Origin of the sequence: Bacillus sp. AR2-1 (assembly GCF_008368755.1) — a bacterium.
Taxonomy (GTDB): Bacteria; Bacillota; Bacilli; order Bacillales; family Bacillaceae_G; genus Bacillus_A; species Bacillus_A wiedmannii.
The window spans coordinates 1-57,671 of record NZ_QORY01000032.1 but is presented as its reverse complement, the minus strand read 5'-3'; the positions used below and the strand labels follow the sequence as shown (position 1 = coordinate 57,671).

General features: G+C 31.5%; 47 protein-coding genes, 5 pseudogenes and 2 CRISPR repeat arrays (1 of these 54 running past the window's edge). Of the genes and pseudogenes, 43 read left to right on the top strand and 9 right to left on the bottom strand.

Annotation, left to right across the window (positions count from 1 at the left end; all coding sequences use genetic code 11):
* The 3 genes from DT250_RS28260 to DT250_RS28250 form a co-directional block, all read right to left on the bottom strand.
* On the bottom strand, positions 1 to 395 hold the 5' end (the start) of the coding sequence (locus DT250_RS28260; RefSeq protein WP_149214098.1) for a DNA translocase FtsK. It extends 2,917 nt beyond the left edge of the window; only the first 395 of its 3,312 coding nucleotides appear in the window; it begins with the start codon at positions 393 to 395; its stop codon lies off the left edge, out of view.
* Between the two features lie 17 nt (positions 396 to 412).
* The gene (locus DT250_RS28255; protein ID WP_255450502.1) at positions 413 to 799 is read right to left on the bottom strand and encodes a hypothetical protein; all 387 of its coding nucleotides are present in this window, start codon (positions 797 to 799) and stop codon (positions 413 to 415) included.
* A 190-nt stretch (positions 800 to 989) separates the two neighbouring features.
* A complete protein-coding gene (locus DT250_RS28250) occupies positions 990 to 2,273 on the bottom strand; it encodes a replication-relaxation family protein (RefSeq protein WP_149214097.1) in 1,284 nt (427 codons plus the stop codon).
* A 1,691-nt stretch (positions 2,274 to 3,964) separates the two neighbouring features.
* Between DT250_RS28250 and DT250_RS28245 the strand changes: the two genes are divergently transcribed.
* Both DT250_RS28245 and DT250_RS28240 read left to right on the top strand, forming a co-directional pair.
* On the top strand, positions 3,965 to 4,378 hold the full coding sequence (locus DT250_RS28245) for a hypothetical protein (RefSeq protein ID WP_046956052.1): 414 nt from the start codon (positions 3,965 to 3,967) through the stop codon (positions 4,376 to 4,378).
* Positions 4,379 to 4,392: 14 nt separating this feature from the next.
* Complete coding sequence (locus DT250_RS28240; RefSeq protein WP_088610522.1) at positions 4,393 to 5,847, top strand: FtsZ/tubulin family protein; 1,455 nt, start codon at positions 4,393 to 4,395, stop codon at positions 5,845 to 5,847.
* A 34-nt stretch (positions 5,848 to 5,881) separates the two neighbouring features.
* On the opposite strand, the gene DT250_RS28235 is transcribed toward DT250_RS28240, so the two are convergent.
* Positions 5,882 to 6,622 (bottom strand): MerR family transcriptional regulator, encoded by a 741-nt coding sequence (locus DT250_RS28235; RefSeq protein ID WP_149214096.1) that lies wholly within the window; start codon positions 6,620 to 6,622, stop codon positions 5,882 to 5,884.
* 3,331 nt (positions 6,623 to 9,953) lie between these two features.
* Between DT250_RS28235 and DT250_RS28230 the strand changes: the two genes are divergently transcribed.
* The 15 genes from DT250_RS28230 to cas2 all read left to right on the top strand — a co-directional run bounded on the left by DT250_RS28230 (position 9,954) and on the right by cas2 (position 28,342).
* A complete protein-coding gene (locus tag DT250_RS28230; RefSeq protein ID WP_149214095.1) occupies positions 9,954 to 10,907 on the top strand; it encodes a hypothetical protein in 954 nt (317 codons plus the stop codon).
* Between the two features lie 19 nt (positions 10,908 to 10,926).
* Complete coding sequence (locus tag DT250_RS28225) at positions 10,927 to 12,423, top strand: hypothetical protein (RefSeq protein ID WP_149214094.1); 1,497 nt, start codon at positions 10,927 to 10,929, stop codon at positions 12,421 to 12,423.
* Positions 12,424 to 12,439: 16 nt separating this feature from the next.
* Entirely contained in the window at positions 12,440 to 12,889 is a 450-nt protein-coding gene (locus DT250_RS28220; protein WP_149214093.1) for a hypothetical protein, read from the top strand.
* Positions 12,890 to 12,914: 25 nt separating this feature from the next.
* Positions 12,915 to 13,310 carry a DUF4320 family protein gene (locus DT250_RS28215; protein WP_149214092.1) on the top strand — a complete coding sequence of 132 codons (396 nt, stop codon included), beginning with the start codon at positions 12,915 to 12,917 and terminating at the stop codon, positions 13,308 to 13,310.
* Between the two features lie 188 nt (positions 13,311 to 13,498).
* Positions 13,499 to 14,737, top strand: a complete 1,239-nt coding sequence (locus DT250_RS28210) for an S-layer homology domain-containing protein (protein ID WP_149214091.1) — start codon at positions 13,499 to 13,501, stop codon at positions 14,735 to 14,737.
* Positions 14,738 to 14,859: 122 nt separating this feature from the next.
* Positions 14,860 to 17,205, top strand: a complete 2,346-nt coding sequence (locus DT250_RS28205; protein ID WP_149214090.1) for a hypothetical protein — start codon at positions 14,860 to 14,862, stop codon at positions 17,203 to 17,205.
* A gap of 131 nt (positions 17,206 to 17,336) precedes the next feature.
* The gene (locus DT250_RS31890; protein ID WP_179952871.1) at positions 17,337 to 17,498 is read left to right on the top strand and encodes a hypothetical protein; all 162 of its coding nucleotides are present in this window, start codon (positions 17,337 to 17,339) and stop codon (positions 17,496 to 17,498) included.
* 239 nt (positions 17,499 to 17,737) lie between these two features.
* A CRISPR array of direct repeats spans positions 17,738 to 19,275; the repeat unit is 30 nt; unit sequence GTTGAACAATAACATATGATGTATTTAAAC.
* Between the two features lie 346 nt (positions 19,276 to 19,621).
* A complete protein-coding gene (gene cas6, locus DT250_RS28200; protein ID WP_131934994.1) occupies positions 19,622 to 20,311 on the top strand; it encodes a CRISPR-associated endoribonuclease Cas6 in 690 nt (229 codons plus the stop codon).
* An 11-nt stretch (positions 20,312 to 20,322) separates the two neighbouring features.
* Entirely contained in the window at positions 20,323 to 22,203 is a 1,881-nt protein-coding gene (locus DT250_RS28195; protein WP_149214089.1) for a hypothetical protein, read from the top strand.
* Positions 22,196 to 23,149 carry a type I CRISPR-associated protein Cas7 gene (locus tag DT250_RS28190; protein ID WP_131934992.1) on the top strand — a complete coding sequence of 318 codons (954 nt, stop codon included), beginning with the start codon at positions 22,196 to 22,198 and terminating at the stop codon, positions 23,147 to 23,149. The genes DT250_RS28195 and DT250_RS28190 overlap by 8 nt, the downstream gene beginning before the upstream one ends.
* Before the next feature lie 10 nt (positions 23,150 to 23,159).
* Complete coding sequence (gene cas5b / locus DT250_RS28185) at positions 23,160 to 23,927, top strand: type I-B CRISPR-associated protein Cas5b (RefSeq protein WP_131934991.1); 768 nt, start codon at positions 23,160 to 23,162, stop codon at positions 23,925 to 23,927.
* A gap of 68 nt (positions 23,928 to 23,995) precedes the next feature.
* The gene (gene cas3 / locus DT250_RS28180) at positions 23,996 to 26,554 is read left to right on the top strand and encodes a CRISPR-associated helicase Cas3' (RefSeq protein ID WP_149214088.1); all 2,559 of its coding nucleotides are present in this window, start codon (positions 23,996 to 23,998) and stop codon (positions 26,552 to 26,554) included.
* Complete coding sequence (gene cas4 / locus DT250_RS28175; protein WP_131934989.1) at positions 26,551 to 27,045, top strand: CRISPR-associated protein Cas4; 495 nt, start codon at positions 26,551 to 26,553, stop codon at positions 27,043 to 27,045. The genes cas3 and cas4 overlap by 4 nt, the downstream gene beginning before the upstream one ends.
* Positions 27,046 to 27,056: 11 nt before the next feature.
* The gene (gene cas1b / locus DT250_RS28170; protein WP_149214087.1) at positions 27,057 to 28,058 is read left to right on the top strand and encodes a type I-B CRISPR-associated endonuclease Cas1b; all 1,002 of its coding nucleotides are present in this window, start codon (positions 27,057 to 27,059) and stop codon (positions 28,056 to 28,058) included.
* The gene (gene cas2 / locus DT250_RS28165; RefSeq protein WP_131934987.1) at positions 28,058 to 28,342 is read left to right on the top strand and encodes a CRISPR-associated endonuclease Cas2; all 285 of its coding nucleotides are present in this window, start codon (positions 28,058 to 28,060) and stop codon (positions 28,340 to 28,342) included. The genes cas1b and cas2 overlap by 1 nt, the downstream gene beginning before the upstream one ends.
* Positions 28,343 to 28,516: 174 nt before the next feature.
* Positions 28,517 to 29,406: direct repeats of the CRISPR family, unit length 30 nt; unit sequence GTTGAACAGAAACATAAGATGTATTTAAAC.
* A 376-nt stretch (positions 29,407 to 29,782) separates the two neighbouring features.
* Here cas2 and DT250_RS28160 read toward each other — a convergent pair.
* The gene (locus DT250_RS28160) at positions 29,783 to 29,974 is read right to left on the bottom strand and encodes a hypothetical protein (RefSeq protein WP_149214086.1); all 192 of its coding nucleotides are present in this window, start codon (positions 29,972 to 29,974) and stop codon (positions 29,783 to 29,785) included.
* Positions 29,975 to 30,345: 371 nt separating this feature from the next.
* Here DT250_RS28160 and cpaB point away from each other — a divergent pair, with 371 nt between their 5' ends.
* The 11 genes from cpaB to DT250_RS28100 all read left to right on the top strand — a co-directional run bounded on the left by cpaB (position 30,346) and on the right by DT250_RS28100 (position 38,246).
* A complete protein-coding gene (gene cpaB, locus DT250_RS28155; RefSeq protein ID WP_149214085.1) occupies positions 30,346 to 31,206 on the top strand; it encodes a Flp pilus assembly protein CpaB in 861 nt (286 codons plus the stop codon).
* A 16-nt stretch (positions 31,207 to 31,222) separates the two neighbouring features.
* On the top strand, positions 31,223 to 32,044 hold the full coding sequence (locus DT250_RS28150; RefSeq protein ID WP_149214084.1) for a CpaE/TadZ family protein: 822 nt from the start codon (positions 31,223 to 31,225) through the stop codon (positions 32,042 to 32,044).
* A gap of 16 nt (positions 32,045 to 32,060) precedes the next feature.
* Complete coding sequence (locus DT250_RS28145) at positions 32,061 to 33,485, top strand: TadA family conjugal transfer-associated ATPase (RefSeq protein WP_149214083.1); 1,425 nt, start codon at positions 32,061 to 32,063, stop codon at positions 33,483 to 33,485.
* Positions 33,478 to 34,410, top strand: a complete 933-nt coding sequence (locus DT250_RS28140; RefSeq protein WP_149214082.1) for a hypothetical protein — start codon at positions 33,478 to 33,480, stop codon at positions 34,408 to 34,410. Before DT250_RS28145 ends, DT250_RS28140 begins: the two co-directional genes overlap by 8 nt.
* Before the next feature lies 1 nt (position 34,411).
* On the top strand, positions 34,412 to 35,278 hold the full coding sequence (locus DT250_RS28135) for a hypothetical protein (RefSeq protein ID WP_098342717.1): 867 nt from the start codon (positions 34,412 to 34,414) through the stop codon (positions 35,276 to 35,278).
* A 42-nt stretch (positions 35,279 to 35,320) separates the two neighbouring features.
* Complete coding sequence (locus DT250_RS28130; RefSeq protein WP_149214081.1) at positions 35,321 to 35,524, top strand: hypothetical protein; 204 nt, start codon at positions 35,321 to 35,323, stop codon at positions 35,522 to 35,524.
* Between the two features lie 66 nt (positions 35,525 to 35,590).
* Entirely contained in the window at positions 35,591 to 35,794 is a 204-nt protein-coding gene (locus tag DT250_RS28125; RefSeq protein ID WP_000879955.1) for a hypothetical protein, read from the top strand.
* 71 nt (positions 35,795 to 35,865) lie between these two features.
* On the top strand, positions 35,866 to 36,066 hold the full coding sequence (locus tag DT250_RS28120) for a hypothetical protein (RefSeq protein ID WP_000879950.1): 201 nt from the start codon (positions 35,866 to 35,868) through the stop codon (positions 36,064 to 36,066).
* Positions 36,067 to 36,159: 93 nt separating this feature from the next.
* Positions 36,160 to 36,705: a hypothetical protein gene (locus DT250_RS28115; protein ID WP_149214080.1), complete on the top strand. Its 546-nt coding sequence runs from the start codon at positions 36,160 to 36,162 to the stop codon at positions 36,703 to 36,705.
* The gene (locus tag DT250_RS28110) at positions 36,702 to 37,325 is read left to right on the top strand and encodes a hypothetical protein (protein ID WP_149214079.1); all 624 of its coding nucleotides are present in this window, start codon (positions 36,702 to 36,704) and stop codon (positions 37,323 to 37,325) included. The genes DT250_RS28115 and DT250_RS28110 overlap by 4 nt, the downstream gene beginning before the upstream one ends.
* Positions 37,326 to 37,967: 642 nt before the next feature.
* Positions 37,968 to 38,246 carry an ArsR/SmtB family transcription factor gene (locus DT250_RS28100; protein ID WP_087983719.1) on the top strand — a complete coding sequence of 93 codons (279 nt, stop codon included), beginning with the start codon at positions 37,968 to 37,970 and terminating at the stop codon, positions 38,244 to 38,246.
* Between the two features lie 423 nt (positions 38,247 to 38,669).
* Here DT250_RS28100 and DT250_RS28095 read toward each other — a convergent pair whose 3' ends face one another.
* Complete coding sequence (locus tag DT250_RS28095; protein WP_000540371.1) at positions 38,670 to 38,780, bottom strand: YjcZ family sporulation protein; 111 nt, start codon at positions 38,778 to 38,780, stop codon at positions 38,670 to 38,672.
* A 217-nt stretch (positions 38,781 to 38,997) separates the two neighbouring features.
* Here DT250_RS28095 and DT250_RS28090 point away from each other — a divergent pair, with 217 nt between their 5' ends.
* The 8 genes and pseudogenes from DT250_RS28090 (at position 38,998) to DT250_RS32435 (ending at position 45,251) form a co-directional block, all read left to right on the top strand.
* Positions 38,998 to 39,240, top strand: a complete 243-nt coding sequence (locus tag DT250_RS28090) for a hypothetical protein (RefSeq protein ID WP_088610459.1) — start codon at positions 38,998 to 39,000, stop codon at positions 39,238 to 39,240.
* A 412-nt stretch (positions 39,241 to 39,652) separates the two neighbouring features.
* A pseudogene (locus DT250_RS28085) lies at positions 39,653 to 39,958 on the top strand (hypothetical protein).
* 251 nt (positions 39,959 to 40,209) lie between these two features.
* Positions 40,210 to 40,560 (top strand): DUF3796 domain-containing protein, encoded by a 351-nt coding sequence (locus tag DT250_RS28080; RefSeq protein WP_149214078.1) that lies wholly within the window; start codon positions 40,210 to 40,212, stop codon positions 40,558 to 40,560.
* Entirely contained in the window at positions 40,550 to 40,750 is a 201-nt protein-coding gene (locus DT250_RS28075) for a helix-turn-helix transcriptional regulator (RefSeq protein WP_071758049.1), read from the top strand. Before DT250_RS28080 ends, DT250_RS28075 begins: the two co-directional genes overlap by 11 nt.
* A gap of 1,279 nt (positions 40,751 to 42,029) precedes the next feature.
* Positions 42,030 to 42,464, top strand: coding sequence for a sodium:proton symporter (locus DT250_RS28060; protein ID WP_149214077.1), 435 nt, complete (start codon positions 42,030 to 42,032; stop codon positions 42,462 to 42,464).
* Positions 42,465 to 42,700: 236 nt separating this feature from the next.
* Positions 42,701 to 43,447 carry a YrrS family protein gene (locus DT250_RS28055; RefSeq protein WP_149214076.1) on the top strand — a complete coding sequence of 249 codons (747 nt, stop codon included), beginning with the start codon at positions 42,701 to 42,703 and terminating at the stop codon, positions 43,445 to 43,447.
* A gap of 1,014 nt (positions 43,448 to 44,461) precedes the next feature.
* Positions 44,462 to 44,710 (top strand): hypothetical protein, encoded by a 249-nt coding sequence (locus DT250_RS28050; RefSeq protein ID WP_149214075.1) that lies wholly within the window; start codon positions 44,462 to 44,464, stop codon positions 44,708 to 44,710.
* A gap of 170 nt (positions 44,711 to 44,880) precedes the next feature.
* Positions 44,881 to 45,251: pseudogene (locus DT250_RS32435) on the top strand (hypothetical protein).
* Between the two features lie 432 nt (positions 45,252 to 45,683).
* Here DT250_RS32435 and DT250_RS32430 read toward each other — a convergent pair.
* Together DT250_RS32430 and DT250_RS31885 are read right to left on the bottom strand one after the other, a co-directional pair.
* Positions 45,684 to 45,853, bottom strand: a pseudogene (locus DT250_RS32430) (erythromycin esterase family protein); the annotation flags it as partial.
* 1,124 nt (positions 45,854 to 46,977) lie between these two features.
* A complete protein-coding gene (locus DT250_RS31885) occupies positions 46,978 to 47,142 on the bottom strand; it encodes a hypothetical protein (RefSeq protein ID WP_046956602.1) in 165 nt (54 codons plus the stop codon).
* Positions 47,143 to 49,181: 2,039 nt separating this feature from the next.
* Here DT250_RS31885 and DT250_RS28020 point away from each other — a divergent pair.
* Together DT250_RS28020 and DT250_RS28015 are read left to right on the top strand one after the other, a co-directional pair.
* Positions 49,182 to 49,460 carry a hypothetical protein gene (locus DT250_RS28020; protein ID WP_087983640.1) on the top strand — a complete coding sequence of 93 codons (279 nt, stop codon included), beginning with the start codon at positions 49,182 to 49,184 and terminating at the stop codon, positions 49,458 to 49,460.
* Between the two features lie 306 nt (positions 49,461 to 49,766).
* Positions 49,767 to 49,958: a hypothetical protein gene (locus tag DT250_RS28015; RefSeq protein ID WP_131935137.1), complete on the top strand. Its 192-nt coding sequence runs from the start codon at positions 49,767 to 49,769 to the stop codon at positions 49,956 to 49,958.
* A gap of 145 nt (positions 49,959 to 50,103) precedes the next feature.
* Here the strand turns inward: DT250_RS28015 and DT250_RS28010 are convergent, their stop codons facing one another.
* A complete protein-coding gene (locus DT250_RS28010) occupies positions 50,104 to 50,241 on the bottom strand; it encodes a DUF3956 domain-containing protein (protein WP_000376554.1) in 138 nt (45 codons plus the stop codon).
* 661 nt (positions 50,242 to 50,902) lie between these two features.
* Between DT250_RS28010 and DT250_RS32740 the strand changes: the two are divergent.
* The 5 genes and pseudogenes from DT250_RS32740 to DT250_RS32425 form a co-directional block, all read left to right on the top strand.
* A pseudogene (locus DT250_RS32740) lies at positions 50,903 to 51,159 on the top strand (LPD1 domain-containing protein); the annotation flags it as partial.
* A gap of 13 nt (positions 51,160 to 51,172) precedes the next feature.
* Positions 51,173 to 52,495, top strand: coding sequence for a DUF3854 domain-containing protein (locus DT250_RS28000; protein WP_149214072.1), 1,323 nt, complete (start codon positions 51,173 to 51,175; stop codon positions 52,493 to 52,495).
* Positions 52,496 to 52,616: 121 nt separating this feature from the next.
* Positions 52,617 to 53,540: an Rpn family recombination-promoting nuclease/putative transposase gene (locus DT250_RS27995; protein WP_149214071.1), complete on the top strand. Its 924-nt coding sequence runs from the start codon at positions 52,617 to 52,619 to the stop codon at positions 53,538 to 53,540.
* Between the two features lie 241 nt (positions 53,541 to 53,781).
* A pseudogene (gene tnpB / locus DT250_RS27990) lies at positions 53,782 to 54,887 on the top strand (IS200/IS605 family element RNA-guided endonuclease TnpB).
* A 1,578-nt stretch (positions 54,888 to 56,465) separates the two neighbouring features.
* The coding region (locus DT250_RS32425; protein ID WP_255450490.1) for an S-layer homology domain-containing protein at positions 56,466 to 57,671 on the top strand (1,206 nt) is incomplete at its 3' end.

Genomic DNA, 57,671 nt, shown 5'->3' with positions numbered 1-57,671 from the left:
AAAACCTGGCCTATTGCCTCATATTCACCAAAATCGATATGTTTTGATCTATCCGTGAGATAAGGAATAACCTTTGCATGGATCGGAGCAGTTGCAAACCATAAAAATTGGATATCAACTGCAATGTGAGAGGTAATTAAAATTAACAAATTTCCATTTTTGACATGTAAAGCAGGAATGCGGCTGTAAAACCTAAAGCTAAATTCTCCTAATAGTAAAGAGAAGAACATTAAAATAAGCGGTATATATGTAATTTCTATAGGATAAGGCGGTGGTTCAAATGCATAGTAAAGTAACTTTATATAGTTTACTAGACCGAATCCAAATGAAAAAATAAATCCACTAATTAAGGTGAGTGTAGTAAATAACGGTAACCGTTGTTTAAGTGTCCCCATAGAAAATCACCTACATCTTACAGGTATATTTGAATTTTATGATGGAATGTGAAGCGATTATTGAATTCAGGTTTAAATTGCTCTTTTGATTTTTCTAAAAAGAATTTCGCTGCATCTTCGGTTTGTTTTAAATATAAATCAATACTACTTCTTTCACATAGTTGGTCATATTCTTCTTGAGAAAGTACTGCAATATTCACCTCTATTTTTTTATTTGTTGCCGTTTCAATTATGACATCGTACCAAAAGTAATTTGGCTTTCCTGGAACTTGGATATCTTGTAGAGAAACATTAAACGTTGCACCCTCTTCTGTAATATGTTTAAGTACAAGTTCTGGATTCTTAAATGCTTCTCTTGCAGAGAGCACTCCCCCATGCGTTGTTGTTGCAAATTGTAAATTCATTATCATTTTCCACCTTTCTCCATATAAAAAAAGACAAGCGACACCCACTGTAAAAACAGCGTGTGTCGCTTGCCTTAATTTCATATGTTCTGATTTGATTGTAGTTTTCATTATATGTTCAAACGTTATTCTAACACTTTAAATAATATAAATCAATATAATTATATAGATTTATATAGAAAATAATAGATTAATATAATTCTACAAGTTTACGTCTTTTCGGATGAATGTTATTTGCAGTACGTACCAGGATCTGTTCATCCGCTTCTATAGTGACACTTTCATTTTGTAAGGATAGCAGTAGAACGTTGTGATAAGTGTTCATTAAAAGAATATCTCTAGGTTTTTCACGTTTCGGATAAATAACAACAAGTGGAACGCCTTCGTCTCCTTCTTTTCTTGAAAATATGACATCGTCTAGTCTAGCAATCATCCGGTAATCATTTTCATTTCCGAAAATAAAGAAGAAATCTTGGATAACATCTTTATCTCTCCTATACGTTCGTCGAAGGCCTCCATCTATTGGTTCTTTGAACGCTTGAACCCTTTCAACAAATGCGTAACGCCAATCGGCATCTCCTATTGAACGTTGAGATAAAGATAAAAGAATATCTTGTTCAAAGTTTTGATTATCATCTTTTCCAAGGATGATATCTGAAATTACATCTCCAGCATATTTAAGTGAGCAGACGTGTACATGTAGATTGGGTAGATTCATTAATATTTCATGATATTTCCGTATAGAAAATAATAAATTTTTCATCCGCACGTATGGTGGTTCAGCATCTTCGGCAAGGAACATAGATTTGTCGTACATAACAAAAACAACGGTTATATTTTCATCCGTTTTTTGTGAAAATTCTATGTACTTACCTACTTTTTCAACTAAGGTAGCATTTGTTTCTTTACACATATCCATCTCGATATAGATATTTTTACCTAGATATGAAATATGTTCATCAGGAATCAAAGGCAACTGGTCATCCTCAATTGTCATATTTTGTTTCTGGTAAAAAGAACGAATATCCATTTTATATAATACTTCATTGTTTTGTGCTTTCTTTGTAGTCGCTAGAAGAGTACGGATAATGACTTCGCGTGAACATACTGTGTGAAAAGAAGTTGCTCGTGAGTACCTTCTTTTGGAACTTTTTTTTGGGATTCTCCCTATTTCTATTAAAAATTCAATTGTTTTTTCTTTTAAGGAAAATAAGGCGCGTTTCGTAATGCTGTCATCCCTTTTATCTATTTTTTTCGTTAGCATAGCACCGTATTGTGAGTATCGGTCAAGCTTTGTAAATATGCTAGCTTCAGAACACTCTCTTCCCTCAAATGCACTATATAACATTGTGATTTGTCGTGTTGTAAGAGCTCTTTTGTAATATAAAACTGTTAAGATAAAAACGTCTGCTTCTTTTAAGTGAAAATGTTTTTTGGTACCTGGTCGTTTATATTTATACACTTCTCCGGACAAAGTATACACCTCTTATGTTGAATTAGATTTAAATTAAATAATTATCATTTTTAATATACTATTACATTAATATATGAATTGTAAAACAAGAAAATATGAATAAGAGGTTTTGCTTTTCAGAGATAGCAAATTTTGTACACCAGAGTTGGGATGGTAACTACAATTATAAATCTCTTATAAATTATGGGTTTATATGGATCTGTTAAATCTTTTATATTGTTAGGCCGATATACTACTAGATATCTAACAATAGTTATAATGAAATTTCATTAATAAAATAATGTTATGGCGTCCTAACTTTTATTAGATAGGAATAATAACATTTTGATTGATTACAATTATTTAAGAATTATAAAGAAGCTTTTGATAACAAAGAGTAGTTTCCCTATATTTTTTTAGAAAGTAAACTTTTTATTGAAATGCCCTCTCCTACTTTTGTTACTGGTTTATTGTAAAAATTCAACTTATTCTTTTAGGTGTTTTATTTTATATAATTATAATTTCATTTAGATAAATAAATAATGAGTGTTTCTACTAAATCGTTAGTACATCAAGAATGTGTCTACATGTGCTTAACATAAAGGTTCCATTCACATAAAATTAATTAGTTGTTAATTTTATGTGAAGTTCTAATTGCTATCATCATTCCTACTAAATTAATAAGACTTTTAGTGTAATGTAAGTATCACTTTGATGTTAATAAGATAAGAACTTACTGTTAATAATCCAATTTACATAAATTTCATAGCAGTGATGCAATTTTTTAGCATAATACTATTAGAATGTCTTAGTTTAAGAGATTATTTACAGGGATTTTAAGAACTATTGCATCAGTCAGCTTAACCTTTGACTCTCTTTTTAACATGTTAATTATAATTTGAGATGATTTCTGTTGTTCATATGAAATTAACAGCCTCTCCTAATGGCTTTCTAAGATTGACTGAAATTGACAAGGAATTGTATTCAAATGAGGCACAGAGCATATTTTTTTGTCAACATATACATTCATGTGAACTAACAAGTACTAGGTAAAGAACAGTGCATTAACATAACATTAACAATTATCGTCCTTATAAGAGATAAATCCCTTCAAAACAATTAAGTAATAAAAAAACTTAGTGTGAATTGTTATAAGATCTTGATGAAATTTCCTTAGTAACATATCTACACGCGTATGATAGTAGGTGTTTGGATATTTAATATTTTAGATGCGATTTATATAAGCTGTATAAGTAAGAATTATATATAAAACTTATTTATACAGCTTATAAAAGATAATAACAAATAATTGTTGTAAATAAAATTTGATTTATTGTTGTTATAAAAGCGTTTATGTATACAACTTATATATACAACTTATATATAAGTTGTATACATATTTTTGTGAGTTTCATGTTAAGAATAAAGAGTGATTTTTCATGTGTTTTTATCAGTTTTTTCTATAGTGTTTTATTACAATTAATTAAAATGTAAATCACATGAAATTTAAGACTTATATACTGTGTATACACTTTATATATACGCTGTATATATAAAGCCTTATAAAACATAGATTCTTTATGATTTTATTAATGTAAGTCTTATATATAAGGCCTATATATAAGTTTTATTTATAATGACTTGATATACGACGTGTAATGATGTACTATGTTTCTAGGAATAATTAACCAATGCTTTAAGGGGGGGACAACTTGAACGAGGTTTTAAGTGAAAAATATCAAACAATCAAGTTTGCAGATGAAGTAGTAAACATGTTTGCTGATATACTTGAACAAGATGAGATACTCTACAGTGTATTTCTATACATAGGAAACGTAGTAAATAAACAATTTCAAGAGACAAAGTACATGAGAGGCATATCGATTAATGAAATAGTGGAAAATGTAGTTATTGATAGGAGAGTAAAGAAGAAAAAAGGTAAATCCTATTCATTAGAAGTTGAACGTACGAATATATCTAGACGTTCAGCAGAAATAAGTGTGAGTACGCTATCATCAATGTCTTTAATCTATGAAAAGACTATGCATCCATATAAATTTTTAATCTCAACTTATAGAGGGCAACAAGTACTTATTGAGTTAGGGAAAAGAAAAAAAGGTAAATAAGGAGAGATAAAATAATGGCAAAAAACTTCTTGAAAAATGAAGTAGCAGTTAAAATGACAATGGTTGGATTTGGTCAAGCTGGTACTAGAATGGTAGATAAATTTGCGGAATATACACATACAGATGGCACAGCAGTATATAATTGCTTAGCACTAAATAGTAATGATGGAGATCTAGCTGAATTAAAAAATGTACCAAAAAGTAATCAAGTTTCACTTAAATTAGGTGGTTTAGGTAAGAACCCTGAGCGTGCGTTAAAAGTTCTTGATTCAAATGAGGAAGCAAAAGATAAATTAAAAGAATTTATTACTGAACGTGTAAGACCTTCTGATGAACTTGTTTTATTCTTTGCAGGTTTAGGTGGAGGAACAGGAACTTCTACAATCATTAAAGCTATTGAAGAATTTTCGGCTTTTCATAATAAACCAGTAATCAGACAAGAATTACAAAAAGTTGCTCAGCAATATCCAATGTCTGAAATCAAAGCAAATCAAGCAAAGTTTGCGAGAATTGCCTTTGAAAATGCTATTGAGCGCAAAGATTTTATTAAAATGGGGATTGTTGTAACACTTCCTGTCCGAGCAGATGGGCCGGATGTATTACGACAAGTAAATAAATTTTCACAGGAGATTTGGAAATTAGCAAATGATAAATCCAAAGGTGTAGCCTTTGTAGTATTTGCTGATAACCAGCACTTCTACGATGAATTTAAGGAATTAAATGAAAATGAGAAAAAAGGTATCGCCAATTCACGAGATTATGCAAATCAACGCATTAGTGAAATCATTCATGAGTTAAATACCGCTGCCAATGGATCTGGTACATCTGTAATACTTGATTCTCAAGACTTTAAGCGTATTTTACTTGAGAAAACGGGTTGTTTAGTAATTAATAAGGTTTCACGTAATATGAACCAGATAGAAAATAGCCATGCAATTATCGAGATGTTCCAAGAATCATTAAGAGGTAGCTCTTTCCATCCCCCAATTGATTTGATGAAGAAGAATAACGACGGTTCTGTAGAAGCGTCAAAAGTACATCATTTTGGTATGCTTGCTATCTTAGATGAGCAAAAAAACATTAATGATTCCTTTATGGATGATGCTAAGGTAGAAGTTTCAAATAATCTACCTATAAACGGTACAGTTTTTAATGGATATTTGGTAAGTAAAAATGATTTCTTAGGAAGTGTATATACGTTCTATAAAACTGATGCATTACCATCGAGATTATCTAAAGGATTAGTTGAAGAATTTAATGAGTTTAAAGAAAGACAAAGCCAAATTCAGTTTACAAAGTCTCAAATTAGTACTATCGAGAGTATTGATGAGGATGAGGATTTAGGTTTTGCATTTGGAGATTTTATCGATATGGGTAGTGACGAAGAAAATAATAATGCTGGAGCAAATGAAGATGAAGATTTAGCAGATTTTCTAGATCCAGATAAGATGTTTGGTACTACAAAATAATAAAAAAGTCTGGACTAAGTTCCAGACTTTTTTATTATTCCACAGAATTCATAAGAGATTTTATATAATCAATTATATTATCCTGTATATACTGTTCAATGAAGAGTTGTTTTTTACCCAAATCTTCCTCTTTTTTAAACCATCCTACCTTTCTAGTACGTTCCTCTGCAGCTTTACTATTCCACAGGCCTTCTGCCTGCTTTCTTAACTCCTGACGTGCCCTATGCTCAATAATGAAATTATCAAGTCTATCTTGGCGCTGTCGTAATTTTATGGTTTCTGCATCTTCGGGTTGTGGTAACTGTTTAAGTATACTGTCTACCCTTTCTTCGTAATGAGACTCAATATGTTTTATTTTTTCTTCTAACTGTTTAGCTACCATTTTTTCAATGATTTCTGCAGTTGCCTGAAGGTTTAATTCAGTAGACACTTCATTTGATTGATTTTCTAGTGATACAGGTCTTAAATCGAATTGGTGTGGTAATAGGTCAATAATTGCATCTAAAGACCATTTCTCATCCCTTTTCTGCTTAATAAATAGAGCAATTTCAAGATCTAATGTATTATAGAGTTTTTCATTTGTATTTTGGGTTCTTAACGTTTCGTGGAGCCCTTTTTCCTCTAAAATATTGAACCAATTATAAACGGTATTGTGATGACGTCCAACTAGTTTAGAGAATTCAGTTATTCGCCATGCCTTTTCAAAAATATTATCATCTAATATGTCATCATCGTTAATTTGATGGTTTTGTGATTCGTTTTTTTGTTCAATCATAGTAACAACCTCCTTAAAAATCAACTCATGAACATTCAATTTGAAATTAACATGTGAACTGAGATTAACATGTTAGGTATTATTTCGCTAATATGTATGAAAATCCCTATGTATTCAGTAACTCACATGAAATATAACACTAACATGTAATTCAATGTTTGTTAACAGAACATTGATTATTGATATAGAATACGCTTGATTTGTTGATGCTATTGTTACCCCAAAGTATATAAATGGCAATGTTCTATCAATGGATACCTTGATCTTTTATGTTAGCAAGATCAATGATAGTTGCCATGAGATTAACATAACACGTTACTTAATACTAATGATAAGGAAATATAGGTGTTTTGTAAACAAGTTATGAGGAGATAATCAATGATAGTGCGGAAAAATAAGCTGACGTGAGCTAGGAAATTTTAATTATAATGTATAATGTCTAGAAAAAAAGGTAATAATATAATCAAATTAGTAGTATTTTATGAGGATAAATATAGCTATGGATATAGAATTAGAATTAATGTGAATCGACTTTAAGGTTCAATGTCCACTCTATGTCACGATCAATATGATATTTACGAGTATTTTAATAGTGTATGGAATATTTGAGATAGATTTATGTCGCTGTGTTAACATTTGTGATTTTCAAATAATTCCAAGATGTCATTTGTTTAATTTTCAACAGGATAGCTATTGTTAAAGGTGGAAATAATCCAATTTAGACGGAGTTCTAACCCCTACTGACATTAACATGAGATATGAGATTAACATAGAAAAAGTTTTTGGTAGATAAATATCAATGTCTTGTTAACCGAACTATCATTAGTTATCGCTGTATTGGTGGTGTTCGTATTAAAGCACCCTAATTATAAGAGGGGCAAATATATGAAAAAATCATTCAAATTAACGGAATAAGTCTTTTAACACTCTGTAATATTGCTTAATTTAGTGAAGGAACTAACAAACGATTAATTATAAATTGATTCCATTACCAATATCTACCCTCCTATTATTAACATAAGATCGATATTTAAACGCATTACTATAATTTATTGTCAATTTCATGTTAACCAAAAGGATAAAATGTTAATATGGTAGTTTTATATATAATATTGATAAATTGAACTTTATACATGATTAGAAGGTTTATATGTTGTTAGTAATTAATTTATTTATTTATTATAAGTTCATGTCACAGAATTAATAGCTATTAATAATATCCCTATTGTAAACTGTTTTTTATAGGATTGTTAATGAGTATTTACACTTGATGTATTAAAGATGTTGATATGAAATTAACATTCGTTCTGGAGTTTTTATGATTACATGTCAATGTCTGTTGATATGTAAATGTGAGTGCACTTTGCAAAGAGGTTATTTTTTGTTCATATGACATCAATAACAAAGATAATGTAGTTTTGAGAGTTCAATTGTATATAAAGATTATAGTTTTGTGTACAAAAGCTCCAGGTCTTTTGTAGTGATCATTTAAATCTAGTAGTACGCTAAAAGGATTGATTGACATGTAAAAGTTAGTTTAAATGAAAGCGGCGAGGATCTGAATGTATAATCCCTTAAATCTACACTGCTATCGTTAACATGAGATTGATATTTAAACACCTCACTATATTCTATTGTCAATTTTATGTTAACTAAAAGAATGAAATGTAAATACAATAGTTTCATATAGATTATTGATAGATTAAACTTTGTACATGATTAGAAGTTTTATGTCTTGTGGTAATTAATTTATTATAAGTTCAAGTTACAGAATTAATAGCTATTAACAATGTTTCTATTTAAAAAGCGTTTCCCTATAGAGTTGTTAATGAGTATTTATACTTTATGCATCGAATACGTTGATATGAAATTAACATTTACCGCAGGGTTTGTGATTACATATCAATGTCGGTTGACATGTAAATGTGAGGGCGCATTTCGAAGGGGGCTTTTCTTGTTAATATGACATCAATAACAGGAATAATATAGTTTTGAAAGTTCAATTGTATATAAAGATTATAGTTTTGTGTACAAAAGATCCAGGTCTCTTGAAGTGATCATTTAAATATAGTAGTACGCTAAATGATTTGAATGACATGTAAAAGTTAGTTTAAATGAAAGTGACAAGGATCTGAATGTATAATTGTTTAATTTAGTGTGTATAATTAACATATAAATAATTATTGGTTGAATCTGTTGCAAATATCCGCACCACTATCATTAATATAAGAGTGAATTTAAGTATTGTACTATATTCTGTTGTCAATTTCATGTCAACCAAAAGAATAAAATGTTAATGTGATAGTTTATTAATAGATTGAAATTTGTATTTGATTAGAAGTTTTATATTTTGTTAATAAGTAATTAATTTATTTATTAAATGTTTATATTACAGAATCAATAGCTATTAATAACATTACTGTTAAAACGTTTTTTAAGATAGTTGATGAGTATTTGTATTTATTACATAAAAACTGTTGATATAAAATTAACATTTCTCTCTGGTTTTTGATTGACATATCAATGTCAGTTGATATGTCAATGTGAGTTTTTGATAAATAGTGGTTTTTTCTTGTTTATATGACATCAATAACAGAGATAATGGAGTTTGGAAAGTTCAATTGTATATAAAGATTATAGTTATTTGTATGAAAGCTCCAGATCTATTGGAGTAATTTCTTAAATATAGTAGTGTGCTAAAAGAATTTATTGAAATGTAATAGTTTTTCTAAATGAAAGTGATAAAAATCTAAATGTATATTGTTATTAATAGATGGTTATTTTTAATTTTTTCTATTAAGAAGTGTATCTTATAAGATGTGAATGATATCTAATATAAATACTTATTCTATTAAAATGTTGATATGAGATTAACAATTCTCCTTGGATTTTTCTTTATATATCACTGTCGATCTATATGTGAATTGGAGTGTGTATTATAAAACGGGCTATTATTGTTTACATAATATTAATATGGGGCGATTGTCTGTTAAGTAGTTGTAAAAATTTAATCGTAAATAATCTTCTTTACATTGTATTATTCTAACATTTGTTTGATTAATATAGAGGTTTGTTTAATTAACTGTATTTTTAGAATAGATGAATGGGAATATATAGAAATAGGAATAAATATATGTGCACAAGGATGCAATAAAGCTATTGACTTTTAAAAATTCTAGCTTTATTCTTATGTGTGAATGACAATTATTCAAGATTAATATATAAATTAATAGATTTAATTTCTAGCTAAACGGACACACCGAAGGCACATAACCTGCCATTGGTGTGTCTTTTTTTGTATATATAACATTTGAGAGGGAGAATCCAGGCTATGAATGAAATTGTAAACCTGAGTAAAAAGAGATTTACAAAGTATTGTGAGGATAATAAAACATTTGAGGAAAGTATTAATCGAATGATTAATCATTACTTTTTGCAGTTAGGTAATAGAACGAATATCTTACAAGAAAGGGAATTTAATAACGAAGTTGAAGAACAAAAATTTAAAAATAATGTAAAACGTTTTGAAACTTTATTCCCAGCAGCAGCTAAGAATGCGTTTTTAAAAGGGTATCAACTTTGCCTAGAGTTTATACATCATCCTGAAACACAAATTCCAGACACTTTATATACTGATCCTAACTTTATAAAAGATATTCCTTTTGCCTTAGCAAATGCATCTGAATTTGAATTATATGAAATCATTCGAACAGATGAAACACAAGAGTTTTGTGTGTTTGCCGTACGAACATATGAGGGGATCCATCCATTACTAGAACAAGTATTTTGTGAAATTGCATTCGCTGGTGCTGAATGTGCTTTTGAACATGAGCGATTGGAAAAAGGTTTTGAATTAGAGAAAGGTGATGTTACCTCGTTAACCAAAGTTCCTGTAGATCGTCTTTTTGCTATTACGCTTTCAATAAATGGAGTTGTTGTGCATGCAGAAGAGCATTGTGAGGTTTGGAATCTAAATTGGAATAGTAAAGTAACAATTGACGATCCTTTTATTGAGGTTGCTGAGGTTACATTTATTCATCAAACAAAGGATATGATTCAAAAAAATATTGAAGATGGTGTTTTATACTACAGCATTCTTTATCTTGATACACCTTTACATGAGATACAAGATCGATTAGAAATACGAGTAAAACTAAATTCTGATTTTGGGGCTCCACGTCCAATGGAACAAGTTGAAATGGAGTATATTCTGAATGAGATTATTGAGAAGGTCCATCTTCAAGCGCAAATTCCAATTGAAAACATGATTTTAATCCAACGTTAGAGTTTGTAGGAGGTTAACTATGGAGAAAAAGATCGTTTTAGCTATTAGTGATACTGTATATACAGCATATTTACGTGAGGATTTTATTAGTGCGGGATTTGAAGTAGCTGATAGTGATGTGATGCACATCAAGTACCTAGATGAAATTCTAGATACGGAACAGCCCAATATTCTATGTATTAATGACAAACGATTAAATATTGATGCAGGACATGAAGAGAAACGTGAATTGATTATCTTACAGAAACTAAGAGATATTCGCTTTAATCGGGATATTCGTATAGTGGTATTTACAGAGCGTGAAAATGAAGATGAGTTTTTGGCGAAACTGATTTATCTAGGTATCTATGACATTTTTAATTCTCGTAAAATTGATATTGATAATAAAGTCATCCCGCAGCTGCTGCAGAAATCAGATATTAAAAATGTAGCGGAAATTGTAGGAGCAAGTCAGGCGCCGCAACAAACGAAATTGCCCGACGTTCCAGTTGGTGAGGAAGAAGAGGAAATATCAAGTGAATTAGAGGAAGGTAGCAACAATGAATCTGCCTCTAAATCCAAACTATTTAAAAATAAACAAAAGCGTAAGTCTACTCAAGAGAAAAATCCTAAAGCACCAATTATTAAAAAACAGTATAAATTGGCTTTTGAGCCGGTATATGGGAAGCAAATTGGTATTGCCATTCCAAGAAAAACAATTGTTGTGGCCAGTATGAATAGAAGAAGTGGAGCTACCTTTGTTTCACATCTTTTAGCTGCGTATTTAAATGAACTACAGATAGATGTGAACTATATAGAGAATCTATATGATGAGGGCTATACGTATCCGTTACTAAAGGGATATACTGAAGCACCAGAAAACTATCGTAGTGAATTTATGTTGCAGCGATATAAAGAGATGTTACAGAAGGAATCTGATATATTATCAATTCCAAAATGGAAGCAAGGAAGAATAAACTATATCGTAAAGAATCCTATTGTAGACCAAGAATTGAAAAATGAAACTGAGCAGGACTTCGACCATTTTATTAAGGTTTTATTGGCTAACCAAGAAGCACCTATATCTATAATTGATGCGGGGAGCGATTGGGATAAAGATTTATACCATGAGATATGTGAAATGGCAGATTACATATTCTTTGTAGCCGAACCAGATCTACATCAATTGCTAAAGATAGCACATCCTCTTACACAAAAGGAGAGAAAGCTTGTTTCTTACTTAGCTTTAGAGAAAACGAGGATCATTGGGAATAAGTTTTCTCCTGCACTTTTAAAGAATGAAGTAGTAGAAGAATGTTTTGGAGATAAGTTATTAACTGCTTTAGCACCATATGTGATAGAAGATGTATTTGAATCGCAATTAAATAGTAATACGTTACTATCTAGTCGGAACTATTATAAAGAGCTTGAAGGCATAATGAAGGAAATAGCAGAGTTATTGCTGCCAAACCAATTGTTGAATCAAAAGAAAAGTTCCATTTTAAGTGGATTTCGATTTCGAAAGTCTGAAAATTAAGGAGGGGTGAAGAAAGATGCAAAAATTTATTATAGGGGCCGCCTCAATATTGTTGTTTGTTGGTTGTTTATTCTTAATGACAGATATGATTATTGGAGATACAACACACACAGATAATAAGTCTGCATTAGAACGTGCTGGAAGTGCAGCGATGGATAAAGCCGTAAAAGTTGGTGTTTTACGAGCGCAAGAAGAAATTGCTATTGAACCAGAAATCGCAAAGAAAGAATTTGAAAAGTCTTATATCAAAAATGCAACATTTAAGGATCCAGCATCAAAACGAGAGTTTTCTATACATGCTGTACAAGAGCAACCTGCAATGATTGCGGTAGAAGGAGAAGCCGAAGCGGCTAGTTATACGAAACTATTTGATGAAAAGCAAGGCAGCATTAAGAGTAACGCAAAACACATATTTATTTATGAAGCAGATTCTGACAACAAGAAAGCTGGAGGAAACGTGAAATAAATAAGAAAAAGTAGGTGTGTAAGAAATGCAAAATACAGTAACAACAGCGCTTTTTCTAACGCTTTCTTTACTATTGATAACTCTTATACCAGAAGGTGTACTGTATGGAATGCAGTTAATAAAGGCACATGATTTTGCTTCTAGTACAGTAGAGTTAGCAGAAAAAACAGGTGGTTTTCAGTACACATATGAAGGAAAAAATGTAAATCTAATTCCTGATATAGAGAAGAAAATGAAAGAGCAGAATATGGATGGATGGAAATATGAATATACAAAAGGGCGCGTAGATCATAATAAGTCGTTGAATTTTAAGATAAAAGCTGAACATCACTTCTTTATTTTTAAAATGATAGGGATAGATAGTGTGAAAGCGCCGATATGGGCAAACAAAGATGGAATGGGACAAATCTATTTCCGTTGAAAATAAGAATACGTATAAAGGGCAAAAAACTATATTTAAAAATAAATATATAAAAATACTTTACAAGCCTAGTTCTATATGGTGATATTTTCCATATAGAACAGCGGTTATAAAAAAACGATAATTAATTAATTTATATGTTAAATTATCTAGATTTTATGATTAGTTTAGGTACAATATAAGAATCTATGAAAAAACTAATATATTTGGAGGAACAAACAATGGCTAATAAATTTTTAAAAACAGCAACAGCACTAACAATTATGGGAACGTCACTATTAGGGGCGGGGGCATTTACTGTTAAGGCTGATAACACAGACTCATTAAAATTCAATGATGTTCCAGCAAATCACTGGTCTACAAAAGCAATCTATGGTTTAGCAAACCGTAAGGTAGTAGCAGGATACGGAAATGGACAGTTTGGTTTTGGTGACAATGTAACTCGTGGGCAAGTGGCGCGTATGATTTATGCATATGTAAAACCAGCGGATGCAGATGCTAGCTTCAAAAACCCGTTTTCTGATATTAAAGGACATATGTTTGAAAAAGAAATCTTAGCACTTGCTAAAGAAGGTCTTGTTGCTGGTTATGGTGAAGGGAAATTTGGACCAGATGATATTCTAACTCGTGAACAAATGGCGCAAGTTCTTACAAATGCTTTTAAATTTAAAGCTACTAAGACAACATCGTTTACTGACATTGATAAAAACTCATGGGCATTAAAAGCAATTAGTGCATTAGAAGAAAATGGCGTTACTATTGGTACAGGAGGTAAGCTGTATTCACCATATGCACATGTAACTCGTGAACAATATAGCCAGTTCTTATTCAACTCTATTAATGTTATAGAAAAAGAAACGAAACCAGAAGTGAAACCAGACCCAAAACCAGAAACAAAGCCAGAAGTGAAACCGGATCCAAAACCAGAAACAAAACCAGAAGTGAAGCCAGAACAGCCTAAAGTGCCTGAGGGATTAGACGTTGAGATTGCACAACCTGACTTTGATTACAACCCTGAAGCTTTGAAAAATGAAAGTGTGCAAAAACAATTATCAACAGAAGCACAAAATATAGTAAAAGATATTAATAAAAAATACAATACAAATCTTAAATATAAAGATTTAAGAGGAGCAGTACGTATTTTGGATAAAGATATGTATCTTCCAGCTGGTTCAATAGGTGCACAATTTGCAATTGAAGGTTCTGTAAATAGTAATTATAAAATCTATTTTTTAGATAATAATCCAGCAACTGTAGAATTAGCTAAACGATGGGTTACCTTCTTAAGTGGATTGAATTTAGAGCAAGAAATTGATGAAACTATTGCGCAAGACTCTATTAACAATTATCAAAAAGGTAATTATAAAGTCCGTATTGGTCAAACTGCAGCTTTTGATACAATGTATATTCAAATTGAAACAAAATAGTGATATACTAAGTATTATAAAATATGAATATAATATTTAATTAAGCATACGTAAAGGACACACCTTACGTACCATCCCAATGGTACAGGTGTGTCCTTTTTTATGTTTCGGGAGGAGAAAAAATGAAATTTAAAAGAGGTTTACTATTTATTTGTACTTCAACTATGATTGCTATACCTAGTATGGCAAGTGCTAAAAACAACGATGTCCCATTCTATAACGGTCAAAATGATTCATTTTTGACTTCACTTAACTTACAGTTGCCAGGAAAATATTATAGACCTGGAAGTCGATATGCAGCTAAAGAATCTTTATATAGGGCCGATGTGCACTTTCCTGCAGTATATAATGGTTCTTTTAATTGGGAGAACCCAAGGGAGAATTTAGTACAAGCTGAAGATACTTCAGAGCCATATATTCGAATTGCAAATGAAGGTTATTTAAATGGTAAAGTACCAGCGGGTGACCGTATGGTGACTGAAATAGAAAGGGTAAATAATTCTGTTATTTCTAGTAAATATTGGGGAAACCCAGAATTCGTTTTAGAAAATATGGATAAACATATGATACAAACTTATGAAAGTTTTAGAGAACTTGGACAGTTTTATTGGATCCGTGACATTGCATATCTTTCTGGTGGATATGCTGGTGCTAGTGGTGTAGATAATGTAAATCGGTATAGCTTGTGGTATGTACGTACAAGTAAACCTCAAGTAAAAGGCTTTCAAGCTATGAGTGGAAAAAAAGATATACCTGTGAAATTTATATTTAACGGTTTTGAGTATGTAAGTAAAAATAAGGGATACAATGACCGTGATCAAAATGGAACAACAGTAAACCCTTATCAAAAAGCTGCTGGAGAACGGAACCGAGTTAAATGGATGCTAGATATTATAAAAGATGGCGAAACTGTGCATCATCAAGAAAATTATTTACGCTCAAATCCGCAAAAAGATAATGAAAGAGCCAATGAAGGAGATGCTGGGAAATTTACAAAAGATGATGCTAAATGGCAGCCACAAATGTGTGGCCGATATACTGCGAAGATTAAAGTACTTGATGCTGTTCAAAGGGAATCAAATGAGAAAACTGTTGATTTTATCGTAGATGGTAACTGTGGGACAGAGGTAACACCTAATCCAGATCCAGGTAATGAAGATGACTATAAATTTAAAATTGATTTCTCAGCTGACCGAATTGAAGGAGAAACAGCAAGAGAAGGAAAGAATATAAAAACAAGAATAGATGTATCACGTGATAATTTGAAACCAGAACGTGACCAATATAGAGCAAAGGTAAATAATGATATTAATAAATCTCAGCAGGAAGTATATAGTTCTGAATCCGCTAGGGATAGTGCACAGTCTAGTTTAAGCTATTGTCGTCGTAATCCAATCCATCAGATAGACGAAGAAGGGAACCATCACTATTATGATAGGGACTGCTCTTGGGAAGAAAATAGATTAGACGATGCTGCAAGTAGGCTAGATACAGCAAGGCAGAAGTTAGAAAAAGAGAAAAATAAAATTAAAAAGTTAGACGCGCTAGAAACGAAATATGCAAATCCTGAAACAGTAGTCGTGCTTAAGCATAACGGACAACAAGTAGCATTAGAAAAGGTAAGATTAACAGAGGGAGAAAAGAAAACGTTGAATCTTGATTGGCAGCATAAAGGGAAAGGAACAATTCAAGCGGAAATTAACCCTGCTGGTAATCGTATAGACATAGAAGAAACCACATACAAAAATAATCCAATTAAAACGGCTATCTATGCACCATCGCATGAAAATGGGATGTGCAGTGTAACTAGTGTAAAAGGTGTGGTAGAAACAGTAAGTGAACGTGTATCAAAAGAAGACACAGTGGGAGAAATGTATTATGAAACATTAAGTGGGAGTGTTGATAGTTTAGCACCATCTAAGCTCCATGCTGGGTATGGCTTTTCTTATGAGGTAAACGGAAAATACAGAAATGATTGGAATGCCAATTATCCAGGTGTATTTACAAAAGCAACGGCACAATATCCATTTGCAGATGAAGGACTAAAAACGACACATGATTTAGAGAGTGTTTCTAATAATGGCTTAACATCAAAATTCCTACCGAAAAATATGTACTTGTCTGAAGTAACAGGACATGTCTTCGATAGTAAAAGACCAACTAAGTCTTTATATTGGGATGGGCAAGAAAAAATTATTGATGGCCAGCGCAAATGGTATGCGCCATTAAAAACGAAAGATGGGAAATATGCGTTTAATGTTGAAACAAACCCAGCAGGTGTAAATGAAATGAGCTTGTGCCTGACAAATGAAGTGGAAATTAAAGGTGTAGCGTACGATGATTTTAAAAAGAGAAGGGTACTTGCAGATCTTCCGTTTCCTGTACAAACACCAGGTTGGAACTGGGTTGGAAAGGAACATATTATTACTGATCTGTCAAACTGGTACTATATGAAGAATAGAAATTAGTTAAATAGTATTGTATAATAACTTGAATCGACAAAAGTATATAATCCTTCTTAAACTAGTAGCTGAATGGATAAACCAAAGGCACACCCCTTAATGGGGTGTGCCTTTTTTCGTAGAAAGGGGAAATCTGAGTGGATAAAAAGAAAAAGCAGCGTGTGAGAAGAGCTATTTTTATTGGAGTAATCGCAATGATTGTATCGTTATACATTGGAAACGAATTTCAGGATCGAAATGGGAAAAGTTATGCTCCTGCAAAGTATTTCGAAACGGGAACAAAATTAGTTTCATTTTAATTTTTTACATATTTTCATCGAACAATATAGGATAATAAGGAAGTTACCGAATATTTTACCAGATTATTTACCAACCTAAAGTATTGGTGATAACATGTAAATGTAGATAAAGTAAGGGATTTCTGTATGAATTCTAAGTTAATGAGGTTTATATCAATTAGCTGGTAAAAAACGTATAAACCCACGATTTCTATAGTATAATAGTGGATGCAGGAAATAAAGAGCCAGTATTATTCGGTGTTGAACAATAACATATGATGTATTTAAACATATTTGGTTTCGGTGGTTTTGAACCTTCTTCATTTGTTGAACAATAACATATGATGTATTTAAACCGGCGAAAGGTGCTGCTAGTTTCAATAAGAAACCAAGTTGAACAATAACATATGATGTATTTAAACTAACAGGATCTCTTCCTACAGGTTGCTCTCTTTCTGGTTGAACAATAACATATGATGTATTTAAACTTCTTATGGAAGTGGTATCCGTGCTCCTCAAGCATGTTGAACAATAACATATGATGTATTTAAACCAAATCATAGCAGCTAGAGAAGGTATGCAAGTATGGGTTGAACAATAACATATGATGTATTTAAACTCAGGTAAATCGGGCAAATTGTCCATCGGGTCTTTTGTTGAACAATAACATATGATGTATTTAAACATATTTTTCAAAGCATTGTTTATATCTTCTAAAGGTTGAACAATAACATATGATGTATTTAAACTTTAAACCGCCTCCTGTTCTTGTTCTTTCTTCAGTGTTGAACAATAACATATGATGTATTTAAACACTCCTTATCCTCCTGGTCCCTTACGGGCTCAGTCCGTTGAACAATAACATAAGATGTATTTAAACTTAATGAAGAGGCACCTGATATCCAACTTCATACAGTTGAACAATAACATATGATGTATTTAAACCCTTACACGATTTTACGACGTGTATCACTTGACCTGGTTGAACAATAACATATGATGTATTTAAACATGTTTGTGTTATGTTTTTGTACCTGGCATTTCTCGTTGAACAATAACATATGATGTATTTAAACGGTGGCTTGATAACGGGCATCGATGTTGCGGTGTTTGTTGAACAATAACATATGATGTATTTAAACTCTTTAGATGGGGGTAAAGTTGAAACAAAAGGTGTTGGTTGAACAATAACATATGATGTATTTAAACGCTTTAGCGACTTATATCTTATTGCACTTTGAATGGTTGAACAATAACATATGATGTATTTAAACACTCTACTTCTGTTGTAGACACGGCTTCCGCAAAGGGTTGAACAATAACATATGATGTATTTAAACCTTAAATTGTCAGTTCCGATATTGCCTTTCAACGTATGTTGAACAATAACATATGATGTATTTAAACAAAACAGCGGTAGGTTTTTCGGCAGCAGATTTAATTGTTGAACAATAACATAAGATGTATTTAAACTTAATGAAGAGGCACCTGATATCCAACTTCATACAGTTGAACAATAACATAAGATGTATTTAAACTTAATGAAGAGGCACCTGATATCCAACTTCATACAGTTGAACAATAACATAAGATGTATTTAAACAGTAATTTAAACGAATTATATTTATACTTCCCTTTGGTTGAACAATAACATAAGATGTATTTAAACAAAATTCATTTTCAGATATTAAAGGACACATGTTGTTGAACAATAACATATAATGTATTTAAACTAATACCACAAATTTCCCGAAATTCGGTCATAGAGGTTGAACAGTAACATAAGATGTATTTAAACTACAAATCTTATCATAACGTATGATTTAAAGAATTTATTGAATAGAAACATAAGATGTGATTAAAAACTAAAAAATGTTATTGGTTTAGGAAGTAATCTGGTTAAATAATAAAGTAGAAAGTATTATAATTTCGAAATAAAAAAGCACACTCTTGATTTGTACTGACCTCTATAAAATGGACAGTTTAATAAGAGTTGTGCTTTTTTATTTAAAATAGAAATATAAGGTGGGGAGGATAGGGTGTTGAAGGAGCTTAGTATAATTTAATTGTTTACATTTTTGTAACATAAATAAATCGTAATATTAATTATAATATGATATCCTATTTTTAGGAGGTGTTAAAATTTGAATTTTGAGTTAATAATTACAACTTTATTGAAAGAAGATCTTCATTATGAGGATAGTTTGCAATTAATTGGTAGTTTCATCAACAAAGCGATGCTTCGAAGTGAAAAATTAAAAGCCTTGCATGAAAGAAAAGGTTATAAAAATTATGTTTTTAGTAATTTTTATCCATTTGAAAAAGATAAAATATACAAAAGTGGTCGAGTGTATGTATTTCGATTGAAAAGTTTGGATTATAGATTTCTTAAAGATTTAAAAGAGTTTTTACCTGTAATCAAAAATTCTTTCATACAAATCTTATCATCAGAATATAAACAGCTATCACAAAAACATATAGTCGATCTATATACAGTTACTCCAGTTGTTATAACGGTGGATAATAAGCCATTTTTACCAGAAGATAGTTTAGATGTATTATGTAATAGATTACAAGCCAATTTAGAGAAAAAATATAAAGCCTTTTACGGGGAGGAGTTATTTACTGAATCATTTATTCAGCGTATTGAATTTATTAACCGTAAACCTATAAAAACTAGCTATAAGGGTATTAAGTTACTAGGGAATAAATTTAAAATCACTGTAAAAGATGATGAGAAATCGCAATTGTTAGCACGTGTAGCAATAGGAGCAGGAATAGGTGAGAAAAATAGCGCACTTGGTTGCGGATTTTGCTTCGCAAATTACCTATAGGTGGTGAAATTGTGTTAATAGATTTAGTTAAGAAATTTCAGATTGCTATTAATGAAAATCCAAATATCGTATTGGATAACTATAAGTTGAAAAATGGACTTTATATTAGATTTGATGTTACCAAGACGTTTGAAGAGAATGTGCAAAATGTAAATCAAAATATCTATGTTCATATAAACCAAGCAGATGAAATCATTGAAAAAAGAGACCTTTATGAATGGTTTAAGATTAGGGATTTTTATAGTAGTATGCTGAATGATGATGCAAATAAATTAATTGATCTTCCGGGAAAGAAGGTACATAGTACAAATCCGCTTACATTTTTCATGAAAGATGAATTGCTAATTGGTGAAAAGAAAATATATACTCCAGAACAATTGGCGATAAGCATTGAAGAATTCTATTTAAAATTACAAAAATCCTCAACGAAGTTTTTAGATGCATATCCAATCGTAACAAAGTCTAAGGAATTAAAAGAAAAGATATTAAAAGAAAGAGAGGATTTCTTTCATAGGTATTATCCACATTTAATGATGGCGTCGAACGATGAGACACGGATACAAAGAAATTATGAATATAAGCATTTTTTGATAAAAAATATACCTGGAATTATTGAATTGTTCCATAAATTGAAAGAGCAATATAGCTTTAAAAATTATATAAAAATTTTCTTTGATGCCAATGAAGATATTTATAGAAATGAATATGAATTATATATTTTACCAAGAATTTTTACTGTTGACGCATATAATTATGCTAATTCTTCATCTATTGTTGGTTTACCAAGTGGGGATATGACAGTAAATAGTAAAAAACCGTTTTTATTATTAAAGACATTAAAAGCTAACGTGCCTTTACGTATTCCAGTAGATCAAGCAATTGTAAGAAAGGATTTCTATTCTTGGCTCGAGACAAAAGGGAAATTTAAAGAGCATGTATTCCCAAGTGATACAATCTTCACTTCCCAACCATCAAGAAAAGCAGGAGCTTATCATATTCGGATTGATAAAAATGGCAGTATCGATTTCTTTGAAAATGTACCATTTTTTGCTTCAGAAAAGTTGAATGGGACTGGAATAGAATTCAAGAATGTAATAAATGTCACAGAAAAAGTGGATGATATTTTTATTGCGCGAGCGGATTATAATGTGGATACACGTGAAGAAGTGCAGGGTCTTATTAATAAGTATTTTTTTAGAGGAAGACTACAAGGGGGATTTTTAAATTCTCAACCAGAAATCAAAAGTAATGATTTTACAAATAATATGTTGACGTATTTTCTTGAAAGTAGACAGGCCCTATATGATTTCTTTAATAAAGGGACAGAAGATTCATTAAGAGGAACAATTAATAAATTAACTTTTAACTTAATAGAAGAACAACTCTATAGAACAGTTGAAGGAACTCATATTAAACAATTAGCAGAAGCGTTTAATTTACGCTTGGCACTTTTAAAGTATTTTCGTATTAAAGGAGGAGAGGAAATGGCAGATTGCATACGCAATGTAAGCAATATGTTAAAAGAAAAGGTTAAAAGTAAAGACTTGGTTGTTTGTGAAAGTGACCAAGAGTTTTATTACTTAGCTGGGCAAATAGGGTATTATTTATTATCACAATCGCAAGCAAAGTCTAAAACAATAGGGATGTTTGAGCCTATTTTACGTGCTAAATATGCACATCAAGTAAAACGTCGTTTAGAAGACTTGCTAATAACATACGGGCATGCTATTAGCATGAAAAACACTCCTTTTAAAAATGCCTTTGGAATGGTTATGGGATATGAGTCAGAAGGAATAAGCAAAGGAGAAAATAAAGATATATTATTGGCAGGTTTATTAGCAAGTAATATGTTTTATGAAAAATATGAAGAAGGAGTTGTGAAGGGTGAATAAATGGAAGAAACGAGTATATGGAGTAATTGGAGTTTCAAGTATTATGTCAAACTGGAATGCTGATTTTACAGGTAGACCAAAATCCACGAGTGATGGTATCGTGTTTGGTAGTGACAAAGCATTGAAGTTTAGTATGAAAAAATACTGGGTTAATCAAGGAGAAAAGGTGCTCTATATTAAATCTTATAAGATAAATCCTAAAGAAGGAAAGATGCAACCAAAAGAATTAACCGAGCGTTATCAAGAAATATTTGATACAGAAATTTCAAAGAAATCAAAGACTGTAGATGTATTAAAGAATTTATTTTCATCGATAGATGTGATGAATTTTGGTGCAACATTTGCGGTAGAAGGCCAAAATATTGGATTAACTGGTGTGGTCCAAATTGGTCAAGGGATGAATAAATATGAAGATACTACAACAGAAGTACAAGACATATTATCCCCGTTTCGTAATTCTAATAAGGAAAATGCTGATGCATCAAGTTTAGGGACAAAAATTGTTAGCAACGAAGCGCATTATATTTATCCGTTTTCTGTAAATCCAAATAATTATGATGAATATACAAACTTCATTGATGAATTTGATGGGTATACAGAAGAAGCATATATGAAATTTAAGAAAGCCTCATTAATAGGAGCAACTGCACTTAATACGAATAGTAAATCTGGTTGCTATAACAACTTCGCCTTATTTGTAGAATGTAAAGAAGAAGAACCTCTATATTTGCCACAACTAGATCCATACATTGAATTTAATAAACAAGATAATTTGTACAGTGTAGATATGAAGAAAGTAGAGGAACTATTAAAACCGTTCCAAAATAAGCTAGAGAATATTGAAATTTATTATAATCCTCTAACTACGTCTATTATTACCACTACTGATATGTTTGTGCGTAAAAATATATTCACTGAGGAAGAACTAGAATTACTATCAGTATAGGAGAGAGAATATGGAGGCAATAGCATTTGAATTAAAGGGAAGAACCGCATTTTTTAAAAAACCAGATGTAAATGCTAATGTTTATTTTACATATAGTCATATACATAAAATTGCGCTATATGGACTGTTGGGTGCGATTATTGGTGCTGGAGGATACACACAGCAACAAAAAAGTATAACAGAAGAAGGGAGTTCTACTTTTAATCAATATCCCGAGTTTTATCAGTTGTTAAATAAATTAAAGGTTAGCATTGTACCACATGGAGATCGTGGGTATTTTTTAAAGAAAATCCAAGTGTTTAATAATACTGTCGGATATGCAAGTAAAGAAGTGGGAGGGAATTTAATTGTTCGGGAACAATGGTTAGAAAAGCCGCACTGGACAATTTATCTGTGGAATGATGGAAGTTTAGAAGAAGAAACATATAATAAGTTGAAAAATTACTTAATTTCTTCTACTTGCAAGTATGTCCCGTATTTAGGAAAGAATGACCATCCAGCTACTATAGAACATGTTCGTCTTGTAGAGCTAGAGGAAGTAGATGAGGTGTGTGGGATTGAGTCATTGGTTTATTCAAAAGATATTTTCTTTTCGGCAAGGGGAACATATGATAACAATCCGATATATTTTTTCCAAGAATATATTCCTATTCAATTAAATCCTGAGTTGAATTATTATGAATTTGATGAGATTGTACATACAAATAGAAAAATAAAACAAACGTCTTCTACATTGTTTGCTTTTCAAACTGAAGGACGAGTTATTGCATTTATTTAAACCATTAGGGGACTCTCTTATTTTATATATTGAATAAGAGAGTTCTTTTCATAGATAAGAGGTGTGTGATGGGAATTCATAATTATTTATTAAGTAGTGACAGGTTGTTTGCTCATACCAATGGGACAAGGAAAAAAGAAACGCTAGGAGAACACTCTAATTTAACATTACTCTTCTATCAAAAATTGAAAAGTGAAAATGGATTAGAAGAAGTATTAGATCGGATATTAAATCGTTTAACATTTGATGAAGAATATTTAGAAAATGAAGTAAAATTTTTTATTAAAAGGCTATTTGAACAAGCAGTTTATTTACACGATTTAGGGAAAATTAATCCAGCATTTCAGGTTTTGAAGATGAAAAACTGCTTGATTTCCGTGGGAAAAGGCAGTGAATATAGCGATAAGACTCATTCTATGTTATCCGCACTTCTTTATATTGATATTTTTTGTATAGAAGTGAAAGAGTTTGAAGATGAGGGGATACGAGGATTTTTAAACCATGTTCTCTATACTTTTGCCTATTGCATTTCAAGGCATCATACGTATTTAGAAGATATACATACAGCCGAATTTTATAGAAAGTTAAATTATTTACATCGTAAGCTAAAGGAAACACCTGAATATGTAGAATATTATGCGTATAAAGGTCGCCTATTAGAAGAATTATCCGTGGAACCATATGAAGATATAGAAAATTTTCGCTTCGAAGATGGACATAAGCCAACTCCATTTTATTTGCTAATTAAATTATTATTTTCGGCAATTGTAAGTTGTGATTCTTTAGCGACATACACATATATGAATGGCTCGCAACCAACCTTCTATTATTTACAGGAAGAAAATATAGAGGAGTTAATGGGTATTTATCATGAGACAGACTTGTATAAAGGGATTCAGTTGTATAAGCAGGACACAAGTTACTTTAATGAATGTCCGATAAATGCTTTAAGATCAGACTTGTTTCTATTATCTGAAGAACAAATTCTTAACAATGTGGATAGAAATTTATTTTATTTAGAAGCTCCAACGGGGAGTGGTAAGACGAATATGTCCTTGAACTTGTCCTTAAAGTTATTGCACCAAAATGAGCATACAAATAAGGTTGTGTATGTATTCCCTTTTAACACTCTAATTGAACAAACAAAAAGTACCTTTAGTAAAATATATTCAGAAGAACTTCAAGAGAAATATCGTATATCTTTAGTGAATTCGGTGACTCCCATTGTTACAAAATCAGAAATAGAAATGGAGGAACCTACATTAAAGTACGAAGAAGAATTGTTCAGAAGACAAATGTTGCAATACCCAGTCACTTTGACATCTCATGTGAATTTTTTTAATTATATATTTGGTGTAGGAAGAGAAGCTAATTTAGCGCTTGTACATTTATGTAATAGCGTTGTTATTTTAGATGAAATACAAAGTTACCGAAATATTATTTGGCCTGAGATTATTCACTTTCTACATGAAATTAGTGAATGTTTTAATATTAAATTTATTATCATGTCTGCAACTCTTCCGCGTTTAGATAAACTATTACTTGAAGAAACCTGCTTTGTTGAGTTGATAAAAGATAGAGAACAATATTTTCAACATCCTTTATTTAAAGATCGTGTTAAATTACATTTTGAATTATTAAATGAAGAAAAGATAACTATGGAGAAATTACTTAATAAAATACAGCTAGTAGTAGAAGAGAGAGAAAAGAGCAGGGTATTAATAGAGTTTATTAGTAAAAAATCTGCAAGAGAATGCTACAACATTGTAAAAGAAAAGTTTAGAGGTATGAAGGTAATAGAGTTAACAGGAGATGACAACAACTATTACCGTAATATCATATTAAATGAAATTAACAAAAAGGATATTACAGGTAATTTTATATTAGAAAATGTTATTGTTGTCGCAACACAAGTAATAGAAGCGGGTGTAGATATAGATATGGATATTGGTTTTAAAGATATCTCAATTATGGATGCAGAGGAACAATTTTTAGGACGTATCAATCGCTCTTGTTTACGTACAAACAGTCACGCTTACTTTTTTGATTTAGATAAAACAGAAACAATATATCGTAATGATTTGCGTGCAGAAAAGAATCTGCATTTTAAAGAGTATCAGGAAAACTTGAATAAGAAAGATTTTATTGGTTTTTATCAATTGAATTTCAAACGTTTAATTGAAAGAAATACACGGCAAGGTTTAACAAATAAAGATATATTTTTAAACAATATAAAGTATTTAGAGTTCGAAGCAATGTCTAAACATATGGAGTTAATTAGCGAAAAAACACTTACATTGTTTATTTCTCACGATTTAATTCTTAAGAATGGCGAATTAATAGAGGGGGAAGAGGTTTGGGAAGAGTATGAGAGACTACTGAATGATAAAACAATGAGTTATGCACATAGGCAAATAGAGATATCTAGGTTAAAGCAGTATATGTCATATTTTACTTATACACTTTACTCCAATGGAAAGCCACATCCCCCATGTTGGGATAAGAAAATAGGGGACATATTTTATGTGAAAGATGGTGAAAAATATATGGAAATCGATTCTGAAACGGGACTGAAGAAATTTAATCGTGAAAAATATATTGATGGAGCGGAGAGCATGTTTTTATGAAAATAACAGGGACCATAGTGAATTATTATTTTCATTGTAAACGGCAATGTTGGTTATTTTCAAATAAGATTAATTTAGAAGATAATAGTGAGGATGTTCGGATTGGTAAAATACTGCATGAGTTAAAAAATGAAAAATCAAGGAAGAAAGAAATTGCTATCGACAGCATTCGTATTGATAAGTTAACCAATGAATATTTAATAGAGATTAAGAAGTCTGATGCGGATATTGAAGCTGTAAAATGGCAGACGTTGTTTTACCTGAAAGTACTAAAGGATAAAGGGATTAAGCGTTCAGGTAAAATTCAATTTATGACAAAAAATAAACAAACTAAAAATATTATTTACGTGGAATTAACTGATGTTTTAGAAAGAGAATTGAGGGAGGTTTTAATTGAAATTCAACAGTATTTAGAACAGAATGCTCCTGCTGAACCAATATATAAAGCCAAATGTAAAAAATGTGCATACTTTGAATACTGTTATATTTAGGGGGATAAATAATGGGGAATAAAACTAAATATTTACTGAATATGGGGGAATTGAAGCGTAAAGATAATTCTCTTGTTTTTAGAAATGAAAGTGGACACACCTATATACCTATAGAGGGGATAAAAGAAATTTATTGCATGAATGAGGTGAGCTTAAATAGTAAGCTCTTTGATTTTTTGAGTAAGGCGGGAGTTGTAGTCCATTTTTTTAATTATTACCAACAGTATTCTGGAACTTATTATCCTAAGGAGCAATTAATAAGTGGAAAATTAACAATACTACAAGCAAAAGCTTTTACGGAATATCGAATAGATATTGCTAAGGCAATTGTGCTTGGGATAGGACGAAACATACAGGAAGTACTTTATCATTATTATAAACATGATGTAAAAGAATTAAAGCCTTTACTAAATTGGCTTAGAAAAGACATTCCGAGAATGCTTGAAAAGAATATATCTATTCAGCAGTTACTGTTTATTGAAGGGTCAATATGGAAAAGGTTTTACGATTCGTTTTCGTTGTTCTTACCTAAAGAATTCGTTTTTAATAAGCGGGTGAAACGTCCACCTGATAATCCTTTAAATGCTTTAATATCTTTTGGGAACTCTTTATTATATTCAAAGACAATCTCGCAGATTTATCATACACATTTGAACCAGTCAATTAGCTTTTTGCATGAACCAAGTGAGGGAAGATTTTCATTGTGTTTAGATTTATGTGAAGTGTTTAAACCAATCATTGTATTTCGGACAATCTTTGAAACGATTAATAATAGAAAAATAAAAGTGGAAAAACACTTTGATCAAGAATTAAATTATTGTTTGTTAACAGAACAAGGAAAGAAAATATTTATTGCAGCTTTTGAAGAAAGGATTAATAGTGTATTTCACCATCCAATATTAAAACGAAAAATTTCATATCAAACTGCAATTAAACTAGAGGCGTATAAGTTAATAAAATTTATTTTAGAGGGAAATTCTTTTATTCCATTTAATCTAAAGGAGAAAAAATAATGAAAAATCAAATGAATGCTAATTATGCGTTTGTTTTTTATGATGTAAATGAGAAACGAGTGACGAAAGTTTTTAAAATCTGTAAAAAATATTTAAATCATTATCAAAAATCTACTTTTAGGGGGGAGATTACTCCCTCAAATCTATTAAAAATGGAAAAGGAAATTAGGAATATTATAAACGAGGGGGAAGACTTTATTACTATTATCAAAATGCTAAATGAATATAGCTTTGATGAGATTGAAATAGGGTATAGAAATAATAACGATCTCCTATTTTTGTGAATTTACCAAGTGAAATGATAGTGGGAGTCTAATAAACTTTGTTAAATCAAGGCTTACACTATTTTTTTTTGAGAATTCTATTTTTTATGAACGGCTGGTAAAAAAATCACTAAACTCATATGCAGTATAGTATTATATAGATTATGAAGGTAATAAAAAGTTGATTTAATCGGTGTTGAACAGAAACATAAGATGTATTTAAACTGTGGAAGGTAAACTTTCCCACTGGGGACAACTCCTGTTGAACAGAAACATAAGATGTATTTAAACATTGTCTTAATAAAGTAATCTGGGTCAGCAACATGGTTGAACAGAAACATAAGATGTATTTAAACTTTCCTATTCCCCTTTTCTCTCCAACAACACTTTGGGTTGAACAGAAACATAAGATGTATTTAAACAAGTATTCCAGGAGCCGTGCTATTAGGGATGTACTTGTTGAACAGAAACATAAGATGTATTTAAACGTATAACATGCTGCGATTAAATCCAAACGTATTATTGTTGAACAGAAACATAAGATGTATTTAAACACTGAAGAACCACACGTTTTCATCATGGCAATCAAGTTGAACAGAAACATAAGATGTATTTAAACTCTGGTGGTTTTGGTATTGGTTTTTGGCTTGGTTCTGGTTGAACAGAAACATAAGATGTATTTAAACTAATCCGTTTGTTTATGCGTTCCATCAGGTAGATGAATGTTGAACAGAAACATAAGATGTATTTAAACTATTTAGGACTTCCCGTAGTGATCATAGTTGTAGGTGTTGAACAGAAACATAAGATGTATTTAAACACATTGAAGCTTGTATCTTCTAAATCAGATACGTTTGGTTGAACAGAAACATAAGATGTATTTAAACGTTCTTATATAATTCTATTAATGCAGTTGAAAAAGAGTTGAACAGAAACATAAGATGTATTTAAACAGTAATCGCTGCATAGCTCCTGGGAAAGAGGCTCCTTGTTGAACAGAAACATAAGATGTATTTAAACTTAAACTGCCTATTAAATTTCCAAATTTTTTTATATTTGAACAGAAACATAAGATATATTTAAACTTTTGGTCTATTGATTTTACCGTAAGTACGTAACTTGTTGAACAAAATTATTAAATTAGAATTGATTTTGAGTAACTCAATAGATAAGCTGTTAAAGAGAGAAGTTTTTTCATAGAAAGGGGAATTAGGAATAGGAAAAGTTATGCCCCTGCAAAGTATTTTGAAACAGGAACAAAATTGATTTCGTTTTAATAATAATTTTGTCTTTTTCATCAACTATCGTGGATAAATCTGCATGACATGTACAATAGTTGATGTTATAATAGGTGTAGAAGTATTATAACAATAGTTTTTGCATAAACTAAAGAAGACGAGATGCTCCAACATCTCGCCTTATGTAACTGCTACCGCAAGGTGGATGGTTGCTAAAAAGAGTTTATTTTTTCTTAGAATCATCCTTCAAACGCTTGCCGGCATTGTGGGTGGTTCTTTTCGTTTTTCGTCGCTTTTTTTGTATTTGCTTCCAAGACGTTGATAGGTATTTACCTACTCGTTTTGCAAAAAATACAGCGACTTCTCTAGCAATTACTTTCAAAACTTCAATTGCTATCGTGAAAATTATATCCATTTGATCACCTCCTTTCTCCATAAAATGAAAGAGAAAGGATAGCAACTGACCACCCTCAAATATTTAATTAAGTTAGAATGATTTCACCATGTTTCAGGGGTGATTAATTACTTAAAAACCCTGATATTAAAACGTTTTTAGGCTTTTTTGTTTTTAAAATTAGAGCTTTAGCATGGTGAAAATAATATTTTTTTAGAAATGATTGACATGAAACTCTATATATCATAATATTGAATTGTAATATTAAAGAAAACAAATCCAACATTTTCATATAGACTTTAGATTAGCTAAAAGGACACACCTAAGGCGCATTATGCCATAGGTGTGTCCTTTTTTTGCGTTTAAAGACTACAAAAGGAGGAATACAAACATTGAAGCCATCTAAGTTTCAAAAGAAGCAGATTGCTGCGGTAGGTTTAGCTGCTGTAACAGTAGCGGGTATCTATGGATACAATCATTTCGCAGTCGAAAATGCAGTAAAACCAACAAAGATTGTTGTAGCCGCAAAGGATATACCTGCGCATACAGAAATTAAAGAAGACATGCTAGTGGAACGAACATTACCTGGTGATGCCATTCCACCAAATGCATTACGTGTAAGCAAAAAAGATGTTGTAGGGAAGTGGACAAATGATGGGCAACCCATTTCTGAAAATAGCTATCTCTTTAAAAACAAAGTAGTAAAGAAAGAAGAGTTACCGGACTCTGCCATTTTAAATTTGAAAGATGGAGAAGTTGCTTTCCCATTACTCGTTGATTTGGAAACAAGTTCAGGGAATAGTATTATTCCAAACACGTATGTGGACTTGTATTTTAAACAGGTTGTGAAAGAAGGGGACAATGAGAAGGTTATCTTCGGTGGTCTGTTCCAACGTGTACGTGTGACAGCTGCAAAAGATAGCAATACAGAAGATGCATTTGTGCTAGAAAAGAAAGAATCAAAAGAGGAACAAGAAGGAAAACAAAAGCCAAAGGTAACGCGATTATATACACTGGCTGTTTCACTTGAACAACTTCAATACTTAAATCGTGCAAAAACACTTGGAGATGTAATCCCTGTTGCAGTTGGACAAAAGATGGAACAAACAGGGAAAGAATTAGAACCAGCTGAAGGATTCTCGCAAATATCTGATCAGAAGAACATTTTAGACTATGTAGAGAAGCATTCGACGAATCCAATTTCTAAAAATGTAAAAGAGTATGTAGCACAGTATCTGAACGAATCCAAGTAAGAAAGGGGTTATTAAGATGGAGCGGCAAGTTAAAGTAATTGCTTTTTATGCAACAAATGAAAACGTAGGAAAAAGCACATTAAGTATTGCGATGGCAAATGAATTAGCTCATTTAGGGAAAAAGGTGCTTTATGTAGAAGCAGACCAAGTAAGACCAAGCTTTTCAGTTGGAACGGGTCTTAGCCACGATAGTAAAAACATATTAGAGCTTGTAAGAAAAGAAAATGAATACAATCTCTCGCAGTATATTTGTACCAAGCAAGATTTATTAGAGAAAAAAGTGAATCCAAGGTTGATGCAAAAATTGCACGATAAGATGGATTTTCTGGTGTTTCCATCAGGTTATAGCTTAGCTCAATTCCCAGAGATTCAAAACAAAGAATTGTTTGTAACGACATTTATAGAGTCACTTGTAGATACAGAATATGATTATATCGTTCTTTCAGTACCAACTGAATTATCCGAGGTGCTGAGTTATCCAATCCTATATCAATCAGATCTTGTTGTTCATGTGCTAAATGGAAATCCTCGTGGTGCGTTAGCCATTAAACGAGAATTACAGTTAATAGAAGAAGCAAAGCTAACATTACCTCGAATGATTCATGTACTAAATATGGCAGATGAGGATTATGTAGAAGATATTGAAAAACTTTCTTCTCAAAAAATTGCAGTAACAATTCCATATGACAGAGATCGTACAAGTTACGAATGGGGTATGCAATTTGGTTCCCCGCAAATTAATACAAAGGTCCATCACATTATGGAAGCAGCTGGTCTTGATATTCCATCCCAGCATACATCTTCTATGAAAAAGGGTCTCTTTGGTTTACGAAATTAAAAGGGAGGCAAGTAGTATGTGGGGCTATTTACAGGGAAAACAAGTCGCATTAAGGCGAAATCGAGTTGATTTATATCACTTTGGTTATATGATTCGTTCCAAATCGGCACGAAAATTAGGAACAACTACAGCTCAACAAATTAAAGATATAACAGATGAAATTCGTGCATTTTTAGTTAAAGAACATCGTGATATCTTAAGTGAATCTTTTATGAATAAGGAAAAAAAAGCAGCTGTAGAGCAAATCATTAAAAGTTTCTTATTAAGTAATCAAGTCGTCATTTCAGAGGTACCTTCTGAACAGTTACTGAACATGGTGTGTGACGATATTGTGGGATTTGGAATTATTCAACCTCTAATTGATGATAAAGATGTAACAGACATTTATATCAATGGCATAAAAGAGATTATATACGAAAAAATAGGTGAGGGAGAATGCAAGTACAAGTATCGATATGAAGCTGAAGAAGATGTAAAAGCCTTAGCTTATAAGATGGTAAACAGTACGTCAGAATCACTTAATACAGCAAAGCCATCTGTCGACTGCGTGTTCCCTTATATTCGTATCAATATCGCCTTAGATGAGATTGCTGGACTTGGTACAACAATTACTATTCGTAAGAATGCAGATCATCTTCGTGCCTCAGAAGAACGTATGTTATCCACAAATCAAGCATCCAAAGAGATGTTGGACTTTTTGGCAGCAGCTGTGAAAGCTAAAATGAATATTTTAATTGCTGGAGCAACAGGAACAGGGAAAACGGAGTTTATGAAGTACCTCGCTTCTCATATACCAAAGAATGAACGTACTCTTGTAGTGGAAGATAATCCTGAACTCTATTTACATCGCATATTTCCAGAGCATCATTTTGTTCCGATGCAATGTAGGGCATCCGAAGTTGAAGAAAATGCAATTGATTTTGATAGATTGTTAACGAATGCTTTACGTCAAGGACTAAAGAGATTACTTGTAGGTGAATCGAGGGGGGGAGAAGCCCTGAAAATGATTAACTTCTTCCAAACGGGACACCCTGGTAAAACCTCTGTCCATGCAAGAAGTGCAAAAGAAGCGGTAAGACGTTTAATGCTGATGTGTCTACAAAGTGGTGCGAATATTGGTGCTCAGGATTTATATAAATTAATTTCACAGACATTTGATGTGATTGTCTTTTTAGAAAAAAAAGATGATGGAAATCGTTATATTACAGAGATGATTGAACTATTGGATTACAAGGATGATATACAGTTTAATCAACTGTCGGAATTTATTTCTACATACGAGGAACAGGAAGGGACAAATGAACGCGTAGAGAAAATTCATGGCCAGCATATCATTACAGGAGAAATGTCAGCTGAAATGGAGAAGAAATTCCGTTCTTCTTCTGTAAACCCAGCTCTTTATGCACCATTCCTTTCACAACAGGAGGTGCAGTATGCATAGTTTGTTCGCCTATGGATGTATATTATTAATCTTTATTAGTGTAGTATTGCTTGTTTTGCTTTTGGCGAAATCTAAAGGTTCTGCTCTTTCGCAATTTGTACAAGAAAATGAGAAAGAAGAAAGGCGCTTGGAATTAAGAAATGTTAAAGGGATACGAATGTATCTGCCACAATCTGTTATCCAAGAAGCCCAAAAGTACGAGTGGAAATTGACGAAAAGCATGTACTGGGTATATACGATTCTTTCCGGAATGAGTATAGCAGCAATATTCTACTTCTCCTTTGGAAGGGATCCTTTTACACTGATTTCTGCTTTATGTGGATTTTTAGTTCCGAGATTTCTTCTCTATCGAAGAAAAAAACGTTACTACTTGGTTGTCATTGACCGTCTTTCTATTTATATGAAGGCAGTAGCGAATGCGCTTCAAATTAGTAATAACGCTAAACGCGTGTTAGTACAAGTAAAGCCAATGATGCATGAGAGCATTCAAGAAGAAATAGAAAAAGTTTCTCTTTTATTAGAAGGTGGAACTACAATGCACCGTGCATTTAAAGGATTCAATGAAACTTTTAATTTTAGAGAATTGGTTTTCTTCCATGAAATGTTGGAAGTGTGTAGTCGAGAAGGTGGCGCGAATTCAGTGCAAGTCTTACTAGATATTGCAGAAGATTTTGAAAAACAAAAGCTATACCTAGCAAGATTACGTTCTAGTTTATCGCAAGCACAACGTGCCTTTGTGCAGAACTGCTTAATCGTCATTGCCATGCCAATTGTGATTATGTTGATGTCAAAAGAAGCATATGGATTTTTAGCAGGTTCTATGATGGGAAAAATCGCATTAGCGGTAAATATGTTAATTGTCTTTTTCTTAGCAACCCGTGTAGAAAAGATTGCAAACTATAATCCAACAGAAAGAGGGGAATAGAGTGGCTGCGATTTTAGCTGTAGTAGTATTCGTTGTCATGTACTGGGTATTCTCTACCTTTCTACAAAGTAAAAAAGAGAGCGGTAGCCTACTTACAAACTATGTAGAAAATGCAAAACGAATTGAAAAAAAGAATTTAAATCAAATGATGCTCGCTCCCTTTCAGTCGTTATCACATAAGTATCTGACAGAAGAAAAGAAAGAGCAGATTCAGAAAAAATTAGAAGAAGCTGGTTTGGATACGAAACCAGAAGAATATTTGAAAATGAAAGTTGCGTATCCCATCATTTTCACCTCTGTTTTCTTGATATGTACGGTGTTTCATGATTACTACCTATTTAAAGTGGGCGTTTTGATTTCACCACTGCTTTATTTCTATCCTGATTATTTATTAAAGAAAAGAATCAAGCAGGCGATAGAAGCAAGGAAATTTGAATTACCAGAGTATCTAATTCCGATGCTGCAGCTGTTAAAAACACATACAACATTAGAAGCAGTAAAAAAGGCGCAGATATATGCAGGGAGACATCTTCGACCATATGTATCTACACTTACAGCGGAATTAGAAATGTATGCGGGTTCGGATCAACCATTTCGTAACTTTGCAGCAGCTTTAAATAGTCCAGAAGTAAATACTTTTACCATTGCGCTACAACAAGCACAAAAAACGGACAAGGTACAAAGTCTTCGTATTATGGACGCACAGATTAAAATGATGCGTGAGCTAAAACATGAGAACTATAACCGTCTCATTCAAAATAAGCCAATGGAAATGAATAAATTTAACGTTGCTGTAATTGGTTGTATTGTAATTTATCCAATGGTGATTGTTATTCAATCCTTAATGCAAGGATTTGCAAGTATATAAGAAGCTAGTATCCCAAATTGAATAAGAAGAGGAGCAATACACATGTTAACAAAAATGAAGAATTGGTTAAAAAACGAAGACTCACAATTATCATCAGAAAACGGTATGTTAATTGCCTTGGCAGTAATTATTGTATTAGTGATTGGCCCGTTTATATGGAAAGCAATTCAAGGCGGGTATGACACAATTCTAACTCGATTTACAAAAGCATCAAGCAATGCAGATGTGAATACTTGGAACAAATAATAGAAGTTTTAAAATAATGATGTTTATTACGTATAGCTCAAATAAATAGATAAGGGAGTTCTAATCATGTTAGCAAAAATGAAAAATTGGTTAAAGAATGAAGATTCACAGTTATCATCAGAAAACGGTATGTTAATCGCTTTGGCTGTAATTATCGTATTAGTGATTGGCCCATTTGTATGGAAAGCAATTCAAGGTGGCTATGATACAATTCTAGCTCGATTCACAAAAGCATCAAGCAATGCGGACGTAAATTCGTGGAATAAGTAATAGAAGATTTAGATAGGGAAGTTCTTATTTACTAAATTCTTAAAATCGATATACAAAGGAGACCGAATAATATGTTAGCAAAAATGAAAAATTGGTTAAAGAATGAAGATTCACAGTTATCATCAGAAAACGGTATGTTAATCGCCTTGGCTGTAATTATCGTATTAGTAATTGGGCCATTTGTATGGAAAGCAATTCAAGGTGGCTATGATACAATTCTAGCTCGATTCACAAAAGCATCGAAAAATGCAGACGTAGATTCTTGGAACTAAATATAAATTGAATAGTAAACAGGGGGGCTACTCTAAAGTAGTTCCCTTTTTTAAACAACAAATATATGCGGATTCAGAAAAGGAGAGAAGAAAGTGTCTTTGTATATTATAGGATTACTACTAAGTTATATGTTCCTAAATGTATTTACTGATTTGAAATATAGAAAAACAAAGAATGTATGGCATCTACTATTCTTAATTTTTGGAATAGGAATCACGTATTTTACTGGAATAAGAACAGGGAAAGAGATTGTGATTGTACTAGCCATGGCATTAGCATGTGGTTTATTGTTGGAGACATTTAAATTTTCTTCACCTGGTGATACGAAAATGCTTGTGGTAGTAGCTTTATACATTAGCAATGTAGTAGAAGAATCGGCTGTGTTTACCGCAATTACACTAACAGCTTTCCATTTACTATTCTTTTGGATTGCCAGTGTGTATCGATTAATTAATGTTTTAGGATTTATAGGAGCAATTAAAGACCAATTAGAGCATGCAGCTTCTATATTTGGTGCAAAACTACCTAAGAAAGAAATACAGCTGATACAGAGCTTTCCAGGGGCTTGTTCTATTTTATTAGGAGCACTAGTTTATGTTGCGTTTACTATATATCAAAACGGAGGTATCTTGGCTTGAACAGTAGAATCATTCATCAAAGAGAAAAATATATTTACTTTACAATATTTGCGCTGGTAGGAGTTTTTATTCTAAACATGTTTATTAATATGTTGTTCGTATTAGCATATCCTTTATTGATTGGATTAATGGTTCAGGTTATCTTACTACAGAAGATAAAAAAATCATTTTATCGGAATGGAAAAGAATTAACAGAACAGTTAAAACTAAAAAATATATTTCTGGTAGAATCAAATATTTTAGGAGATGAAGAAGGAACGGTCTATGAGGTGCATCAAATGCCTTTTGCATTCTCAAATGGATTAATCAATAAGGAGAAAGGTTATAAAGTAGTAAAACAAGAGTATGAAAGAAAAGTAAAAGAAGATTTAACTAAAATCGCAAAATGGCAAGTTACAACAAAAGCTAGACTTGTTACAACAACGCATTTTCGTTTATATACAATTTGGCAGAAAAATAGTACAGGCTATCAATTAAAAAAAATAGAGGATTGCATTGATCCGTATGCAAAGATGAACCTTATACAATGGATGATTGCTTCATTCTGTACGACTGGTCGTATCAAGTACGATAAGAAACCAAAAGAGTGGGCAAGCTATGAATGGATTATTTTAAGATAAATAAAAAGATAGAAGAAAAAACTAAGTAGTTCAGTTATTGTAGGGAAACTTATTAATATGCTGTTTGTATCGGCATATCCTTTATACGAAAGAGATTTAGAAGTGGCTATTTGAAGAATTTAATACTATTGTGTTTATTGACTACATTCTGTCTAAATATTGTAGGATGTTCTAATAATATGGGTACACTAAGGGAAAAGTCTAAAACTTCAAAACCTATGGACTTTAAGCGAATTAACAAAGCATGGTACAAACATATGTAATAGTTTAAAAGAACTTGAAATGGTTAGTGGCTAAAGGTCATAAGGAACAATTAATTTGGCTGATAGCAGATGATGCAGATCGAGAGAGAAAATATAACGGAATTACATTCGAATTTAAGTAATTAAAAGATAAAAATGGTCTAGATTTAGACCGTTTTTTTGTAGATGTTTTTCATTGAAAAAAACACACTAAGGTGCCCTCCCTTAACTAGCACCACTTTAACTTTAAAAATATGTATTGGAATTTCATCCGAATATTATTTTTCTCAATGGACAATCGGTATAATTCAGGGTTGTTTGTACTGTTTTTATGTTAAAATATTCTGGTTGTTATCTGTCTTATTTTAGGAGGTTGGGTGATTTGCTAAGGGCTTTTTATTTGGATTTCAGTTTCTATACAGAAAATATAAAAGTTTTAGAGTTATTAGGGAATCCTACTCGATTATCAATGGTTTGTAAATTGATTACATATGGATCTTTGTCAGTTTCTGATCTAAGTAAGAAAACAAAAATTACGGAAGATTTGATTGTACAACATTTGCGTAAATTAACTTCTGGAAATATTGTAATTAGTGAACGTATGGGGAAAAGGCTTTATTTTAGAATAAAAGATGGTAAAACAATTGAGATTATTAAGGTTTTAGGACTATTAAGTTAATTTTAATTACTTTATATATAAATGATACTTAAAGTTTTGTTAAGATTTAATCGTATACAAATATAAGCGCAAAATCACATATAGTTTACCTTGGCAAATAGGTGGGTTATTTTATATTGGTGAGATTGTACTAGTATAAAAGAATAAAGGTAACTGTATATTGTGAGGGCGATTGGTTATCCCTTCTTTCAATTTGGAAGGATAGGGATGGAATTCGTAAAAAATAAATGATATACCACTACCCTGAAGGTAATAGGTATTAGAAGGGATGTTAGCGCATCTCTTCTTTTTATTATATACACAAGGTATTACTGTAATACTACTACAGAGATTATATTAAACATAAATAAAAACTTAATGAGCTTGTAATGGATATAATGCACAAGAGAAAAGACACCTTAAGGTGCCTTTACCAATAGTTTTTTAGCAGAAGCAACTGCAGCCAATAATGATCAACAAAATAAACAATACAACTAATAAAGCAAATCCTCCAGCAAAACCGCAGCCTTCGCCGCAACTACCACCATATCCCATAACAATAGTTCCTCCTTTAGATAAGAGGGGAAAACTAGGGTTCATTTCATCTAATTTAATAGGTTCACTTTACCTTATGTATTTAAGAATGAATTGAGCAGGTCCTTTTGAAAATAAAGATAAGGTAAATTAAGGAACCTTTTTTGGAATTTTCTGTGTCATTAGCCCTTTTTACTACATATTTTAGTATAAATTGCTTTAGGGAGGAGGATCATTAATGGCATTGACTGTAAATGATATTTGTATCGATGTGTGTCTTAAAGTTACGATTACTCCTGGTGGTGGGGTAGAATCAGTTGTAAGTGATGGGGAAGAATGCGGATCTAGTCCAAGTATAGTAATTAATCCTGATGGCTCAATTGCTATTATATTACCATTAGTAGCTTGTTTCTCAATTACATTAAATGAAGACTTAGGTGTTGGAACGTCTTTAACAAGTTTGTCCTTTAAAACTTCTTAAGTGAGGTACTAATTTTATAATGTTACAGAGTAATGAAATTCTATTGAAAGATCTCCTTAAGCGATTTTCTTTTTTTATGCTGCCCATTTAGAGCTAGTGTGAGTAAGGAGTTTATACAAACAAGATAAAGACACCATTTGGTGTCTTTATCTTGTTTGGGTAAATAAGAAGTAAGGTTTCCATTTTAATTGAAAAAAATAGAACAGGTAGTTAGATTTTATCACAATTTTTTGTTGAATGAACATGCATTATTACATATCATTATAAATCCCTCTATTCTCCATTTGATAAAGTATATTAACAATATTGACAAGATTTAAACAAACATTTCTACAAATTCGAAATATTTAAAAAATAACAAAAGTGATACATTTAAGGTGCAGGTTTTAAAAAATATTAAGGGGGATTTATTATGTTCAAGAAATTAGTAGTTGGAGCTTTAGCAACAGGTATTGCATTCACTGGGGGGATTGGAGCAGCTTTAGCAAGTACAGAAAATGGATCTAATACACCAAGTTCTGTAAAATAATTAGCAGGATGCTATCCAAAAGAAAACGGTAAGTATGTAAGAGAAGTGAAAAATTCTAACAAGATTTTTGCTAATGCTTTTACTGAAAAAGCTTGTGGCGGGACAGTATATTGGTATTTAAAAGAAATCAGATGGACACATGCTGATGGTGGGACATATATTGCTAAGTATGAAAGTTGGATTCAATAGTATGTTTTTTTTGAATACTTGCCATAAAAAAAACTCTACGGTGCCTTTCACTGACCTGAACTATCTCAATTTTAATAATATGTATTGAATCCCCAAATATTATCCTACTACGTTAAGTAATATTGGTGTAACTTTTAGAGGAATTCATGACGTTTATAAAACAGTTGTACTGTTTTCAGTCCTTTTTATTATCATGTCTATGCGATATATTTATAACATAAGGAGAGAAATATATCACATAGGAGGTTTGTATGAAAAATAAATTAGCATATTTAGGGTTTCTTGGTTTTTTTGGTCCGTTTACATTTTTAGGTAATATTTCATGGGCATATTATTTTTTCGGTTTCTTTTTCTTCTTCGCATATGCAAAAGTAGTACCAGATGAGCTTTTTATGCTGCATGTTAGGATCGCTGCTACAAGAGCTTTTTTCGTAGCATTAGTACTCGGCAGTATACTACTCTTAAGTGTTTTTATATTAGAAAATTTACATGTAATTCGGTTATTCGTTATAATTTCAGTTTTCATACCTTTAGGCACATTTATAATTAATTTAGAAATATTTGAACGTCGAGAAAAGAAAGGAATGCAAGATGCCACTTAAGACTAGAATGAAAGAATATAGAGTTAGGTTAAATATGTCTCAAGAAGATTTAGCCAAAGAGGTGGGTGTTAGGAGGGAAACAATTGGCAATCTTGAAAATGGAAAATATAATCCTTCATTCAAACTTACTTATGATATAGCAAAGGTTTTAAAAGTACCTATTGAAGTTCTGTTTTGGTTTGAAGAATAGGTTGTGTATAAAATTAAATTCAAATTTCTAACAAGAGACTCTATTTTATTTAATATTTTTTAAAATGGAGTCTTTGTATTTACCATTTGGGGTACTCTCAATATTTTTTATAAAAATGCATATAATTTATAAGTAATATGAGCAATTATACAAGGAAAAAGTGAATTAGTTTTTTTATAAAGAAAAGACACCCTAAGGTGCCTTCCTCCCACTTGAACCATGTTCATTTAGTATAAACTTATCCGTATTATCCCTTTGTTATACCTATAAACACATCCTATAAAACAGAATCGTCTATATACACCAGATTGTTAGTTTACAAAATACAAGAGATTTAAGATCAGTATTAGAGTGACGCCACACCTTCTATAATAATTGATATGTTACGCCTATCAAAAGAATTTGTTTTATAGAATGTATCTACATTTTTTATTTTACTATATGTAATATTTATTTGGTGTAATTTTAGCTAATATGTATAATTGCATATGGTTTATAAAAAAGAGAGTATAATTGGGTATTGTGTAATAAAGAAAATACACTCAATGAGTGTCCTTCCTCCGACTTGAACCATCTTAATTTTAATAATATGTATTGGACCCCATCTAATATAATTGTATCAAGCTGATGCACAGTGGCAATTGAGAAATACGATTAACAAGAGAATGATAGTAGTGAAGACATCTAAAAATAAGGAAGTAGATTCTTACAGGTTGACTACGAATTCATAGACTCATGGTAACCCAAGTGGCTGTAAACAATATCATTAATAGTATTACAATGATATACAATCTGGGTTGAGGTATCATAATACCAATCATTACGCCCATTAATCTTCCCATTGCTCCTGCTACAATCCCATTTAATATGGGGGTCATATCTTAAAATAGAAATATAATAATACCACTAACAAAAATACCAATCAGGAGTCCTAAAACAGAGGCTGTACTTAAATGGTTGTTACATTATTTGTAAGATATATTTTTTGTAATTCAGTTGTAAACTACAAAACTTCTTTTAAAAGAAATGTACGTACATACACATTATATTTTATTCCATAACGCTCTATCTTTTTTCACAATAGTTTAATATCGTGAAAATTAAACTACTAGGTACTACATCACTTTGTTTTTTATATAGATTTTTAATTAAACTATATATTGAAATTAGTAATAATAAAATGTATTATTGAAAAGCACAATTTATAATTCAAGTAATCAAGACTATGTACCCATAATAATTTGAACATTCAGAAATTATAATATTGTCTAAAAACGAGGTGAGATTCATAGAAACAGTACATATTAAATGGTATGGATTGTATAGTATAAATGATTTTTATAATAGAGAAGAAGCTTCTAAGAAGGGGATATTTACAATCTCTAGAGTAGATGCTAAGAATATAACTTTGCTATATATAGGAAAAACCAAAAGAAGCTTTATACAAAAGATAAGGGAACTTAATAAGGAGTGGCTTTGTAATGATAGCGAATTAAAGATTACATTAGGAATAATAGAATTTCCTAGTGGTGAAAGTTACTCTGAAAAGAAGGTAAAAGAGATAAAATCCCTTTTGATTTTACGACATACCCCATTAGAAAACGAAACATCTTTATTATACCATAGAGGGAAAGTTAATTTGAAAATTATAAATAAGGGAAGAAGAGGCTTAATTGTTAAAAAGCTTTCTACAGAAAATCTAATATGGACGTAATTGGAATCACCTTTGAATAAAATTGAAGGTTTCTTAAGTGCCGAAGCTTATCAATTTTTAATGTATTAAACTATTTTGAATAACATATGTCAGATGCTTGAAATAAACAAATTTTATTATGATATGAAATCCTGTATGGAAAGTGTAGTTCATTTCTATTATTTAATAAAAATATTAAGAATTATAGGGATAATGCATAAAGAGTAGAGGAAAAAATAACCACGGAGGTTTAAAGAATGGGACAAGTAAGCAGGTTTCAAGAAAAACAACAGAATCGTCGTCAAAAGGCGATTTTTAATATTGCATTTACTTTGATATTAGTGACAGTTGGTATAGTGACATACCAGTTGTTTACCCCTTCTGATGCATCAAAGAAAGCAATTGCTCAAGAAAAGAAAGCAACAAAGATAGAAGAGAAGAAAAGTGAAGATAAAGAAACAACAAAGATAGAAGAGAAAAAAAGTGAAGATAAAGAAACAACAAAGATAGAAGAGAAGAAAAGTGAAGATAAAGAAACAACAAAGATAGAAGAGAAGAAAAGTGAAGATAAAGAAACAACAATGATAGAAGAAAAGAAAAATGAGGATAAAGAAGCAGCACAGTTAGAAGGGAAACTAAAAGCAGAAAAATCGGTAAAAACGAACGAAAACGAAAATGAAAATAAAGAGGGAGAAAAAACGGTATCTCAAGAAAAGGGTCCTCAAACTAATTCTTCTTGGAAGCCAATTGGTACAGAGCAAGGAGCAAAACCTGAAATGAAATTTAAAGAAGGAACAGTAGATTGGAGTGAGATGAAAAAAGCAATTTCTTATGCTGTGGATGTTCCAGAGAGCCAATTGACTTTCGATTTTATTGGGAATAATGGAAATAATAAAGCCTACGGTAATGTACGAGATAAGCAAAGTAATAAAAAATATAAGGTTAATATTGATTGGGTAGAGAATCAGGGATGGAAACCAGTATCTGTTCAGGTGGTAAAATAAATAATAGAAATGTAATTATGTGTTTAAAAGTTTACTTTTGTAAAAACTCAAAAAAGAGTTTGTATTAATCGGGACTCTTTTTGTTATGTTGACACCATTAATTAATTGGATTCATTTGTTAGATCCTGATGCGGACAAACTTGGAAGATTATTTTTTGTTATATATTTATAAAATTTCTGTTATTTTTTTCGCCGAGATACGTGTAAAACTAGGTTATAGCAAAACATTTTTTACTAAACTTTGTTTTTCGTTGATATTTGTAACATTATTAGAAAACGACGGTAAATATACGTTAAGACAAATATATGGAGTGACAATAAAGTTGGACTAAATATATTTATTATACATGTTGTCTTTTTTCTAATCCTTTCACGTAACAAAAATGTATTTTTAAAGTACTAAATAATTAATGGTACCTTTTGAAATATTTTTGGTTTCATTTCAGTATAAACAATTCCGACTATATAACTAAAAAATAAGTTTTAATATCTATTGAACATATGAATAGGATAACAATTAACTGCTGTTGGCAAATAGCAATTTATCTAATAAAAAGATCACTTGTTTCCAAGACAAGTGATCTTTTTATATACGTTTCCTATACTATTTTTGAGATCCATTAGATATTTTAGTTCCCTTATTGATATTGCGTATTCAATTCCCCACTCCTTTGATTTAGATACTATATCCCGTTTGCAGCAGTATCGATCTATAGTATCGACTCGATATTTAATAAATATTGTTTAATCTAAAAGCTCTGTTCTATTGCGCAGTTATCAAAATATAAATTGTTATATGCACCTTCCATAAATACTTCTTCACAAGAGTCACATAAATATCGCTTTTCGTATCTAATTTCATATTTTTGTACGTTATTTCCTCCTTAATGTGTAAAAGTGTAAACTTGAACATTTACACTTTTACACAAGTTCACAAAAATAATAAAACAATAAATTTTTATATTATAATATAAATTAAATATACTTCATTATTTACAAACAGGAGGGATTTCATTGAAATATTTTGATGATGAGCTACGCCAAATTGATATGGATCAAAAAGAAGCAATACTAGTTGTAAGAGCTTATAAAAGGTATTTAGCAAAAACAGATAAAGATAGGGAATATGGAACAGAAGTGATTGAACGTATTAGCAATAGTGATACTACTCGTGAGGATGCTGATTTTATTATAAGATGCACGGAAGTTATTGATGATATTATCGATAAAGTCGTCGAGGAGAAAGTAACAAATAAAAGCTAACCTACTACTATATGATAACCCTCCTCAAAAAACATCTAGCGTATAGACTACGGATCGTCTCTACATGAGCTTGTTGCTTTACGAATGAAACCATACTATATTTTATCTATCTTACGAAAATAAATTGTCATATAATAGAAATAACAGTATGAAATATACAGAAGATACAAATGAAAAAGTTTTTAATTAGTTATGCTGCAAGTCTGCTTACTTTTATTATCATATGGTTCTTAATAACATATATTTCTGATCCTAGTCATTCTTACCAGAATGATTTACCTAACATAGTTGGATTCATTATGATTCTCATCATATTTGGTAGTATACTAAATCTTGTAGTTTGTCTAATTGGAGAAGTATTATACAGGAACATAAAACAATGTAAAAAGCTTCGATTTTGAATTCCTGTATTTATAGGAATAGCTGTTATCTATATACTTATACTCTCTCTTTTACAATTACTGGGGCATATTCTTCTAGTTTGATTACACCTATTATTATGGGTTCCTTAGCTTTTTATTTAGTACGTAGAAAAATATAATAAGCTGTCCATATGGACAGCTTATTATATTTTTTGCTTAGTGTATATTTTTGTTAAAATATAGAAAAATCCATTTGGACAGCTTATTATATTTTTTGCTTAGTGTATATTTTTGTTAAAATATAGGAGGCGCCTTGTGTCATCAACTTAAGAAAACAAGTTCTCCTAAAAAACGATAAAAACAAACTTCGGTGCTATAAAAACACAAAATTTCCATTTAGGGGTACTTTAATATCTTAGCTTGATGGGCATGTGGCGCGGGCCCACTTTAAAGAAAAGACATCCTAAGGTGTCTTCCTCCGACTTGAACCACTTTAATTTTATGATTTATATCCAAATATTAATTTATTATGTTAAAAAATATTATGCATTTATTATTTCATCTGATTGTTTGTTTTTCATAACAAAGTAATTGTGACCTACTTTAATTACTCATTTCATTTGCGATGGTTTAATATGGTCTAGCTATAGATACCATCATATTGTTCAATTGGATTCATAATTTCTTCAAATTCTTTCATACCCCAGTATCTTCCCTTGGTAGGGGAGAACATCCAAGAGGTTTCTGGACGGTTTCTTTCACCTTTTAAATTTAACAACAGCGTTATTTGAATAGAAAATGGCAGCTGAAAATTTAAGGCTGAATCAGCTGCCAATTGAGTAGTTATTAAATCTTATTATTAAGTTTTTAATTTGAATTTTTTCTCTTATTTCGTGAAGAAATTATCCCGAAAATTGCACCAGACATTGCACCGATTAAAGTTGGTAAGAGTATACTCCATGCTGCAAATGACATAATTATACCTCCTAATAATAAAATGTTACAACTATATACTTTATTATATATTGATTTAATAATATTATGTAAGGAAATCAAATAAAATAGTTATTTTATAGCAATGCGAGAAGAGCACACAGCAAACGTGTACGCATAACAATCTAAATTATTTTAAAGACCATGATATATCATCAAGGGTTTTATAAAAATAACTATACATACGGAAAAAGAGATACTTTGGATTGAATTTTTGTTTCCAGTTCATAATAATCACCTCTCATACAAATATTTTAATTATATTATATAGTTATTAATTTGAATGTTAAGAAAAAATGATAAAAATTAAGGTGAATTTAAACAAATTAGTTATAAAAAAAAGACCTCTTACGGAAAGATAAGAGGTCATCAAAAAATGTTGTATTTGAAACACGTGATGTTTCATAAATTATTATAACACAATCGTTATATTACGTATAATAAATATTTTATTTGTGAAAAGAATAAAGGTGTATAAAGTCGTTAGTTTAATACATGATATATAAACAAAGAAGAGCCTGATATGGCCCTCAGGCTCTTCCCTCAATAGCAAAGAGTAAGTCTTTTAATTACTCTTTGATCATATAATAAAAGATTGTTAACAAAAATCCAAGGCTCTTTATATTGAGAAATAAAGAAAAATTATTATATAGAATCTTATTTTTTTTCGTAAAAAAAAGAGCGGCTAGCAAAAGCTAACTGCTCGTTCTATAGATGATAATCTAGATGCAAGTATAGTGTTCACAGAATATTGATTTTTATTCAGGCGTAGAAGTTCCTCTTTAACAGAAAAGGCTAGAATTTCTCCTAACACTCAAGAGACAAATCGGTATAGAAGGGCTAACTTTAATAAAAAAGCAGTTAGCTTGTGCTAGGATGCTTTGATATTTAATGGAGTTCTAGTTATGCAATTTAGATAAAGATACTACCTACTAGGAATAAAGCTCCAAGCAAAATTAGAGAATCAACTAAAATCAAGAACTGGTTTTTCTGTGTTTTTTTTAATTCTTTTATTAAGCTAAAAACTGCACTCAATCCGAAACAAATATATAACAAAATCAGTATTGTTTCTGGCATAATTAACACTCCTTATATATTGATAGATTAATTATATAAGGAAAATCATTTGTATGTAAGTTTTTAACCAAATCCTTATTTAAATGAAGAAGCCTTAGAATTAGGAGTCTAGGGCTTCAAGTCATGGTATATCTAACACGACATTATAAAAAAAGAACGTAATGAAGATAACACATGATGGTTCATAAATGTATTAAAAAAGTATTTTTGTACATCAAGGTAGTCAGCACAATTAACTAACGACTTGTTGAAAAAAATAAGCCTCGTAGAAAATGTTACATAGCTTCATAAGATTGAGCCACGTCGTACTCACAAGAGATTTTAACATGGATTTAGTGATGAATAAATGGTGAATTTGTTCAATTGATTAGGGCTATTATCGTGAACTACTCGCCACTTAGCAAAGCTTGAAGTGGGAGGTTCTCAGTTCCACGACGAAAGTAACCTTTCGTCTCCCTGAGCGTTACTTCGGGGTGTTCCACCCCTAGATGTCCAACGCATGGACGCTCTTTTGGTACGGTTGATATTTTACGCAGGAACCGAATGGCTTCGTGTTCGCACTCTATTTTCTTCCTGCAACCTTCTATATCAAGTTATCAAAGAACTTCATATAGCTAGCTTATCAAAAGTTTTTGGCTATGCCAAACCGAAATTCATCTCCCACCTATCGTTGGGCTAAGCCCTTCACACGCTTGAGGAAGGAGAATTCTTTCGGGGAATACGTTAAATAAAAAGGCTATTTTCATAAAAAATTTCATTTTTTTTAGTTTAATACCAAAAAAGAGCACTTAATAAAGTGCTCTTGTGACGAGATCCATTTTGTAGCCACTATTTTATAAAGAAAGGAACGCGAAATATTATATGCGCTTCTTGTCAATTGAGTGTATTTTTACAAACAAAGAGCAGTCAGCAAAAGCTAACTACTCGGTTCTCCAAGGGGGAACAAGGAGAAAATCTAATGTCATATACATTATTAACGAAATATTGAGTTTTATTCACGGGAGATTATATTTTACAAATTAGATTATGATAGTCGTAATTCTCCATATTGACCAGAAAAGAACTAAAAATTCTAGTATTATTCCAAGGGTTCTTTTCTTAGTTTTTTGAAATTCTTTTATCAAATAGCCAACAGCACTAATTGCTAAAAGAATAAGAAGAATAAGTTCGAGTGTAACTGGCATTTTATCTGCTCCTAAAAAATATATTTTATATATAACAATTATAAGATATTTATTGATCTTTAGTAGGAAAAATTTTAAAAAATAATCTTTTTGTCATAAACAAAAAGGTGGTTGTTTCTGGAACCACCTTTCAGTAAAATAAAGCACTTTTTCAGAAATAAAATATGTATGATTCCTGAAAAAATTATAGGTTTTAATCCCATTTTTATAATTCAAGTGACGAGCTTAATTTATAAAAAAGGAATGAATATAATGTATGAAAGCTTGTCAATAATGGTCACGAATAAAAGAGAAACTAGCAAAAGCTAACTTCACAATACAAGGTTATAAAAAGAAAACTACTTCAAAAGAGTTGTGGCATACAGCCTACATACAGTATTGACGGGGAATTTATTTAAAATTCAAGTTACCTAAAGTAAAAATCCCTACAGATACAATGGCTGTACCTCATGCAGAACTTAGAAAATCTCTCCAGTGCAATGTATTTAAAGGGGGATCTGTTAAATCCATAATTATGAAAATAGCGATAAGTTCTATGTACATGCCCTTTGACAACCGCATATCAAGAGGATTAGTACACCCTATAAGTGAAACGTTTTTATGCGATAATGTCACGGTAACGTATAACGCATAGCTAATATGAGCTGAAAAATTACATGATGCGGTGGCTTGGAGAAGGTTGTAAGTGATTTTGCCCTTTGAAGAGGAACTTCTTCCGGTTTTTATTTTTCGCGCTCTATTAGATAGGTTAACTATGAGCAAGTTTATAAAACATATTTTTTGAATTATTTAATACAAATATATATAATTATATCGATGTTAATATATTAACTAGTTAAAAATGGGGAAAGAAAAATGAAAATTAAATTTGATGTGGTTAAAGATGAAAATTTTGATTTTACTTTATTAGAAACAAAATTACTGAAAACTTTTAAAGAAGTGGATAATGTTGCAATAGTTGAAAAGGTCGAAGATAAAATTTTTGAAAAAGACGATGTGAAAACCCATTTAGAGGAGATCACTATTAATGTTACAGGAAAGAATATCGGATATAGATCAGTTTCAGCTAGTATATTTATTGTTTTAGAAAGTCTCTCAATGAAGTTATTCAATATTAATATTAGTATACATTAAGTATCCAATACGGATGCTTTTTTCTTTGTTATGTAGAAATCACACATTAAACATATATTTATACGCTTTGTTCCTACACGTTAAGGAATAGTAATAAGTAATAAAAGATGATACCGTATAAAAACAAAAAGAACCCTAAAATGGGGAGATTTTAATATATCTTGGTTTATTTAGAAGGAAAAACATAAATTGTTATATGTTAAACGATAATATGAACAAAATGGATACTCGGATTAAAGGATATCTATATAAATAGGTAGAATCTAGTTATTTGGTTCACATTTTAATCCAAGGGGTACAAATTCGATGCGACGTGAAAAGGATTTGTTGAAACAATGGAAAGCGGATTTGCAAGCTATTCAAGAAGAGAAAAGGCTGAAGAAGAAGGCTAAGAAAAAGAATAAAAAATATAGCATTCCTGGTAATACAGCTGACTTCATGGATAGCAAGAATACTTATCGTAAAGAGAATGGGGTATGGAAGCAAAGAAATAAATAGTGTGAAGATAAATAAGTTTGATTAAGTTTATAGCAATTATTGTAGGCGCTTCCATGATCTGGGCGGCGTCTTGTTCATTGTTAAGAAAAGATAAGGGGAAAATAAAAAAAGAGAGCTAATGCCCTCTTTTTTAGCGGTACTTTAATTAATCGCAGATTGGTATTCCGAGCACTCTTAAAGCTAATGCTACTTGGAGAGAAATCTCTAATCTAGCAATTTCGATACCAGCGACTGAGAGAACTAAAAAAGGTTGTCCGTTTACAAACACAACGCAACTATCCATGGTTACGCCTCCTTTCTAGCAATCTAATATAGTATATGAATGAAACGATAATATGTAATAGTCAGATTAGCGAATTTAATAAAATTAATAGATTAGCCCATTTAAACAAATGTACACACCGAAAGAGAAAGGTTCTTTTTGTATGTCTAAAAGTTAGCCTGAAATAGCATATATATAAATGATAACTTTTAGATAGTATCAAGGGGAGAATTAGTGGGATTGGTGGGATATGCACGAGCTATTATAAGAGAGCAAGATTTAGGATTGTAATTTGAAACGGTAGAAACATATGGTAGTACAAAAATATTTACTGAAAAGTGGAAAGGAGTGGATTAAGGAAACATAAAGTTGTTGAAATTTTTGTATGAATTTATTAACATGGAACTATATTTATTGTTTATTTGATTCCGTTTATTCCCACACCTTATGCGTTGTGGTTGAGTTGTAGAAGCAAGTTATGTCTTGTTTTAATTATGAAAGGGCTTCTTTGAGCCGATTAGTGTATATAAAGCTTATTTAATTAGCTGTGCACATTTTTAATCGACTTGAAGAATCCCTTTTTGTGTTGTTTTAAAGTCTGTTTGACTGGTAAAACCCATTATTACATTAGGCAAAAATTATTATTTAGGGAGGTATAAAATGAATACTAGTTTTGAGGTATCTATACTTTGATACAACAATCAAATTAGATAAAAAGAGAATCAAAAAATATTAGTCTACAAATCAAGAGATATTTGCTAGAGCATTTGAAGTATATATAGCATCCGCTTTGCTAGAACAAGAACATAAAAACGATTATTTAGTTTGTGATATTTATTCTTTTGTATATATCTGTTAGGAGAACAAAGAAAGCATCTAAATAGAAGTATAAGGAGTTTAATGGAGTTAGTTGTTCTATACATAATAAACAATATATAAGGGGTGGGGGATTATGCATTATAACATTCAAAAAGGACAGTTCCGTTTAACAAGTGCTTATCCAAGAGGTAGCTGGTGGGAGTTTTATCGTGTTCCGTGTCCAATTTGTCATGATACAGGCAATTGCATGCTGCATGTTTCGCAAGAGAAAGTAGCGTGTACGCGTGTAGAAAGTAAATGGATCTATGGAAAAAACACGGGCAATCCAAGCTACATTCACTACATAAATGGAAAAGATAAGTATCAATTGCCTGAGGTGGATGAAGTTCGGATCCATAATAAGAAAAGCAATGAGGAATTAAATGTGTTTAATCGTAAGTTAATGGATTTCATACCATTGCAAGAGCATCATCATGCACATTTAATAAGAGATAGAAAAATGAGCGAGGAACAAATACAAGTACGTCAATATCGTTCTTTCTTAAAGCAACAAATTGTGTTAGAAGAGGATAATACGTATACGACCGTTTGGGAGAAACTATTTGAACAGATTGGGAGAAAAAGTTGCTGGCAGGGCATTCCGGGATTTTATGAGATGAAGAAAGGTCTGCTTTCTCTTCGTTTGATGTCAGGCTTCCCTGGTATATTGATTCCTTTTCGAAACCAGTATAATCAAATTGTTGGATGGCAGGTTCGTGTGGATGAAGTGAAAAACTCAGTTCATGTGAAATCGGCACCTACTGGAGTTCAAGCGGAATTAATTGAACAACCTAATATTGTAAAGATAACTAAGAATGGTGATTGTATCTTTGAAGGCGAACTAGAAGTGAGCAAAAAGGTAGAAATTCCATCTCAAGAGGAACGAATTGTTGTAAAGATTCATAAAGGGCAAAAATATTTATGGATCTCATCAGCAAACAAAAATCAAGGAACTGGTGCAGGAGGTAGTGAAAATCCACTTCCTGTACATGTAGCCGTACCGAGTTCTCATTTGAAACATTGGAATTCTGGTACACTTCATCAAACTAAATCAGTAATTATCACAGAAGGAACTATGAAAGCTGATTTGATTGCTGATTTGCTTCTAGAGAGATTTAATAAAGAGGAGATTTCTGAAATAGGAACAACGGTTCTTGCGATTCCTGGTGTAAATGCTTGGCGAATTGCTATGCCTGTATTAAAGGATATGGGTGTAGAAAATGTCTATTTAGCGTTTGATGCCGATTTAGTAGAGAATAAAAAAGTAAGAAAAGCTCTAATAGACTTTGCAACAGAGTTAAAAAAAGAGGGCTATAACGTAATCATAGCTGCATGGAACCCAGCACAAGGTAAGGGGCTGGATGATACAATGCAAGCGGGATTTAAACCTGTATTTCAGAGACTATACGAGTCATAAATTAGGTTGATATTTTCATAAATAGGTAGATTGAAAGAGATAGAGTTTGCAATTCTATCTTTTTCTTATATCCAATTACTACAGAGGGTTTAAATTAACAAAAAGAAAGGTAGAAGAGAATATGAATACATCTATGAAAAAAAATCTAGTAAATTTACGGGTTGATTTTGCTTTCAAGCGCTTGTTTGGAGTAGAGGGAAACGAAGATATACTCATTGGTTTTCTTAATGCGGTATTACAATCCTCTTTAGATGAGGAAATCATTTCTTTGCATTTAGATGATCCACATCTTCCTAGGGAGCAAAAAGATGATAAATTGTCTATTTTAGATTTGCGTGCTACCTTAAACAATGGTATAAAATTAAATATAGAGATACAGGTTCGCGACAAAAAAGACATGATTGAGCGATCTTTGTTCTACTGGGCTGGCATGTATTATTCCCAAATGACTCAGGGGATGAAGTACACAGAATTAAGACCAACCATTTGTATTAATATAGTGGATTATATTCTGTTTCCAGAAGAAGAAGACTTTCATAATGTCGGTGTAGTCATGAACAAAAAATCAGAGCATGTAATTTCAGAGAATATGCAATTGCACTTTCTTGAGATTCCAAAAGTAATTCGAGAATGGCAAGAAAATCGAATGGATCCATGGGATGATATATTAGCACGTTGGCTATTACTATTTCCTGCATATGAAGATGAGAAATTAACAACAATCCTGGAGGGAATCGCGATGGAAAAAGATCCAGTTTTGAAAAAGGCAATAGAGGATTGGGAGCGTTTAAGTAGTGATAAGGACTTTTTACGCTTATATGAGGCGAGAGAGAAGGCAATTAAAGATAGAATATCAGAAATAGAGACGGCAGAAGAGAAAGCAGCGAAAAAAGCAGCAAAAAAAGCTGCAACAGAAGCTAGAACAGCCACTAAAATAGAGATGATTCGCAATTTAATTAAAGTTGGTGTACCTATAGAGAAGATATCAGAAGCTACTGAATTAAGTGTGGAAGAGGTTAATGAAATTTTAAAAAATAAAGAATAGATATAAGGGGTAAAAAACAGGTAATTGTTATTACAAACAATTACCTGTTTTTTTATCATTTTAGCCAAGAAAACTCCGTCCTCAAGGAACGCGAAGTGAGTAGGTGGGAGATGAATTGGCTTCGAACAAGGGATGGCAGGAAGCCATCTTAATTGTTCAACATACAGAAAGTGTTACTTCACTATTCATCGAATATATGTTTGGTGTATAATAGTCATATACCGAAATGGAGGTGAATCAAATGATAATTAATAAAGCCTTTAAGTTTCGTATCTATCCAAATCAAGCACAAGCAATTCTAATTAATAAAACGATAGGTTGTATCATTTCCTATCCCTATGGAATCACGCATATAAAGAAACTGGAAAAGGTTTAACATATGGTACATGCTCTGCCAAACTTCCTGCCATGAAGAAAGAGTTTGTTTGGCTCAAAGAAGTGGATAGTATTGCGATTCAGTCGTCTGTTCGCAACCTTGCGGATGCGTATACACGCTTTTTCAAAAAACAAAATAGTGCCCCGCGTTTCAAATCCAAGAAGAACAACGTACAATCTTATGCCACAAAACAAACAAATGAAAACATTGCCGTTGTAGGGAACAAAATAAAGTTGCCGAAACTAGGCCTTGTTCGATTTGCCAAAAGTCGTGAAATAACGGGACGTATTGTAAATGCGACTGTTAGACGGAACCCTTCTGGTAGATATTTTGTGTCACTATTAGTTGAAACAGAAGTACAAGAACTTCCGAAAACACATTCTTACATTGGAATAGATGTAGGACTAAAGGATTTCGCTATTTTGTCAGATGGAACACCCTATAAAAATCCGAAGTTTTTCCGATCATTAGAAGATAAGTTGGCGAAAGCACAGCGTGTTCTTTCTAGAAGAATGAAAGGATCTTCTCGCTGGAACAAACAACGAGTAAAGTTAGCTAGAATTCATGAATACATATCAAATGCTAGAAAAGATTACTTGGACAAAATTTCAACTGAAATCATCAAAAACCACGATGTGATCGGTATAGAGGACTTGCAAGTATCGAATATGTTAAAGAATCATAAGTTAGCAAAAGCAATTAGTGAAGTATGTTGGTCACAGTTTCGAACCATGTTGGAATATAAAGCAAAATGGTATGGCAAACAAGTCATTGTCGTATCGAAAACATTTGCTTCCAGCCAATTATGTTCTTGTTGTGGATATCAAAACAAAGACGTTAAAAATTTAAACCTACGTGAATGGGACTGTCCTTCTTGTCGTATACATCATGATAGGGATATTAACGCAAGTATCAATCTAAAGAATGAAGCGATAAGGCTTCTAACCGCAAGGACTGCGGGGTTAGCCTAATCAATTAGAGTTCGATAGAACTCTTTACTTAGGAATCCTCCACCTCTAAACGAAGTGAAAGTGGAGGTAGTTCAATCTTTTTGATTGTTGCCCATTTTGTGATTTTAATTATATTTTTTCTTGTTTTAGAATTCTCTCTAAAATATAACAGGATTTATATATTAAGAAATAATTATATAAATTAAGGTGGATTTAAACAAAATCCTTATTTAAATGAAGAAGCCCTAGGATTAGGGGTCTAGGGCTTCAAGTCATGGTATATCTCACACGACATTATAAAAAGAAAAGAACGTACTGAAGATAACATATGAATGTTTCATAAATGTATCAAAAAAGTGATTTTATAAATTAAAGTACTCAGCATACTTAACTAACGGCTTGTTGAAAAAAAGAAGCCCCGCAGTGTTACAGGGCTTCATAAGACTGAGTTATGTCGTACTCACAGGTGATTTTAACATGGATTTAGCGGTAAATAAATTGGTAAATGTGTCCAAGTAGTCTTAAACTATTATTAAAAAACAAAAACGCTTTTTGGTAAGCATATGTAAAAAAGAGCACTAAATAAAGTGCTCTCGTGACGAAATTCCTTTTGTAACGACTATTTTATATAGAAAGGAACGTAGAATATTATATGGGTGTCCAGTTAAATAAGTGCCTTTTACAAATAAAAGAGCAGTTAGCAAAAGCTAACTGCTCCAATCATGGAATATGGTTAAGAAATGGGTTGTCTACAGTATTGACGGAATATTGAGTTTTATTCAGAAGAACTAATACTCTACAAATTAGATTATGATATTTGTAATTACCCATATCGCCCAGAAAACAACTAAAAATTCTATTGAAATCCAAAGTGCTTTTTTCTCAGGTTTTTTTAAACTCTTTTATTAAAGAGAAAACAGCACTAATTGCTATAAAGATGAAAAGAGCAAGTCTTATTGTATCAGGCATTTTAACCACTCCTAATTTAAATTAAATTAATTATATATAGATTTTAAAATTTTTAGATAATTATTGGTGAAAATTAAGCAAAATTTAAACAAAATTAACCTTTTGAGAGAAAGTGAGGAATAACAATGGGACTAGGAAAGCGTGGAAATGAAGTAGACTAACAGCAAGGTGAGAGTAGTCTGTTTTCTGAAATCAGGAATATAGGACATGTTAGTAATATCAGAGTCAAACAGATTGATAGGGCCATACAATACGTTTTAGATAATGACGAGGCAGTGGTTAATAAGATTTTACCACATAAATATGGGAGAATAATCTTAAAAACAGGTAATTGTTTTATACATGCAATTGCCTGTTTTTTAATTTTCTCCCAATGTAATAAATAATTCGAATAGGATATTAGTGGATATATCTTATTTAGAATTTATTGTGTTTCAAAACTTTTAAATAAGAAAAAAGGAATATATTGCACGTTTTAGTTTGTAGAATTAAAATATAAAGATATGAATTTATATTGAACTTCTTTAAGAAATCTAGCACATTAGTTTAGATGAAGTATTTAAATGTACTCAAGTATTATATTGAGGGTAAAAAATCATATAAACTTAATTTGAATGAAGGAGATAATTTATGAAACTTAAACAGAAGGTATTAGCAGGCGGTATTATGTTGGCGACAGCATTAACGCCAATGATAGATGCGCAGGCAGAAGGTAAAAGGTTTAATGATGTTCCACAAGGCCATTGGTCTTTTAATGCTATTACAGATTTAGCAAATAAAAATATTATTGCAGGTTATGGAAATGGTATTTTTGGTTTTGGTGATAATATAACTCGTGGTCAAGTAGCTAGAATGATTTATGCCTACTTGAAACCTGCAGATGGCCCTAATATTAAAAATCCGTTTACTGATGTCAAAGGGCATATGTTTGAAAAAGAAATTTTATATCTTACTAAAGTTGGTATTATGAGTGGCTATGGTGATGGAAAATTTGGACCTGATAATATCTTAACACGTGAGCAGTTAGCTGCTGTGTTAACAAAAGCTTTTAATTTAAAAGCAACAGCAACTACTACTTTTAAAGATGTGGAAAAAAACTATTGGGCTACGAATGCTATCAGTGCATTACAAGAAAATAAAATTGCTGCTGGTTCAGGGAACAATATGTTTGAGCCAAAAATGGTTGTAACACGTGAGCAATATGCGCAATTTTTATACAATGCAATTAATATGAAAGAGAAACCAACAACAGAACCAGATAAACCAGAAAAAGATAAAAACGATGGTACGACAACAAACCCTGTAGATCTACTGCCCCCTACTCTAAAGAAGATAGAGATAGAAAAACAAACATATAAAGCAGGAGAGACGGTACAAGTAAGTATAGAGGCAGAAGATGATGTATCAGGTGTTCGTTATGCTTATGTAGCAATAAAAGGAGCTACAGGGGAAGAGAAAGAAGTAGCGGCAGCTTATAATGAAAAAAGTAATAAGTGGATTGCTGATATTCCATTAAGTTCATATGCTAATCCTGGAGAATATATGGTGAAAACAGTTATATTATATGACAATGCTAATCATGCTAAAGTATACAGGGGTGGACAAGATTTTAATATTCATTTTAATGTTGAAAATGATACAGTAGCAGATCAATTCCCCCCTACTCTAAAGAAGATAGAGATAGAAAAACAAACATATAAAGCAGGAGAGACGGTACAAGTAAGTATAGAGGCAGAAGATGATGTATCAGGTGTTCGTTATGCTTATGTAGCAATAAAAGGAGCTACAGGGGAAGAGAAAGAAGTAGCGGCAGCTTATAATGAAAAAAGTAATAAG

Excerpts from the sequence above, each read along its gene's own strand:
- DT250_RS28255 (WP_255450502.1), bottom strand. The coding sequence starts at position 799 with ATGAATTTACAATTTGCAACAACAACGCATGGGGGAGTGCTCTCTGCA.
- DT250_RS28240 (WP_088610522.1), top strand. The coding sequence starts at position 4,393 with ATGGCAAAAAACTTCTTGAAAAATGAAGTAGCAGTTAAAATGACAATG.
- DT250_RS28235 (WP_149214096.1), bottom strand. The coding sequence starts at position 6,622 with ATGATTGAACAAAAAAACGAATCACAAAACCATCAAATTAACGATGAT.
- DT250_RS28230 (WP_149214095.1), top strand. The coding sequence starts at position 9,954 with ATGAATGAAATTGTAAACCTGAGTAAAAAGAGATTTACAAAGTATTGT.
- DT250_RS28225 (WP_149214094.1), top strand. The coding sequence starts at position 10,927 with ATGGAGAAAAAGATCGTTTTAGCTATTAGTGATACTGTATATACAGCA.
- DT250_RS28220 (WP_149214093.1), top strand. The coding sequence starts at position 12,440 with ATGCAAAAATTTATTATAGGGGCCGCCTCAATATTGTTGTTTGTTGGT.
- DT250_RS28215 (WP_149214092.1), top strand. The coding sequence starts at position 12,915 with ATGCAAAATACAGTAACAACAGCGCTTTTTCTAACGCTTTCTTTACTA.
- DT250_RS28210 (WP_149214091.1), top strand. The coding sequence starts at position 13,499 with ATGAAAAAACTAATATATTTGGAGGAACAAACAATGGCTAATAAATTT.
- DT250_RS28205 (WP_149214090.1), top strand. The coding sequence starts at position 14,860 with ATGAAATTTAAAAGAGGTTTACTATTTATTTGTACTTCAACTATGATT.
- cas5b (WP_131934991.1), top strand. The coding sequence starts at position 23,160 with ATGGAGGCAATAGCATTTGAATTAAAGGGAAGAACCGCATTTTTTAAA.
- cas3 (WP_149214088.1), top strand. The coding sequence starts at position 23,996 with ATGGGAATTCATAATTATTTATTAAGTAGTGACAGGTTGTTTGCTCAT.
- cas4 (WP_131934989.1), top strand. The coding sequence starts at position 26,551 with ATGAAAATAACAGGGACCATAGTGAATTATTATTTTCATTGTAAACGG.
- cas1b (WP_149214087.1), top strand. The coding sequence starts at position 27,057 with ATGGGGAATAAAACTAAATATTTACTGAATATGGGGGAATTGAAGCGT.
- cas2 (WP_131934987.1), top strand. The coding sequence starts at position 28,058 with ATGAAAAATCAAATGAATGCTAATTATGCGTTTGTTTTTTATGATGTA.
- DT250_RS28160 (WP_149214086.1), bottom strand. The coding sequence starts at position 29,974 with ATGGATATAATTTTCACGATAGCAATTGAAGTTTTGAAAGTAATTGCT.
- DT250_RS28150 (WP_149214084.1), top strand. The coding sequence starts at position 31,223 with ATGGAGCGGCAAGTTAAAGTAATTGCTTTTTATGCAACAAATGAAAAC.
- DT250_RS28145 (WP_149214083.1), top strand. The coding sequence starts at position 32,061 with ATGTGGGGCTATTTACAGGGAAAACAAGTCGCATTAAGGCGAAATCGA.
- DT250_RS28140 (WP_149214082.1), top strand. The coding sequence starts at position 33,478 with ATGCATAGTTTGTTCGCCTATGGATGTATATTATTAATCTTTATTAGT.
- DT250_RS28130 (WP_149214081.1), top strand. The coding sequence starts at position 35,321 with ATGTTAACAAAAATGAAGAATTGGTTAAAAAACGAAGACTCACAATTA.
- DT250_RS28125 (WP_000879955.1), top strand. The coding sequence starts at position 35,591 with ATGTTAGCAAAAATGAAAAATTGGTTAAAGAATGAAGATTCACAGTTA.
- DT250_RS28120 (WP_000879950.1), top strand. The coding sequence starts at position 35,866 with ATGTTAGCAAAAATGAAAAATTGGTTAAAGAATGAAGATTCACAGTTA.
- DT250_RS28095 (WP_000540371.1), bottom strand. The coding sequence starts at position 38,780 with ATGGGATATGGTGGTAGTTGCGGCGAAGGCTGCGGTTTTGCTGGAGGA.
- DT250_RS28090 (WP_088610459.1), top strand. The coding sequence starts at position 38,998 with ATGGCATTGACTGTAAATGATATTTGTATCGATGTGTGTCTTAAAGTT.
- DT250_RS28080 (WP_149214078.1), top strand. The coding sequence starts at position 40,210 with ATGAAAAATAAATTAGCATATTTAGGGTTTCTTGGTTTTTTTGGTCCG.
- DT250_RS28075 (WP_071758049.1), top strand. The coding sequence starts at position 40,550 with ATGCCACTTAAGACTAGAATGAAAGAATATAGAGTTAGGTTAAATATG.
- DT250_RS28055 (WP_149214076.1), top strand. The coding sequence starts at position 42,701 with ATGGGACAAGTAAGCAGGTTTCAAGAAAAACAACAGAATCGTCGTCAA.
- DT250_RS31885 (WP_046956602.1), bottom strand. The coding sequence starts at position 47,142 with ATGCCAGAAACAATACTGATTTTGTTATATATTTGTTTCGGATTGAGT.
- DT250_RS28020 (WP_087983640.1), top strand. The coding sequence starts at position 49,182 with ATGAAAATTAAATTTGATGTGGTTAAAGATGAAAATTTTGATTTTACT.
- DT250_RS28015 (WP_131935137.1), top strand. The coding sequence starts at position 49,767 with ATGCGACGTGAAAAGGATTTGTTGAAACAATGGAAAGCGGATTTGCAA.
- DT250_RS28010 (WP_000376554.1), bottom strand. The coding sequence starts at position 50,241 with ATGGATAGTTGCGTTGTGTTTGTAAACGGACAACCTTTTTTAGTTCTC.
- DT250_RS28000 (WP_149214072.1), top strand. The coding sequence starts at position 51,173 with ATGCATTATAACATTCAAAAAGGACAGTTCCGTTTAACAAGTGCTTAT.
- DT250_RS27995 (WP_149214071.1), top strand. The coding sequence starts at position 52,617 with ATGAATACATCTATGAAAAAAAATCTAGTAAATTTACGGGTTGATTTT.